Origin of the sequence: Roseibium limicola (assembly GCF_017313085.1) — a bacterium.
In the GTDB taxonomy this organism is placed as follows: domain Bacteria; phylum Pseudomonadota; class Alphaproteobacteria; order Rhizobiales; family Stappiaceae; genus Roseibium; species Roseibium limicola.
In genome coordinates this window covers 111,771-169,441 of sequence record NZ_JAFLNF010000007.1, presented here as the reverse complement: position 1 = coordinate 169,441, position 57,671 = coordinate 111,771, and the positions used below count along the sequence as shown (strand labels likewise).

43 protein-coding genes, 2 tRNA genes, 1 pseudogene and 1 CRISPR repeat array (2 of these 47 cut by a window edge) are annotated in these 57,671 nt (G+C 57.6%); of the genes and pseudogenes, 27 read left to right on the top strand and 19 right to left on the bottom strand.

Annotation, left to right across the window (positions count from 1 at the left end):
- Positions 1-2,255, bottom strand: the 5' portion of a protein-coding gene (gene pyc / locus J0X15_RS15895; protein ID WP_206942794.1) for a pyruvate carboxylase. It extends 1,186 nt beyond the left edge of the window; the window shows 2,255 of its 3,441 coding nt (coding positions 1-2,255); it begins with the start codon at positions 2,253-2,255; the stop codon falls past the left edge of the window.
- 797 nt (positions 2,256-3,052) lie between these two features.
- Between pyc and J0X15_RS15890 the strand changes: the two genes are divergently transcribed.
- The 5 genes from J0X15_RS15890 (at position 3,053) to J0X15_RS15870 (ending at position 9,392) form a co-directional block, all read left to right on the top strand.
- Complete coding sequence (locus J0X15_RS15890; RefSeq protein ID WP_206942793.1) at positions 3,053-6,103, top strand: helicase-related protein; 3,051 nt, start codon at positions 3,053-3,055, stop codon at positions 6,101-6,103.
- Complete coding sequence (locus J0X15_RS15885; RefSeq protein WP_331461932.1) at positions 6,103-6,522, top strand: RNA-binding S4 domain-containing protein; 420 nt, start codon at positions 6,103-6,105, stop codon at positions 6,520-6,522. Before J0X15_RS15890 ends, J0X15_RS15885 begins: the two co-directional genes overlap by 1 nt.
- Positions 6,523-6,705: 183 nt before the next feature.
- A complete protein-coding gene (gene fdxA, locus J0X15_RS15880) occupies positions 6,706-7,044 on the top strand; it encodes a ferredoxin FdxA (protein WP_206942789.1) in 339 nt (112 codons plus the stop codon).
- 630 nt (positions 7,045-7,674) lie between these two features.
- Positions 7,675-8,265, top strand: a complete 591-nt coding sequence (locus J0X15_RS15875) for a CarD family transcriptional regulator (RefSeq protein ID WP_206942787.1) — start codon at positions 7,675-7,677, stop codon at positions 8,263-8,265.
- Between the two features lie 242 nt (positions 8,266-8,507).
- Positions 8,508-9,392 (top strand): RNA polymerase factor sigma-32, encoded by an 885-nt coding sequence (locus J0X15_RS15870; RefSeq protein WP_206942785.1) that lies wholly within the window; start codon positions 8,508-8,510, stop codon positions 9,390-9,392.
- A 79-nt stretch (positions 9,393-9,471) separates the two neighbouring features.
- Here the strand turns inward: J0X15_RS15870 and J0X15_RS15865 are convergent, their stop codons facing one another.
- Both J0X15_RS15865 and J0X15_RS15860 read right to left on the bottom strand, forming a co-directional pair.
- Positions 9,472-11,007 (bottom strand): M48 family metalloprotease, encoded by a 1,536-nt coding sequence (locus tag J0X15_RS15865; protein ID WP_209015389.1) that lies wholly within the window; start codon positions 11,005-11,007, stop codon positions 9,472-9,474.
- Positions 11,004-12,080 carry a thermonuclease family protein gene (locus tag J0X15_RS15860; protein ID WP_206942783.1) on the bottom strand — a complete coding sequence of 359 codons (1,077 nt, stop codon included), beginning with the start codon at positions 12,078-12,080 and terminating at the stop codon, positions 11,004-11,006. The genes J0X15_RS15865 and J0X15_RS15860 overlap by 4 nt, the downstream gene beginning before the upstream one ends.
- Positions 12,081-12,266: 186 nt before the next feature.
- On the opposite strand from J0X15_RS15860, the gene J0X15_RS15855 reads away from it, so the two are divergent.
- The 3 genes from J0X15_RS15855 to J0X15_RS15845 all read left to right on the top strand — a co-directional run bounded on the left by J0X15_RS15855 (position 12,267) and on the right by J0X15_RS15845 (position 13,074).
- Positions 12,267-12,343: transfer RNA gene (locus J0X15_RS15855), tRNA-Arg, on the top strand.
- 247 nt (positions 12,344-12,590) lie between these two features.
- Positions 12,591-12,899: a hypothetical protein gene (locus J0X15_RS15850; RefSeq protein WP_206942782.1), complete on the top strand. Its 309-nt coding sequence runs from the start codon at positions 12,591-12,593 to the stop codon at positions 12,897-12,899.
- On the top strand, positions 12,892-13,074 hold the full coding sequence (locus J0X15_RS15845) for a hypothetical protein (protein ID WP_206942780.1): 183 nt from the start codon (positions 12,892-12,894) through the stop codon (positions 13,072-13,074). Before J0X15_RS15850 ends, J0X15_RS15845 begins: the two co-directional genes overlap by 8 nt.
- Before the next feature lie 71 nt (positions 13,075-13,145).
- Here the strand turns inward: J0X15_RS15845 and J0X15_RS15840 are convergent, their stop codons facing one another.
- Complete coding sequence (locus J0X15_RS15840) at positions 13,146-13,832, bottom strand: hypothetical protein (protein WP_206942778.1); 687 nt, start codon at positions 13,830-13,832, stop codon at positions 13,146-13,148.
- Positions 13,833-14,105: 273 nt separating this feature from the next.
- Between J0X15_RS15840 and J0X15_RS15835 the strand changes: the two genes are divergently transcribed.
- Positions 14,106-14,495: a hypothetical protein gene (locus tag J0X15_RS15835; RefSeq protein WP_206942776.1), complete on the top strand. Its 390-nt coding sequence runs from the start codon at positions 14,106-14,108 to the stop codon at positions 14,493-14,495.
- A complete protein-coding gene (locus J0X15_RS15830) occupies positions 14,495-15,850 on the top strand; it encodes a DNA cytosine methyltransferase (RefSeq protein ID WP_206942774.1) in 1,356 nt (451 codons plus the stop codon). The genes J0X15_RS15835 and J0X15_RS15830 overlap by 1 nt, the downstream gene beginning before the upstream one ends.
- A 341-nt stretch (positions 15,851-16,191) precedes the next feature.
- Here J0X15_RS15830 and J0X15_RS15825 read toward each other — a convergent pair whose 3' ends face one another.
- From J0X15_RS15825 to J0X15_RS15780, 10 genes and pseudogenes are all read right to left on the bottom strand, one after another.
- Positions 16,192-16,587 (bottom strand): hypothetical protein, encoded by a 396-nt coding sequence (locus J0X15_RS15825; RefSeq protein ID WP_206942772.1) that lies wholly within the window; start codon positions 16,585-16,587, stop codon positions 16,192-16,194.
- Positions 16,587-16,829 (bottom strand): glycoside hydrolase family protein, encoded by a 243-nt coding sequence (locus J0X15_RS15820; RefSeq protein WP_206942770.1) that lies wholly within the window; start codon positions 16,827-16,829, stop codon positions 16,587-16,589. Before J0X15_RS15820 ends, J0X15_RS15825 begins: the two co-directional genes overlap by 1 nt.
- Positions 16,830-17,513: 684 nt before the next feature.
- Positions 17,514-17,831, bottom strand: coding sequence for a hypothetical protein (locus tag J0X15_RS15815; RefSeq protein WP_206942768.1), 318 nt, complete (start codon positions 17,829-17,831; stop codon positions 17,514-17,516).
- Positions 17,832-18,041: 210 nt separating this feature from the next.
- The gene (locus J0X15_RS15810) at positions 18,042-18,404 is read right to left on the bottom strand and encodes a hypothetical protein (RefSeq protein WP_206942766.1); all 363 of its coding nucleotides are present in this window, start codon (positions 18,402-18,404) and stop codon (positions 18,042-18,044) included.
- A gap of 409 nt (positions 18,405-18,813) precedes the next feature.
- Positions 18,814-18,969 carry a hypothetical protein gene (locus J0X15_RS15805; protein WP_206942764.1) on the bottom strand — a complete coding sequence of 52 codons (156 nt, stop codon included), beginning with the start codon at positions 18,967-18,969 and terminating at the stop codon, positions 18,814-18,816.
- A gap of 112 nt (positions 18,970-19,081) precedes the next feature.
- Positions 19,082-19,470, bottom strand: a pseudogene (locus J0X15_RS15800) (IS6 family transposase); the annotation flags it as partial.
- 168 nt (positions 19,471-19,638) lie between these two features.
- Positions 19,639-21,243, bottom strand: a complete 1,605-nt coding sequence (locus J0X15_RS15795; RefSeq protein WP_206942762.1) for an ATP-binding domain-containing protein — start codon at positions 21,241-21,243, stop codon at positions 19,639-19,641.
- Positions 21,244-21,317: 74 nt separating this feature from the next.
- Complete coding sequence (gene drmB / locus J0X15_RS15790; protein WP_206942760.1) at positions 21,318-23,138, bottom strand: DUF1998 domain-containing protein; 1,821 nt, start codon at positions 23,136-23,138, stop codon at positions 21,318-21,320.
- Positions 23,135-26,293, bottom strand: a complete 3,159-nt coding sequence (locus J0X15_RS15785) for a helicase-related protein (protein ID WP_206942758.1) — start codon at positions 26,291-26,293, stop codon at positions 23,135-23,137. The genes drmB and J0X15_RS15785 overlap by 4 nt, the downstream gene beginning before the upstream one ends.
- 29 nt (positions 26,294-26,322) lie before the next feature.
- The gene (locus J0X15_RS15780; RefSeq protein WP_331461928.1) at positions 26,323-28,434 is read right to left on the bottom strand and encodes a UvrD-helicase domain-containing protein; all 2,112 of its coding nucleotides are present in this window, start codon (positions 28,432-28,434) and stop codon (positions 26,323-26,325) included.
- Positions 28,435-28,839: 405 nt separating this feature from the next.
- Between J0X15_RS15780 and J0X15_RS15775 the strand changes: the two genes are divergently transcribed.
- The 6 genes from J0X15_RS15775 (at position 28,840) to J0X15_RS15750 (ending at position 39,219) form a co-directional block, all read left to right on the top strand.
- Positions 28,840-31,797: a hypothetical protein gene (locus J0X15_RS15775; RefSeq protein WP_206942754.1), complete on the top strand. Its 2,958-nt coding sequence runs from the start codon at positions 28,840-28,842 to the stop codon at positions 31,795-31,797.
- Positions 31,797-34,769: an SNF2-related protein gene (locus J0X15_RS15770; protein ID WP_206942752.1), complete on the top strand. Its 2,973-nt coding sequence runs from the start codon at positions 31,797-31,799 to the stop codon at positions 34,767-34,769. Before J0X15_RS15775 ends, J0X15_RS15770 begins: the two co-directional genes overlap by 1 nt.
- 529 nt (positions 34,770-35,298) lie before the next feature.
- Entirely contained in the window at positions 35,299-36,294 is a 996-nt protein-coding gene (locus J0X15_RS15765; RefSeq protein WP_206942749.1) for an ATP-dependent nuclease, read from the top strand.
- Between the two features lie 118 nt (positions 36,295-36,412).
- The gene (dcm, locus tag J0X15_RS15760; protein ID WP_206942747.1) at positions 36,413-37,525 is read left to right on the top strand and encodes a DNA (cytosine-5-)-methyltransferase; all 1,113 of its coding nucleotides are present in this window, start codon (positions 36,413-36,415) and stop codon (positions 37,523-37,525) included.
- Position 37,526: 1 nt separating this feature from the next.
- Positions 37,527-37,988, top strand: coding sequence for a very short patch repair endonuclease (locus J0X15_RS15755; RefSeq protein ID WP_206942745.1), 462 nt, complete (start codon positions 37,527-37,529; stop codon positions 37,986-37,988).
- Positions 37,975-39,219 (top strand): type II restriction endonuclease, encoded by a 1,245-nt coding sequence (locus J0X15_RS15750; protein ID WP_206942743.1) that lies wholly within the window; start codon positions 37,975-37,977, stop codon positions 39,217-39,219. Before J0X15_RS15755 ends, J0X15_RS15750 begins: the two co-directional genes overlap by 14 nt.
- A 5-nt stretch (positions 39,220-39,224) precedes the next feature.
- On the opposite strand, the gene J0X15_RS15745 is transcribed toward J0X15_RS15750, so the two are convergent.
- Positions 39,225-40,703: a tyrosine-type recombinase/integrase gene (locus J0X15_RS15745; RefSeq protein WP_206942741.1), complete on the bottom strand. Its 1,479-nt coding sequence runs from the start codon at positions 40,701-40,703 to the stop codon at positions 39,225-39,227.
- Between the two features lie 162 nt (positions 40,704-40,865).
- On the opposite strand from J0X15_RS15745, the gene J0X15_RS15740 reads away from it, so the two are divergent.
- The 8 genes from J0X15_RS15740 (at position 40,866) to cas2 (ending at position 49,103) form a co-directional block, all read left to right on the top strand.
- Positions 40,866-40,942: transfer RNA gene (locus J0X15_RS15740), tRNA-Arg, on the top strand.
- A gap of 482 nt (positions 40,943-41,424) precedes the next feature.
- The gene (gene cas3 / locus J0X15_RS15735; protein WP_206942739.1) at positions 41,425-43,692 is read left to right on the top strand and encodes a CRISPR-associated helicase Cas3'; all 2,268 of its coding nucleotides are present in this window, start codon (positions 41,425-41,427) and stop codon (positions 43,690-43,692) included.
- A 33-nt stretch (positions 43,693-43,725) separates the two neighbouring features.
- A complete protein-coding gene (gene cas5c / locus J0X15_RS15730; protein WP_206942737.1) occupies positions 43,726-44,394 on the top strand; it encodes a type I-C CRISPR-associated protein Cas5c in 669 nt (222 codons plus the stop codon).
- Positions 44,391-46,145, top strand: a complete 1,755-nt coding sequence (gene cas8c / locus J0X15_RS15725; protein WP_206942735.1) for a type I-C CRISPR-associated protein Cas8c/Csd1 — start codon at positions 44,391-44,393, stop codon at positions 46,143-46,145. The genes cas5c and cas8c overlap by 4 nt, the downstream gene beginning before the upstream one ends.
- The gene (cas7c, locus tag J0X15_RS15720) at positions 46,142-47,095 is read left to right on the top strand and encodes a type I-C CRISPR-associated protein Cas7/Csd2 (protein WP_206942733.1); all 954 of its coding nucleotides are present in this window, start codon (positions 46,142-46,144) and stop codon (positions 47,093-47,095) included. Before cas8c ends, cas7c begins: the two co-directional genes overlap by 4 nt.
- Positions 47,096-47,098: 3 nt before the next feature.
- Positions 47,099-47,770, top strand: coding sequence for a CRISPR-associated protein Cas4 (gene cas4 / locus J0X15_RS15715; RefSeq protein WP_206942731.1), 672 nt, complete (start codon positions 47,099-47,101; stop codon positions 47,768-47,770).
- Positions 47,767-48,801, top strand: a complete 1,035-nt coding sequence (gene cas1c, locus J0X15_RS15710; protein WP_206942729.1) for a type I-C CRISPR-associated endonuclease Cas1c — start codon at positions 47,767-47,769, stop codon at positions 48,799-48,801. Before cas4 ends, cas1c begins: the two co-directional genes overlap by 4 nt.
- Positions 48,802-48,812: 11 nt before the next feature.
- Positions 48,813-49,103: a CRISPR-associated endonuclease Cas2 gene (gene cas2, locus J0X15_RS15705; protein ID WP_206942727.1), complete on the top strand. Its 291-nt coding sequence runs from the start codon at positions 48,813-48,815 to the stop codon at positions 49,101-49,103.
- Between the two features lie 194 nt (positions 49,104-49,297).
- Positions 49,298-50,570: a CRISPR direct-repeat array (repeat unit 31 nt; unit sequence GTCGCCCCCTCACGGGGGCGTGGATCGAAAC).
- Between the two features lie 336 nt (positions 50,571-50,906).
- Here cas2 and J0X15_RS15700 read toward each other — a convergent pair.
- From J0X15_RS15700 to J0X15_RS15690, 3 genes are all read right to left on the bottom strand, one after another.
- Positions 50,907-51,245: a hypothetical protein gene (locus J0X15_RS15700; protein WP_206942718.1), complete on the bottom strand. Its 339-nt coding sequence runs from the start codon at positions 51,243-51,245 to the stop codon at positions 50,907-50,909.
- Positions 51,246-51,728: 483 nt separating this feature from the next.
- The gene (locus tag J0X15_RS15695; protein ID WP_206942708.1) at positions 51,729-51,935 is read right to left on the bottom strand and encodes a hypothetical protein; all 207 of its coding nucleotides are present in this window, start codon (positions 51,933-51,935) and stop codon (positions 51,729-51,731) included.
- Between the two features lie 471 nt (positions 51,936-52,406).
- Entirely contained in the window at positions 52,407-53,390 is a 984-nt protein-coding gene (locus J0X15_RS15690) for an ABC transporter substrate-binding protein (protein ID WP_206942706.1), read from the bottom strand.
- Positions 53,391-53,488: 98 nt separating this feature from the next.
- Here J0X15_RS15690 and J0X15_RS15685 point away from each other — a divergent pair, with 98 nt between their 5' ends.
- Positions 53,489-54,193: a class II aldolase/adducin family protein gene (locus J0X15_RS15685; protein WP_206942705.1), complete on the top strand. Its 705-nt coding sequence runs from the start codon at positions 53,489-53,491 to the stop codon at positions 54,191-54,193.
- A gap of 11 nt (positions 54,194-54,204) precedes the next feature.
- Here J0X15_RS15685 and J0X15_RS15680 read toward each other — a convergent pair whose 3' ends face one another.
- Positions 54,205-55,458: a LysR family transcriptional regulator gene (locus J0X15_RS15680; RefSeq protein WP_206942703.1), complete on the bottom strand. Its 1,254-nt coding sequence runs from the start codon at positions 55,456-55,458 to the stop codon at positions 54,205-54,207.
- 322 nt (positions 55,459-55,780) lie between these two features.
- Between J0X15_RS15680 and J0X15_RS15675 the strand changes: the two genes are divergently transcribed.
- Entirely contained in the window at positions 55,781-57,535 is a 1,755-nt protein-coding gene (locus J0X15_RS15675) for a thiamine pyrophosphate-binding protein (RefSeq protein WP_231710450.1), read from the top strand.
- 87 nt (positions 57,536-57,622) lie between these two features.
- On the top strand, positions 57,623-57,671 hold the beginning of the coding sequence (locus J0X15_RS15670) for a tripartite tricarboxylate transporter substrate binding protein (protein ID WP_206942699.1). 911 nt of this gene lie beyond the right edge of the window; the window shows 49 of its 960 coding nt (coding positions 1-49); the start codon lies at positions 57,623-57,625; the stop codon falls past the right edge of the window.

Genomic DNA, 57,671 nt, shown 5'->3' with positions numbered 1-57,671 from the left:
ATTGTTGCGGCAGAAATGCCGGAGGTGTCATGGGTGTGGAGGTGCAGTGGCAGGTCGGTTTCCTGGCGCAGGGTGGTGACCAGCTGGCGCGCGGCTTCCGGCTTCAGCAGACCGGCCATGTCCTTGATGCCAATGATGTGGGCCCCTGCGGCCTCCAGCTCATGCACCAGCCCGACGTAATATTTGAGGTCGTACTTCGGACGGGCGCTGTCGAGCAGATCGCCGGTGTAGCAAAGCACGCCTTCACAGAGTTTGCCGGAGTCCACCACCGCGTCCATGGAAACGCGCATGTTCTCCACCCAGTTCAGGCAGTCAAACACGCGGAACAGGTCGACGCCGGCCTCTGCGGCTTCCTTGACGAAGAACTTCACCACATTGTCGGGATAATTCGTGTAACCGACGCCGTTGGAGCCACGCAGCAGCATTTGCAGCAGGATATTCGGCGCCTTGGCTCGAATTTGGGCCAGCCGCTCCCACGGGCTTTCCGTCAGGAAGCGCATGGCCACATCAAAAGTGGCGCCGCCCCAGCATTCCAGCGAGAACAATTCCGGCAACCCACTGGCATAAGCGTCGGAGATCCCAACGATGTCATGGCTGCGCATGCGGGTGGCCAGCAGTGACTGATGCGCATCGCGCATGGTCGTGTCGGTGACGAGCACCCGCTTCTGATCCTTCATCCAGGAGGCGAACCCCTTGGGGCCAAGCTGGTCCAGCAACTGGCGCGTGCCGTCCGGCTTGGTCTCACCAAAGTGCGGCACCTCGGGGAGCATGGCGTCTTTTGAAGGTTCCGGCCGGTCGCGGGTTTCCGGATGGCCGTTGACCGAGACGTCGGCAATATAGGTCAGGAGCTTCGTCGCCCGGTCCTGGCGGCGTGTCTGGGCGAAGAGTTCCGGCGTGGTGTCGATGAAGCGGGTGGTGTAATCGCTGGCGCGGAATTTCGGGTGTCCGATGATGTTTTCGAGAAACTCGAGGTTGGTTGCCACGCCACGGATGCGGAATTCCCGGAGGGCGCGATCCATGCGCTTGCAGGCTTCTTCAGCAGTCGGCGCCCAGGCGGTCACTTTTTCCAGCAACGGGTCATAAAACCGGGTGATCACGGCGCCGGAATAGGCCGTGCCACCGTCAAGCCGGATGCCAAAACCGGTCGCGCCGCGATAGGCGGTGATACGACCATAATCCGGAATGAAATTCTGTTCCGGATCTTCCGTGGTGATGCGGCATTGCAGGGCGTGGCCGTTGAGGCGAATGTCGGCCTGCTCGGGGACGCCGCTCTCCGCGCTGCCGATCTTGTGACCGTCGAGGATCTGGATCTGAGCCTTGACGATGTCGATACCGGTCACTTCTTCGGTGACCGTATGTTCCACCTGAACACGCGGGTTCACTTCGATGAAGTAGACTTCGTCGGTGTCCGTATCCATCAGGAATTCGACAGTGCCGGCGCCGCGGTAATTGACTTCCTTGCCGATTTTCAGGCCGTATTCGCAAAGTTCGGCGCGCTTGTCCGGGCTGATGTAGGGGGCGGGCGCGCGCTCGACCACTTTCTGATGGCGGCGCTGGATGGAACAGTCGCGCTCAAACAGATGAACCAGGCCGCCCTGACCATCGCCGAGGATTTGGACTTCGACGTGGCGGGCACGCTCGACCAGTTTTTCCAGATAGATTTCGTCCTTGCCAAACGCGGCCATGGCTTCGCGCTTGGCTGCGGTCACGTCCTTGAGCAGGGTTTCCTCGTCCGGAATGACACGCATGCCGCGTCCGCCACCGCCCCAGGAGGCCTTCAGCATCACCGGGTAGCCGATTTCAAGTGCCTGCTTCTTGATCTCGTCCATGTCGTCTGGTAGCGGGTCTGTGGCTGGCATGACGGGAACGCCAGCGGCAATTGCCAGCTCGCGGGCGGCGACCTTGTTGCCGAGACGGCGCATTGTTTCTGGCGTTGGGCCAATGAAGATCAGGCCTGCGTCACTGCAGGCTTCCGCAAATTCCGGGCTTTCCGACAGCAGGCCGTAGCCTGGGTGGATGGCGTCGACGTTGGCCTGTTTGGCGATGCGGATGATGTCGGGGATATTGAGATAGGCTTCAATCGGGCCGAGGCCTTTTCCGACCTGGTAGGCTTCATCGGACTTGAACCGATGGAGGGCCAACTTGTCTTGCTCTGCGAAGATGGCGACTGTCTTCAGTCCGAGTTCGTTTGCAGCGCGAAAAATACGGATCGCGATTTCCGAACGGTTGGCGACAAGAATTTTACGGATCGACAAGATTGCACTCCCTACAGCCAGAAAACCCAACGGCATAAAGACGATAATCCGAATTCTGGCCCAGAGCGCAAGTCCTCTGGTTGAATATTGGTTATAACCCCATTCCAAATCCTTATTTGTGCATTGCCAAAACAGACGCTGCAGTTCCTGCATTTTCGTCAGAGTGCCGGATGCATTGCACAATGCTGTCCGCGTCGGTGTGGGCTGGTTCAGAACGGAACATATTTGTTAAGCTGCAGCCTGAAAACACGACCTGTGCGGCAGAGGCCGGAGGCACTTTTAGAGGAGAGGTCGCGCCGATCTACCAGATGTTGTGGGAACAAAGACGCAACCGAGGGCAAGAGCCGATTCGTGCCAATTCTGTTTCCGGTCTGTCCGATGAATTAACGTGGTTGTTGTCAGGTTGTCCGCCTGCGGAGTCGAATTTTAATCTTGACTCCGAATCCGAGCGGGCAGCCGATGGGGCTGCTGATAATGTGCATGATTCTGGAATGATTCACGATTTGGGGGGGCTGGTGATGGCGAGAGGCCATATCTGGTGGAGAACGAAAGCGGAATCACGCTAAGTAAGCGATTCGGGCCGTTTTTGTTCCAGACTCGTTCTGGTTGCAGTCTTGCGTACGCCGCGAGACTGGGAATTTCCGGCCCGCAATTCTCGGCCAAGAGGGCGTTTCTCATTGAATTTCTGGAAAAAAAGGCCGGGACAGAGCAAGCTGCCTGTGATAGACAGCGCCGACTTTTCACGAGACCGACTGGCGGAGGTCCACCCATCCCCGCTGGCAAAAGTAAGACCGCTCATGCCTCGCCCTATTGCCCCGATGATGCTGCCGCCTCAGGCGCGCTCGCGTACCGTTACAGCGGTTCTGGGGCCTACCAATACCGGCAAGACCCACCTGGCGATCGAGCGGATGGTCGCGCACCCGACCGGAATGATAGGTCTGCCGCTGCGCCTTCTGGCGCGCGAGGTCTATAACCGGGTTGCGGACCGCACCGGGATCGACAGTGTTGCCCTGATCACCGGCGAAGAAAAGATCATTCCGAAAAATCCGCGCTTCTGGGTTTCGACTGTGGAAGCGATGCCGCTCGATATCGTTGTCGATTTCGTGGCAATCGATGAAGTGCAGCTGGCGGCCAATCTTGATCGTGGTCATGTCTTTACCGACCGTATTCTGAACATCCGAGGGCGTTCTGAAACCCTGCTGCTGGGCGCGGCGACGGTGCGTCCGTTGCTGGAGAAGCTGCTGCCTGGGCTGAATGTCGTCACGCGGCCGCGAATGTCGGTGTTGACCTATGTCGGCTCCAAGAAAGTTTCCCGTCTGCCGGCGCGCTCTGCCGTCGTGGCTTTTTCCTCCGACGAAGTCTACGGCATTGCCGAGCTGCTGCGGCGTCAGCGCGGCGGGGCGGCGGTGGTTCTGGGGTCACTGAGCCCGCGGACGCGCAATGCGCAGGTGGAACTGTTCCAGAACGGCGACGTGGAGCATCTCGTTGCGACCGATGCCATTGGCATGGGGCTCAATCTCGACGTCGACCATGTGGCGTTCGCCGGCAATCGGAAATACGACGGTTATCAATACCGTCAGCTGACGGCTGCCGAGATGGCGCAGATCGCTGGCCGGGCGGGTCGTCACACGCGGGACGGGACGTTTGGCGTGACCGGACGGGTGGACCCGCTGGACGATGAACTGGTCGATCAGATCGAGGGACATCAGTTCAACGGACTGAAGGTGCTGCAATGGCGTAACAGCCGTCTGGATTTTTCTTCGACGGCGATTTTGCGTCAGTCGCTGGATGTCGTCCCTCGCGAAGATGGGCTGGCACGTGCTCCGGTTGGCGACGATATCGTCGCTCTGGAGCATCTTTTGCGCGATTCTTCCATTTCTGACCTGGCAAAAGGTCGGGATGCGGTGGAATTGATCTGGGATGTGTGTCAAATCCCGGACTACCGTAAGATAGCTCCGGCTAATCATGCGGAGATGCTGAACACGATATATACTCATCTGATGCGGGATGGGGCCATCTCTGATGACTGGTTTAACCGTCAAGTGGCCTTCGCAGACCGTGTAGATGGTGATATCGACACATTGGCTAATCGGATTGCCCATATCCGAACCTGGACTTTTGTTGCGAACCGACCTGACTGGCTGGCCGATCCGGCTCATTGGCAGCAGGTCACTCGCAAGATTGAAGATAAATTGTCTGATGCGCTGCACGACCGTCTCACACAGAGATTTGTCGATCGGCGCACCAGCGTTTTAATGCGACGTTTGAGAGAGAACGCCATGCTGGAAGCGGAAATCACACCGAGCGGTGATGTGCTCGTAGAAGGTCAGCACATCGGGAACCTGCTTGGCTTCCGGTTTGCGCCCGACGCAGCTGCCGAGGGACCTGACGGAAAGACTTTGCGCGCGGCCGCGCAAAAAGCCCTGGCCGCCGAAATCGAAACGCGGGCCGACAGGCTGTCGCGCGCCGAGAATGGTGACTTCATCCTGTCGTCCGACGGAACCATCCGTTGGCGCGGAGAGGTTGTGGCGAAACTCGCCGCTGCGGAAGAGGTGCTGAAGCCCTCCGTGATTCTGTTGGCGGATGAGCTGTTGTCGGGAGCCGAGCGGGACAAGGTGCAAGAGCGTCTGGATCTGTGGGTGAAAGCCCAGGTCGAGACGCTGCTCAAGCCCTTGACCGATCTGCAGGCGGCTGAAGGCCTGGAAGGTCTGGCGCGTGGTGTGGCTTTCCGCATCGTTGAAAACCTTGGCATTCTGGAACGTCAGGAAGCTGCCGAGGAAATTCGCCAGCTCGATCAGGACATGCGTTCCTCGCTGCGCAAGATGGGCGTTCGCTTTGGCGCCTATAACATTTATGTGCCAGTGCTTTTGAAGCCTGCTCCGAGCCAGCTTCTGGCTCAGCTTTGGGCGCTGAAGCATGGCGCACTGGATATGGAAGGTCTCAGTGAGCTGCCGCAGCTTTCTGCGTCCGGGCGGACCTCGATCCCGGTCAATCCGGATATCGACAAGGCGCTTTACAAGGTCGTCGGTTTCCGGGTTTGCGGACCACGTGCCGTGCGTGTCGATATCCTGGAGCGTCTGGCTGACATCATTCGTCCGCTGGTTTCCTGGAAGCCGATGGATGCAGACGTTGCGCCGCCGGAAGGTGCCATTCAGCAGGGTGGCGGGTTTACCGTGACCGTGGCTATGACATCTCTTCTGGGGTGTGCCGGTGATGATTTCACGCAGATCCTGAAGTCTTTGGGCTACCGGGTTGAGACGAAGGAAGTGCAGCGTCCGGTTTCTGTCCTGACTGTGGTGGAAACGCCAGCTGCGGCAGAAACGCCGGTGGAAGTTCCGGCAGAAGATTCGACGGAAGAGGTTGCCGTCGAAGGTGCGGCGGCTCCGGCCGTCGTCGAAGAGGCCGCTGCCCTGGCTGAAGCGGAAGCCGCGCCTGCGGAAACGCCGACAGAGCCTGCGTCTGCGGAAGTTGCAGCTGATGCTGAGCCAGTTGAAGGCGACAGTGCAGATGCCGCGGCGGATGGTTCCGAGGAAATGGAAACCGTCACCATTGAGATCTGGCGTCCGGGTCGTGGCGATCGTCGTCCGCGCCGTCAGGGTGCTCAGGACGGCCGTCGCGCTGGTCCGCAGGAAAATCGGGCCAAAGGCGGCGAAGGTCGCAAGGACAGTCCGCGTGGCGATAAACGCGGCAAGGGTGGTAAGGGCGCTCCGCGTCCCGAGCGCAATCGAGGTCCGAAGACATTCGAGTCCAGCCCGAAGCCGAAGAAGGACAAGCCCGTTGATCCCGATAGCCCATTTGCAGCGCTGATGGCGTTGAAGGCCGGGATGGACAAGAAGGGCAAGTCCTAATTTCCGCGTCAGAACCATCTGGCGCATCCGGCTGGGCGCCAGCGGGCTCCGGCGGTTTGCGTATTGACAAGTGGCTCTGGTACGCCAGGGTCACAAAGTCGCGTTCTCTCGCACAGAAACTTGCTTCGGGCGGGAGCGTTCGGCTCAACGGGGATAAGATTTCCTCAGCGAGCAAAGCGGTGAAGGTCGGAGATGTTCTGACAATCACCAAGGAACGTCAGATTCTGATCCTCAAGGTCAAGGCAATGGCGACGCGACGCGGATCCTACCCTGAGGCCTGCTTGCTTTATGAAGACTTGTCACCGCCCCCGTCCCCGAAAGCGGATTTCAGACCGGCTCCGGGACAGCGCGATGCGGGTGCTGGAAGGCCGACAAAACGGGATCGTCGTCGGATTCATTCCTTTCTCGGCGACGATTGAAACGAAAATCCGCCTTGGGGAATTTTGAGAAAAGGGTTTTTCTCATCCAGCCACTGCGGCGCAAGGGCGAGCGCTTGCGCGCACGCGCCAAAAGCGATACCCAACGGCTTGACTTTTGCCATTGAGGTATGAGCACCCAGACGCGGGGTGTGAGAGAGCCTTGGCCGGCCATAGAGGATAGCGATGACCTACGTCGTCACAGACAATTGCATCAAGTGCAAATACACCGACTGTGTTGAGGTGTGCCCGGTAGATTGTTTCTACGAGGGCGAGAACATGCTGGTGATCAATCCGGACGAATGCATCGATTGTGGTGTGTGCGAACCGGAGTGCCCTGCGGAAGCCATTTTGCCGGACACCGATCCGGGGCTTGAGAAGTGGATTGAGCTGAACGCAGAATATGCGGAAAAATGGCCCAATATTGCTGAGAAGAAAGACGCCTTGCCGGAAGCTGCAGAGTTTGACGGCAAGGAGAACAAACTCGAGCAGTACTTCTCGCCGGAAGGCCCGAAAGGCGCCTGACGCCTCTGACTGCATCGTCCAGACAAAAGGCCGCCGTGGAGATCCGCTCCCGGCGGCTTTCTGCGTTTGAGTGGCAAGTGCAGGGGGGGGCGGGTTGGTGTGCGTCTGAGGGGGGGGCTGACAAAGACGGCCGTCTGAGCTTGGCTCACTGCAGATATCGCTATGGCTATGTTTGCGACAGGCTGCCTCTGTGGGGCATAGCGAACCCGTCAAAATGTGACGAGTAGAACGGTCAGGTTTTACAGGAAGGGGACGTCAAAACTAGGGGCTGAACTCTGCGAAAATGTGACAAGAGCGCATAAGCGCTTCATTGCTCTTTCATTTTTCCGTTTTGTGTGTTATATTTACACGATAGTCGTAATCACACAGGTTAAAGCCCCCGATGTGGAGGTGTTTAACGCCGCAGTCCGAGGCGGATTGTGAACAGGATCACAAGCTTCGTATGACTGAATTTATCAATAGTGTGGTTTTTAACGGCTGACCACCCCGACACGCCCTCTATCAACAGCGTCCTTGCATAGCGACGCGAGTGGGTCGCCGCGTGTCACATAAAGAACAGAAGACCGTCACGGACGGTCATTTCGGCTTCCGGTCTCCGGAGGCTGTAACTGCGCAGGAGTATACAAGAGAATGGCAACTGGTATGAAAAAGACCGCGCAGCGTCAGGGTTTCAAAACCGGCGAATTCATTGTTTATCCGGCTCATGGAGTTGGCCAGGTCACGGCTATCGAAGAGCAGAGCGTCGCGGGCCATACGCTTGAGCTGCTTGTTATCCTGTTCGAAAAGGACAAGATGACCCTGCGCGTGCCGGTCGCAAAAATTGCAAGCGTTGGAATGCGCAAGCTTGGAGATCCGGATGCTGTCACCAAGGCACTGGAAATCGTTCGCGGTCGTCCGCGGATCAAGCGCACCATGTGGAGCCGTCGCGCTCAGGAATACGAAGCGAAGATTAACTCCGGCGACCTGAACTCCATCTCCGAAGTGGTTCGCGACCTTTTCCGTTCCGAAAACCAGCCGGAACAGTCCTATTCTGAGCGTCAGCTTTATGAAGCTGCTCTGGATCGCATGGCGCGCGAAATCGCGGCTGTGAACAGGTGCTCCGAAACGGAAGCCGTCAAGTTGATCGAACAGAATCTGGCGATTGCCCCAAGCCGCCTCAAGGCTGCTGCAGGCGAAGCCGAAGAAGCGTCCGATGATGACGATCAGGAAGAAGCAGCCTAAGCTGCCTCTCTCTTTTAGACGATATGAGAAGCCCCGGTTCGCCCGGGGCTTTTTTGTCTGCGCGTTGGTTTGCATGTGAACGGCCTGGGATCTCGGTCAGATGAGACCAGCGGTTCTCCACGGGCATCTGCCGCCTGTTCACACATTTGTGCGCGAAACGCCTCTCCTAAGGTCAGGACACGTGATCTAGGGTACTGACTTGAGCGTATCCAGTCCGTAACAACTGTGGAGTGGTAGCAGATATGTCCCAATCCCTGTCTTCTCAGCCTCAGAGCGAACAGCGCCAACTGGTCCGGACAGCCATGAAAGCCCCCTACCTGACACGGGAGGAGGAAAAGGCCCTGGCGCTGCGCTGGCGTGACGACAAGGACCAGGAGGCTCTCGACAGGTTGGCTCTGGCCCACATGCGACTGGTGATTTCCGTGGCATCCAGATTTCGCAATTTCGGCTTGCCGCTCGGTGACCTGATCCAGGAGGGTCATGTTGGTCTGCTCGAGGCCGCCGCTCGCTTTGAGCCTGAGCGGGACATCCGCTTCTCGACCTACGCGACATGGTGGATCCGCGCTTCCATTCAGGATTTCATATTGAGGAACTGGTCAATCGTGCGCGGTGGCACGTCCTCCAATCAGAAATCTCTGTTCTTCAACCTGCGTCGGCTGCGAGCTAAGCTGTCCGGCAAGCGCGAGCATTTGCCGGATTCCGAAGTGCATCGGAAAATTGCCGAAGCGTTGGGTGTCAAGCCACACGACGTTGCGGTGATGAATGCCCGTCTCTCCGGCCCCGATACGTCCTTGAACGCACCGGTTGTCTCGGGTGACGAAGGCGGATCGGATCGTCAGGATTTTCTCGTTTCTGACGCACCTTTGCCGGATGAAGTTGTGGCGCGGTCGATTGACGATGAGCGCCGTCACAACTGGCTCAAATCTGCGCTGAAGGTGCTGAGCGAACGGGAACTGGAGATCGTCCGTCAGCGGCGTTTGTCGGAGGAGGGGGCCACTCTTGAAACTCTGGGTAACCGCCTTGGTATTTCCAAGGAACGGGTACGGCAGATTGAAAGCCGTGCCATGGAAAAACTGAAAGTTGCCTTGTTGGCAAAGCAAGCGGATCGGGCAGCCTTCAGCCATTGAGATGATTGGGGGGCTCAATCGGCCCTATGCTACAGGCGTGGTGGGCACTGATTTTTCGTCTTTGCCGGTACCTGCGGTTTTAGTCCACCACCATTTTGACGTAGGTGCCGGCTTTGATCGGCTGGCGCGGATCCAGCCCGTTGAGGATGTTGAAGAACTCCAGGCGTCTGGATGGCTCGATGCCGCTCATGCCGATGGCAAGTTTGCGCGCCGTGTCGCCTGACTTGGTTGCGATCACCTTGAGCCTGAGGGACTTCAGCCGGGCGCGCTCCGTCGGCGAGAGTTGGCGGAAGCTCTCGACCGTTTCGTGAAATCCTTGCTCGAACGACTGGTCCGGCTGTCGGCTGGCGAAGATAAAGCGATATCCCGTCCGGCCAATGCGCACCACGGCGATTCGGAACGACCACCCTTGGGTAATGGCGGCGCCGGTGACGCCAGGCAAGCCATTGAAAGTGGTGGCGCGAACGGTTTCCGGCAACAGGCCGTTGATCCATCCGGATGTCATGTAATCACTGAGACTGTCGTAATTGCTGACGTCCGCTCCATCGAAACGCATTGCCGTTCCCTCGCCGTCGCTGGCGAGGACCGCCTCGGACGAGTTTTCCAGAATATAGCCACGCGGTACGGAGAAGCTGATCCCGAGTGCCTTGTGCAGGAAGTCGCGGCCACGAACGAATCCTTCGAGCGGATCGTCTCCGAACAACATTCCGTCAATGCGCGAGAGGTACTGCTGCCGGTCGCGTTCCCCAATGCCGGGGGCGGCGAATTGACGGGCTGCGCGGACAGCGAGATTGACGCGGTCCGGTGTGGTTGGATGCGATGACAGGAAGTCGGGGGCATCGGAGGCGCTGCCCTGGGCAGATTGATAGGCAGAAAAATCGGCCATGGCCTTGAGGAAGCGCGAGGCTGCGTAGGGATCATAGCCGGACTTGGCCAGGGTTTTCACGCCGACGGCATCTGCCTGCAGCTCCTGGGTCTGGGAAAAACGTGCAAACGAAAGCTGTGATGACAGCATGGCCTGGCGCGTGCTTTCGCTGTCCTGAAGCACGTCGCTGAGGATCTTGTTGGCAAATTCCTTGGCTTCCGCTCGTTGTTGTCGGGCAATGGCGTGGTTTGAGGTCACATGCGCCATTTCATGGGCTAGAACGGCGGCAATTTCCGAGACGTCGTTGGCCAGAGCCAGCAGGCCACGCGTGACATACAGATATCCACCCGGCAGGGCGAAGGCGTTGACCGCAGGCGAATTCAAGATCGTGATGCGATAATTCTGCGAGGGATCATCGGAGGCCTCAACCAGTCGCCCGATGACGCCGGCAATCGCCCGTTCGGCTCCGGCGTCCTCGTAGACGCCGCCATAGGTGGCCACGACGCGCGGATGTTCACGTGCGCCGATGTCATCAGCCAATCCGGGGCGCAGGGTGCCAGGTGCGATGACGCCGACCGATGAGGAATTCCCCAGCAGCTGGCAAGCGGACAGGGAGAGCACCAGCGCCAGTGTGCCGGTTGCCTTCAGCAGTTTGCCGCAAACACGGGTTACCGATGCCCGGCATCGTGGCTGTTGTCCCGACGGTCTGCTCTTGGATCGCTGCTGCTGCCAAGCCGTTGCTATCGTCACTCTGCGTCCTTCATCAATTCCAGGATCTCCAGCTGCGCCGGATGTGTCAGGATGATCAAAGGACCATCCTGGTCCGTGACCATGCCCCGAAGCCGAACCCGAACACTGCTTCTGGTCGAATACTCCGGATAACGGCCGAGCTGCTCCAGAGTTTCCCGGAAAAGCGGGGCCTTGTCGTCCATGATCGTCGCAGTCAAATCCGAGTTCCAGTGTCTGCCAAAGTTGAGATAGCTGGTCTTGTTGGTTTTTCCAAGGGAGACGACAGGTCCTTCGATCACAACGAAGCGGCCTGTGTGGTGCAAAATGTCTGCAGGAACTTGGCTGGGGAGGGGAAAAGCAGTGGTCCAAAGCCCCGCCCTGGTTGTTCGGGCGGCGTTTTCTGCCTGTTTCAGTTCGGCCCAGCAAAGGCTGGAGGACACTTGGGGGGCGACAAATGCGCGCCCTTGGCGCAGCAGATGCGTCTGAACCAGTCGGCCAAGGCGATCGGTGATCCAGGCGGGCTGAATGCCCCAGCGGTTTTCCGGGCCGGCGATAACTGCGAAAAAGGGCGGATCAAGGTCTTGCGACAGGCCGGATTGCACGCTGACCGCCGCCGAAGCCTCTTCAGGAAGACCAGCTGAAACGATTTCCGCCAGGGAGAACCGCCGGCCGTCATCTGCCTCAAACAACAGGAAGCCCCGGCGAGCAACAGGCTTGAGTGGGATAGGTGTTGGGTCTGGCGAAACCGTCTCACGGGCCATCCCTTCTGCGCGAAGGTCGGCAACACAGCTTGATGGCGAGGGGCGGCTTCCCGTTGGGTGGCTGATTGTCTTCTGCGGGTTCGAAGTGGTGGCGAACCCTGAATCGACAGGAAGGCCGGGGGCAAGCAAGGTTGCGCCAGATGATGCAGCCTGCGTAGAGGCGATGGAAAGGCACAGCATTTCTGGCAGGGTCAGCGCAAGAACCATCAGTACCGTCACGGCCTTGAGCGGTATGGTTTGCGTAAACCGGACTGCCTGTTCGGGCGATGTCGCTTGGAGGGGCGCTGCAGCTGGCCGTTCTTGGGTCCGGTGCGTCGATCCGGGTAGTGGCATTGTGCAGCCTTCCATCCTGCAGGGCTGGGAGTTTACAGTTTAACCCGGTGCACAGAGCTTCCCAACCGCTTTGTAACGGAGCAGTCGGAGCGTTTCAGAGAGGCGCTCTCTTGCTCTGGAAGGACCCGTTTTGGCCGCCCGAAGGTCTCGCCAGCGCTGAGCGAACATGATATGGCACTCAACAGTGGTCCCGTAGCTCAGCAGGATAGAGCATCAGATTCCTAATCTGAGGGTCGCGCGTTCGAATCGCGCCGGGATCACCAATTTTCTTTATATATTTCAACGACTTATTATTTCAGGCCACACTCAGGCCACGCACCGAAAAACTTCCACGAATCGCAGACTTCCGTTGTTCTTACTATGTTCTCATCGGCCAAGGCCGATCTCCGTTAATCGTGCGCGAGCAATTTGAAAGTTTCAACCGGCGTCTGAATAACGATGTTCCTTGTTCGTTCTTGCCGCGAATTCCTCGACCGGCTACGTTTACACCAACAACAGGAGACATCAACAATGGCAGATGACGGAAAGGCACTGGTCGGCGGAATGATTGCCGGCACCGCTGTTCTCGCGGCCGGTTTCGCACAGACCGCACTCAGCAGCATCGAAGCGGCAAGGCAGGCAAAGCTCGAGCGTATCGACGAACTCAACGCGGCGAGAGAAGCTGCTCACATTTCCGGGATGCAAATCGCTCACGCCGACGCCCTCAGGCTCGCCAAGGCCGCCTTGGAGCACATCGCCGATCTCGAAGCTGAGAACGCAATGCTACGTAAAGCAATCGTATCGCGTGATCGGATCCTTCGGAGCCGCGCTCATGTCTGAAGACAAGCTCTACGAGAATGCATCACCCGCTCTCCGAGATCTCATGCATGAGATTCCGGAACTCGAAGCAGCGATTAGAAAGCACGGCCGGTTTCTTTCCGAACACAAAGACATTGAATTTCGGGACCCGGACTTGGACGACGCTGATGAGAGCGAGATACCGACCATCCATTAAAGCCGTCGGGATCATCCTCGGAGGCTTTTATATATGAGCGTATATCCATGGCCTTTATATACTGACGTAAATCAGCCGAATTCCGGTCGGCTATCGAAACTGGATTCTTTTGCAGAAAGACCGCCTGGCTCAAGTGTCGCTCTCAGCAGATCACGCATAGCCTGACTGGCATCTTGACTTGCTGTCTGCACCGGCGCTTCGCATTCCGGAATTCCAGACATCCCAAGGACTCTCAGTTCCATGCCGCCGGCGATTGCCTCGCACGCTTTATCCCCAGCCGCCGCCAGGCGCCTGAGCTGTCGATCTGTGAGTGACGTCAGCCAACTCGACACACGCAGCGGCAGTTCATCGAGATCAAACATCATGCGCGCCGTTTTGTCAGCTAATGCATATGCGTACACCTTCGCGCCAACGCTTCCGGCTGGTGCCAGATTGAATTCTGTGAAGTCGTGTCCGGACTCGCCGGACTTCCGCTTTGCAATCGAGCTTGCAAGATCCCTCTCCGCCGATCTGACGTCGGACGAATAATCCGGCGGCTGGATGATCTGCCCGCCGCCAGCCCCGTCGCCGAGGATTGCCTTGCGCGGCAGACTGACGACTTGCTCTACGCGCTCGTAGCTCCAGTCCCAAAAATAGTTGAAGCCGTTCCAGACGCCGGAGCCGACGTGCACGAATGCGCCGCCGACGAAGACCAGTCCGTCTCCGATCTTTGCCATACCGGCTCTGATTGCGCTGGCGATTTTGCTCAAGATTCCCATGTTTTTCTCCTGTTGCCAAGGCGACATTGCCCTCCGACACCCTGATCATTCGTCCGCCGGCGGCAAACGCCAAACCGCCGGCGAAAGATTTTTTCGTACGATCTCGGATTCAAAGTTTTTTCGCCTTCTAACCCCTTGGAACATCTGGGCGTGTAAACATTTTTGCGATAACTAATTGAGAAAATTTAGAAAATCGCTTTGAGATCTCCGCCGTTCGGTAAACCCTTGGAGTGCGTCATCGCAAACAAGCGGTGCCGGAAACAGGAGAACCGAATGCAGAAAGAGGAATTCAAACATCCACACAAGCGCGGGTTTGAGGCGCTTAAGGCGGTGAGCGGAATGACCGCAACCGACCTTACAGACGCGATCAACGAGCGGCTTTCGCGTCGGGGCGACACACGGCGGTATTCAGTGAGCACGGTGCGCAAATATGCATCGCCCGGCTTCGATGGGAAGCCTTCTGACGCGCTTCTCGACGTCACCCGGGACGCCGCTATCAATCGCATCATGCTATCTCTCGCGATTGCAGAGAGCATCATGATCAACGGCGAAACTCGAGCCGAGCGCGATATGCGCCTCTCGCGTGAACGCGAGATCGAGCGGATCCTACGTCTCGACGAGGAACAGATCGATATCGGAGATGCAATCGAGGCGGCGGCTTGATGCGCGTGCTCTCGACTTTCAGCGGGATCTCCGCCGCGTCGGCGGCGTGGAAACCTCTTGGCTTTACCTTCGTGGGTTTCGCCGACATCGATCCATTCGCGGCACATGCACTGCATCACAGGTGCGGCGCCGGACGTCCGATCTACATGCCGTCACCGGATGACGAGGGCATCGACGACATGGAAGCCCGGAGCCGCCGGAATGCCATTCGTGCGATTTCGAAACTGCCGGTCGACGGCATCCCGAATTTCGGAGACATCTCGCAGATATCGGACGCAGACCTCCGGAAGCTGGGCCGGGTGGACGTGCTCGAGGGTGGCAGTCCGTGCCAAAGTTTCAGCGTTGCCGGGCGTCGGCTTGGACTTGATGACGCTCGAGGAAACCTGATGCTCGTTTTCTGCGAATTGGCAGAACGAATGAGAGAAATCAACGGCTTGAAGTATGTCGTTTGGGAGAATGTGAAGGGAGTTTATAGTGACAAATCAGATGGTTTCGGGTGCCTCCTGGCGTCGCTTGCAGAAGATCCCGGGAATGCTTTGCAGCCGGCAGGGAAAAAATGGCCAGATTCAGGTTATGTTGCCGGAATCGAACAACGGAAAATTGCGTGGCGCACACTCGACGCTCAATATTTCGGAGTCCCCCAGCGTCGCAAACGTTGTTTCCTTGTCGCAAGTTTTGGATCCGGATGCCCCGGAGAAATCCTATTTGAGCCAGAAAGCCTGCGAGGGGATTCTCACGCGAGCGACCCGTCGCGGGAAGCGACTGCCGGAAGACCTGGAGCAGGCTCTCAAGGCAAAAGCGTTTACGGAATAATTGACGATGAAAGCGTGTCAACGGATTTGATGCCTACTATCACTGCCGGGAAATCGTCGGGCGGGATGGCACCTGCTGTTTGTTACGGCTTTCAGTCAGGTGTCACATACGCAAATTTTTCGAAAGACGTTTCTCCGACGTTCGTTACATCCGGAGAGCCCGCCGTCGCGTTCGCCGCCGCCTTTTCCGCTGGAAACAGCGACAAGGCACGCGGCATCGGATACGAGGAAGAGATCGCACCGACGCTTCGCGCTGGCGAAAGCGGGTCAAACCAGCGACCGACCGCGCTCATAAAACTTAGCGCAAACGATAACGCTTCGGCAGAATGGGTTATTCGCAGATTGACGCCGGTTGAGTGCGAGCGTCTCCAGGGCTTTCCAGATGGCTGGACGTCGGTGCCGTATCGAGGCGGGAATCTCGCGGCGGACGGGCCGCGCTATAAAGCACTCGGAAATTCCATGGCTGTGCCGTGCATGAGATTCATCGGCGAACAGTTGAAGGCCGTTGCTTCAGTCGACGTCAACGTCGATCAGGCGGCGTGAATGTAAAACATTTGGCACAAAAAGCCCGAAATAGCTCGTGATGTGTCAAATGTTTTTCACAACAGATCGTCAATCTATCAGCCGCCGTATGCTCCCCAGCTTCCGGCGGCAGTCCTCCCCGGCGTCCGCGAGACGTGAAATGAAAAAAGCGACGTCTTTCCGCGATGTCCACTTCCCGACCTTCGGCTCCGCGAGACACCGAAGAAGCGACTGCGGGATTTCTACCTTTCGCTCGACAACCTGAATATGCGGCGTCGGCTCTGTGTGCTAACCCGGAAAAAACAACTGCGACGACAATCGTCCGTAGAGCTGTCGGCGACGGGGACCTCATCGTCATCCCGTCATTCGTCGACGCCTCCGAGCCTGTGCTTCCTCAGAACCTCCAGAACGGTCGCCACCGGCCTGTCGTCTTCCGGTGCAGTTTCGAGGATCGCCCGCTCGGCAACCGACGTCCTCTCCCGCGCGGCATCTGCCTCCGCCTGTGCGGCTTCGAGCGCGGCGACTACCTCCCGACGCGCAAGGTCGGCGGCAAGTGCCTGCTCGGCATTCGATTTCGCGAGGATCTCGGCGGCGATACGAGCATCGCGCTCACCCTCAAGAAATTCAAGGGCATCGGTGAGATCACCCCGGAGCGACAAGTAGTGCCACGCGCTCAGCGCAAGCACGGTGGAGATGGCGATGCCGAAGAGAACCTTCGGCCGTAGGAGAGCGGAAAGAGCTTTCACTGCCGGGAGCATCAGCGCACTCCCTTGAGACACAGCTCATGCTCGGCCGCCCGGCGGTTGACGAGGCCGCGCACCGTTCGGCCACCTGCCTTGTTCCACCATTTTCCGGCGTCGCATGCGCCCTTGAGGTCGCCCGCGTACAGACGTTTAGCGGTCGTCGACTTGCAGAACTCACTGACGGCGATGTTGTGCGTCAGGCTGACGAAGGCAATGTGTACGACTCCGCCGGAATCTCGTCCGGACGACGCAGACATGCGCGCATTCCGGCTTCATCCCTCTTGAGGCCACCAAGGAGCATGGAATCGCAATCGGCTTTCGAGTGTCCGGCATCAGGTCTGCTCGGCTGGAAGCCAGCGATGCCCGGAAGAGGACGGAGGATCTATGCTCGGTGTCTCCGACCCAAACACCCTCGACGCGGCCGAGCACGTGATCGAGTGCCCATTGATAGTGAGAGGCCAACAGCGGCATGCCGCGAGACCGGGAGAGGTCGAGACCGGAAGTCACAATGACTTCATCGACCTCAACGAAATCGGTGCATCCTCCCCGGGTCGGAACGAAAGTGAGCACCGGCGTCGCGGTCGTCAACACGGCTTCGAACGAACGAGCCTCGGAATCCACGGTCGACGGCGCGGCGGCGCGCCGGCGAATACACGTGTGCGCATCGCCTGCCCCTTGGGTCGTTTTTCGACATCGTTCCCGGCAATTTTCGGTAACTCGATTGCTTACAATATTACGTGTATAAGTAATATTGTTGCGAGCTCAGGCAACTTACAACAGCCGGCGAACAAAAAAATCCCGGCGTCGTTTCCGGGCCGGGAAGTTTTCTAGGAAGTGACGGATGAGGCACCTCCGGGCCGATGGTGGAGGTCATCCTCTCCGGAGCCGCCGGCGCTTGGCGGCTCGGGGGAAGGCCGGGGCGGTAGCCCCGGATCTACGCTTTATGCGGCTTCTTCTGTTTCAGATTCAGCAATCAGTGTTTGAAGCCCCAAGCCGACCTGCTTTTCTGCTGCTTTGTAATCTTCTTCTGAAAAGCCTTCGATGCCTTCGAAATTTTCAGAGTAAGTTTCGACAACGTGAGAACCATCGAACCAGCCGCTGTATTCCCCATCATTCATGTTGTAGTTTTCGATTGCGCCGGCGAGACATTCGCATGCGAGATCGAATGCTTCGTGCGACACCGCATCGCCATTGTAGTCGGCGTGCTTCTTGATTGCGGATGCGGCTTCGAGTGCGAGGGCTTCGTTGTAATCGATCATTTCAGTTCTCCTGATGTTGCAGTTTTCGGCACTGCGATGAGCGCCCCTTGCGCGTCATCTGTATTGATAGTTGGACGTCCCTGCCGCCGGCGCAACATCGATTTCCAGTTATTTTCCAATAGCTTGTCAAATATGTTTACAAATGCCGATGGGGTAAGGATTGTGAGCGGAATCTTTTTCAGACACCGCTCGGGGTTATCGCCGGCGGATTTACAGATCCGCTATCGCTTGCCGGAAGCGTCGGTTTTGCGAGTAAGTGCGCGGTGTCTGGGACTGTTCACGCAGTTCGATTGCGCGGAGTTTCCGGTACTCCGATCTTTCCGCGTTGCTGAGATATCGCAAGAGCCTCTGTTGAGTTTCGAGCTTTTCCTTCATCAGCTCTGCGGCCATGCGTTGCGGTCGAAGTGGTCCGGAGAAGATAGTGCCGAAGCGCATTTCCTGGACGCGCATATGCGCCGTCCGGGGTCTCCAATGGTACTCCACGCGACCGAGATCGAACGTGCTCACACACAAAGGAGTCAGTTCCCGGTACTCGTCATCCGGCCCGATGCCGGACGGCTTTGTGTGACTCACGATGCGTTCCTTCCTTCGCGCATCGAAGACAGCTCTCCTAGCTTTCTTTGTCCGCTCTGCGCGGGCGGCAGTGCGTGCGTTGGTCATGTTCGGCATTCACTCCTTACGACAGTGCCAGAAACAAAAGATCAAATAAAGATTAACTCTCCACAGGATGCACAAATTATACACGATTACTCAGTAAATGCAACAGTTCTGTTTCTAGACATTAAATCAATATCACCTCAACAGGGCGGCTTTTCTTACTTATCCGGCACTTATACATAATTCTAATCTTAAAATTTCTTCATATTTCCTTTAAACAATCTTCTCTCCTCCCTCAAAGCTTGAATAGCGTCAGAAAAGTCAGTTCGTTTACCGCCGAGGTGCTATCCCCGGCGGCGGTTTTGTTTGTCATGTGAAGTCTCCGTTAGGCGGTTTCGGCTTGTTCGACGCGATCGAGGAGTTCGTCGACGTCTTGTTCAACGATGCCGTCGATGCGATCTTCGGCATCGGAATCATTCGCCGCTGGTGTCTCGTCAGATGCCGCCGGCGTTTCAGGGTGGACGGAATACGCAACGCCCATTTTGGCAGCGCGGCTCTTGTCGCGAGCGTTTTCGAGATCGATCGTCTCGACCGAGTTGCCGACGATTGCGGCACCACGCTTACGCGATATCAGACCGGTTTCAATAGCCTTGGCGAACCGGCTTGGTGTAGCTGCGCAGTTTGTCGGTTACCACGAGCCTGGGCTCGCCGAATTGCGTGACCAGCCCGCAGAAGAAACGCTTGGCTGCCATTGAATTGCGGTGGGATTGAACCAGGATGTCGAGCACATCGCCATCATCGTCATGGCTCGCCAAAGACAGTATTTCACACCGCCGATGACGATCAAGGCTTCATCCAGATGCCATTTTCTGTTTGGCTCTCGTCTATCCCGGCGAATGCAGCGCGCACAATGCCGGCCAAAGCGGTTCACCCATTTGCGGATCGTTTCCCGGCTGACACAAATCCCCCGCTCTGCAAGGAGATCTTCAACATCTGCTGTAATCAACGCAAACCGATGATAGGCCCAAACCGCGTAAGAAATGAACGACCTGGGAAAGCGGAAGCCCTTAAGCCGCCTGAACCAGACTTACTTTTGTTTTCCGCGATCCGGCAGGTGCGACAAAAGCTATTATCCGCTGAGTTCTCGAGTCGGCTCCGGACCGGACAAGATAGATCTGTTCGACTAAGGATAACTCCCAACTTGGCGCCCTCACTGCTCGCTGGTCTCAACTTCCTGCATGAGGCGTGCAATGTCCTCGGCTGTCCCGACGATGTTCAGCAGCACATTTGCGCGGCTTGTTGCGACATAGATCAATTCAGGGTCGGTTAGGCCCTCGATCCCGACGAGGAAGACGCAGGGTCGCGACAGCCCCTTGAAGCGCCGGACAGTGTCGAAGACGATGTGATCGGACCGAATATCATCAGCTCGGCAGATCGCATTGCTGGCGATCTTTTCAGGAGGAGTAATGGAAGCACTACCTGTTCCCCAGAGAACCGCAATCTGCCCCGGCGCAACTTGGCCGGAGCGCAGCAGTTGTGCAATCCGTTCGTTTACGCGCGAAAGGGCCATTTCGCCCTTGCGACAAACGAGGTTTCCAACTGGCTCTCCCTCAGGTCCTGCAGGGATGCTTCGTCGACCCTGATACCATTTTGCCATGAGAGCATGAATTCGTCGCGTGTTTCGAAGATTCCTTGTCAGTGCGATGGACGACGCGGGCAGTGCATCGATGAACCCCTTCTCAGGAGAGAACAGGCGCTGGTTGTCGTCGTAGAAAACATAGAAGCCCCCAGTCTCCGGATCCCTTATAGCCATACGCAGAGCATTCAACCAAGAGTCACGAAAATCCTGCCCCTCATCGATGATGATGGTATCAAAGCCCAGATTGGGATGGTTGCTGATCGCTTCGACAAATGCCTCGGGAAGGAGGTGGTCGAACATGGACTGGTCGCCATCCGGGGGCAGCTCGACTCCGGCCTTCTGAGCGAGGTTTCGGCACAGCGCATGGAAACTGGCCACCACAAGGCCATCGTAACCCTGACAGACAGTGCGAAGATGGGCGGCGAGCGGCGCGTTGTAGCAGGTCAGAAGAGTGCGGCGGCCTTCGGCGGCTGATCTGATGGCCTTTTCGACTGCCAGTACTGTCTTGCCACTGCCTGCACCACCCGAAATCGCCATTTCCATGTTGTCTGCGAGCGAGTCGAGGATCCAAGCCTGTTCGGCTGTCAGTTGCTCAATGGTTTTAGCATCGTTGGCAAGACTGATGCCAATGTGTGCCTTCAGCTCGAAATGGCTGGCAAGTAGCTCTTCAAGCGCTCTGAGGCCATCCGGTCCCAAGGGGCTTTCACGCTGGTCACTGCCCTCGGTCATCCGGTGGACAATCCAGCGATCAAGAGTTGCCATGTCATCCCCGAACGCGATGATCTCGAGCGGTGCATCTGGTGCCAGGGCCCGTCCGTATCGGACACTGCCGGGAAGGATCGCACCATGGCGTGCCCTAATGAACCGACCTCGGAGCGCCTTGCTTGCATTGAGGCGCTTGAGGAAGTGATGCTTGCTACTACGCGCCTGAGACAGCGGGTTCTTGATCCTGAACCTGAACCCGTCACGATCCTCGCTGAGCCATTGACCGTCGTACTCGCGGCAGCTCACCCTACCGCCCTTAACCTCGAGGAACAGCAGCCCGTGTTGAGCATGCGCAACTATGAAATCCGCTTCTCCGTCGAACTCGACACCGTCGTGATCCGCTTCATGCCAAGAGCGTGAGTAGTAGCAGTTAAAGTCGCCGGGCAGCTTGTCCCTTATGCTTTCAAACACTCGGATCTCCGAAGACAATTTCGGATTGTCCAGAACATGTCGTGGCAGTTCACTCGGGTACATGCGAGCCATATTCAGAGCCCTCCATCCAGAAGCTTGCGGAAGAAACCGAGTCCCGGGTTATCGGGTATTCCGACCAGCAAGCCGCGATCGAGGTGACGGTTGAAATGCTCGCATGACGTTTCCGGAAGAAATGTGCAGCAATGACAGGCTGCGGATCCAGATCCTTCGGAAAGTGAGAGGATGCCGCTGCTGCAAAGCGGATCCGAAGAGCACCACTCCAGATCCCGCAACGCGGCGAGCAGGATAGGACCAATCTCGCTGGTACGTCCCTTTCGAGATAACCCACCCAGTGTTCCATCGGAGTCTGGGGCGGATGTGTATAGAAGAAAACCACACATCCCACCGGGCCCTGATGAGACGTACAACCTTTCACGGATGGAGGCCGTGGAGTATCCACTGTCGAGTGACAGGCGTTCCGACAGGGCATGGGCCGTTGTGTGGATAAGGAGCAACCTTGCAGAAATCATCATGGGAAATGGGTGATCGCTGCCGTTATGGTCCTGCCATGCACGTTCAGCAGCCTGATGCGCTTTAGCCGCCCTGTCGACCACTTCAGGCTTGTTTTCCCATGACACGACGGCAGTCTCGTCGAAGTTGATGAAGATACCTTCTCCCCGGACCTCGATTGCGGGAAGCCAGTTCAGCCGTTTCTCGGACAGCGGCGCAACGAATGCGCTGTTGTCGGCCGCTTCCACCGGGCTGAGACGGGTGAATGCCTTCAGAGCTCGGACTTCGCGCAGCCTCTCGACCGAGACCACACGGTCCAGAACTCCCTTCAGATCGCTCGGGATCGCCTGAGGCGAGATCTGGAACTCGGGGAACTGCTCACCGTCCGGGCCGCCCGAGCAAAGCATCAGGTGCTCGTTGGGACGGAGGTCGCCGGTTTCGTTGTCCAGTATTGTCAGCAGGGTCAGTATCCGTGCGGTCAGGTCTTCCGGCCTGATGTCTGGCTCAGGCCACATCGGATGAATTCGCTTCCGCACGAAGTCGGGAAGTTGCGTCCTGTCGTCCAGCGCAACGATGTCCGGCCAGAAATCCTCAAGCGTGTCCCGGAAGGAACCACCAAACGGCGGGACGTCGAGTGCCGATTCAATCACAGGGAAATAGGCGTTTGATGCGCCGCGCTGAATGGCCACAGGCTGATGGTTGCATGTTTCTGTCTGTGTTTTTAGCCACGGTGACCTGCCGTCGCACGAAATCTTGCCCAAGGCACCGGGCGATAGCGCACCATCCAGGTCGCGTTCGGACTTGCACTCGGTGCAATGCACCTTGAGCCCCTTCAACCCGGCGCCTTCCCCGATGAGCTTGAGAGGCTTCTTGCGGGAGCAGGATTCGGCGTGCTTCGGCCATGACATCCAGGGAAAGTCCTGAAGATGCCCTGCAGGACACGTCACGATGAACCGGACAGGTACCGCATAGACTTTCCTGATGCGCTTGCCGCGCCCGGAACTGCAGGAGGGGCACCACAGCTCGGGTTTCCCGATCTCGGAACTCCAGAAGCGGCTACGTTGCAGCAGGTTGCACTTTGGACAGACATGCCAATCCGGGAACCGATAGGCCGGCAAGAGGCGGGGTCGCTTCTCCCTGCCGACTTTCTCGTCTCCGACTGGAGGCAACCTGAACCCATTCACCTGCAATCTGGCCTGGAGTGGCTCGTGATGAATGCGCTGATCGTTCAGAAGCCCTTTTTTGATGGCCAGTTGATCCCAAGCCTCAAGACCAGCCGCCACTACGGAGACAGGCGCGCCGTTCTCGCCTCTGAAGTCGATGATCGCGCCGGGACCATTTCCTGTCAGAACCTGACTCCGGCGAATCTTTCCGATTGGCTTCATGGATTTGTCTCCCTGTCCGATCCGCGCTCCAACAGAACATATGATGCGGAAGCTTCTACAGAACGCAGCGAGTTGGGAGTCGGCTTCTGCCCGGTAAATCGTGCCTTGTTCCCACGCTCGGCCGCTGCTTCCGCAGAAGTGAGAAGAGCTTCGCCATAGTCTTGCCAGTAATCCTTCAGCCCGTGGCGATCGAACCAGTTGTCAAGGAACGAGTTGAGTTGCGCGCGAGCAGCCTCTGCCTCCACCGGATCAATCCTCTCGATCCGGGCGATAATCGTTTCCAGAAGCGCTTCAGCCTCTTTTTGATGCTGCTCGATCGCTCCCGGGTTTTCCATGCCGTCCACCAGATGGCGCACCATTGCAACATATGGGGCATGAAGCGCGCGGTCACGCGCGCGTGGCGCGAATGGGGTCACGCTCGTCGCCTCCACATCCCGGTAGAGACTGCTATGCCAACTGGCAAAGGTCTCGTATCGGCTGCGGTCGCGGGATTTGGCCGCGTTGAACAAGGTTATTACCAATCCGGGTGCCTTCTGGCTTCTGCCAACGCGGCTGGTGGCCTGAATATACTCGGCGATCGTCTTCGGCTGACCGTTGACGACCATCAGGCCGAGCCGAGAAACATCCATTCCCACCGAGATCATGTTGCTTGCCAGCACTATGTCTACGTGATCCGGGTCGTTCCATGCCCGTTCCAGATCCTTGAGGTGCTTCGGGATGTCGCTGGAACGGACACGACTGGTAAGCTCGATCTGCATCCCGGCGTCGCGCTCGACCTCACCGGGCCTGCGCGAGGCATAGTCTCGTATGCTGCGGGCAACGTCGTCTCGCATGAGAACGAGTGCGCCGCCCAGCTCCCTCAGCGAATTGAAATAGTAGACGAGGGTCCAGTATCCGTCGCGCTGATCTCCCGACAATGTCTGGTCGGTCGCCGCCTGCAGCAAAGAGGCCGCGACCGCCTGTTGGGTGAACTTGGCCGAGCGGCCGACGGTTGAGATGCCCAGATAGCGACGCCCTGGTACATCGCGATCCTCGATTGCAAAACCGGAATTGGTATGATCGAGACCTGGCGGGGGGAACTGAAAGGAGCGGCGGTCAAACAGGGCATTGATCTGGTCTTCCGCCCTCCGGATGGTTGCAGTCGATCCGATGACCTTAGATCTGACGCCTCCCTCTGATCGACACAACTCGTCGATTGCGGTCTCATAGAGCCCGGCGAGGCTACCCAAGGGACCCGAGATCAGGTGGAGTTCGTCCTGGATCACCAGCTCGGGAGAATCCGCCGCCGTTCCGATGCCGAACAGGCAGCCAGTTTTCTGGTTCCTGGTGATTTGTGCGTACTTGTCGACCGTGCCAATCAGGAGCGTCGGCTGCTCTCGATAAACATCCTCATCGACCGTCCAGATCGGGAAAAGTGAAAGCTCCTGCCCAATGTCACATGTCTCAGTCAGGCAGCGTACCTCTACACGAGCCTTGTCTGCCGAGATCCTCCAGTCAAGGACTTCATGACAGCATGGGCAGCTGCGCAACTGAGCTGGAGAGCTTTCCGCATCCGAGCCCAGTACCTGCTCTGCCTGCGCGACTGTGTTCGGCGTGGCACCTTCTCCAACCCAGAGCCCGAGTGAAATCGGCATGTCCGAGGCGAAGTGTGTGGGCAGGCTGACCTTTTGCAGCTTGACCTTGCCACGCCTCACCATCTCGCAGGCACAGATCAGGGCTGCTGCACGCTCAAACTGCTGAATCGTCAGCAATCTGAGTGTGTATCGCATGAACGTTGTCACGCCAGCACCGCTCGGATTTCCAGCTGCACGGAGACGTCGGAGGAAGATCGTGAAAGCCGTCAGCAGCAGATAGGCTTCGGTTTTTCCGCCGCCTGTCGGAAACCATAGCAGGTCCATTGTATTGCGATCGGAGGAATCGGGTTTCGCGATCGATTCAAGACACAAGAGTGCGAAACCGAGCTGAAACGGTCGCCAAACTAGTTCGGGGGGCTGAGGATTGATGCGCCAAGAATACTGTAGTGCGAGGGCCGCGTTCGCGAGCCTGAACGCAGTCAGCACATCCGGTGAGGACTCAAGCAGGCTGATACCCACCCGCATCCTCTGCTCAGCCGTTCGGCAACGGTTCATGTGCAGCTGTGCCTGCTCGACATGCTCCTCAGACATGCCAAGTACTGCACCTTCCATCCTCGAGATCCAGTGCGCGTAGGCATCGACGAACGATGTCAGGCCGGCGAAGAGACTGGCGTTGTCCTCGGATGCCAGCCACGACGCAGCAAGTGGCAACCTGGCATCGCCTTGTTGGAACTCGGTATCACCTTCCGCACTGACGACATGGACAGTGGCCTCTGGAAACCAGCTTGTCCTGACTCGACGAACAGTGCCATCTACGGGTTCGTCCCACATCGCGGAACAGGTGTGGCCCACCGCGAATTGCTGCACGTTGCGATACAGTAGGGCAGATGCACGGGCATCGTCTTCGTCACTCCCCGATGCGACCCTGTCCGGTTTCGGAACGAACCGGCATTCATCTTCGCATTCTACAGTCAGTGAAAACTGGAAAAGCGTTGCTTCCTCGTTTGCAGCGCGACTTCTCGCTTCGGTCGGTCTCGCATCGTTGGTCGCCGCGAGGGTGACAAGCAGGATATCGCCCCAAGGCGCGATCCGGCAGTGCAATGAAACTCCCGCAAGCCCGCTGCTGGCGAGGCTGATAACCGGCGCCACCTGCTTGCGCAATTCCGCAAGATCTAGTGACATCTCGGCGAACTGAGGGTCTCGTCGCCAACTCCGCACTCGTTTTTTCGCCGTATCTGGACTTTCATTCGCCGTGCTTTCCGGCCTGTAATGGGCCCCCTCCACCCGCACCCGTAATCTCGGAGCCGAACCCATCGGATGGACAGCAAAGGAAAGACCGGCCGAACTCGGGCGAAAAGCTGAGGCCGCCTTTACCCCATCCAAGGCGGTGCCAACCGCATCCGCATCGTCAGCATCACTCGCCTCGTCGTCATCTTCCGGTGAAATGGTTGTGCGTGGGGGGAAAAGGATCCCGGTCAGGTATCGATCGGTCGGCCGATCTGAAATCAGTTCATCCGGCGCCTCCGGACCAATGAGATCGATCGTCATCCGTTCTAGGAGTGTGTCGCGCGCGTCAATCATTTGCCTTCTCCAGAAACAGTGGTTCTCGCTCAGCGAGGAATGCTGGCAAAGCCGCCGAGCAGCGGCATGAGCGCAAGGCTCGCAGCCTCTCCGGACCGCCCCGGCACGACGACCGTGGTCGCACCCACTACAGAAATTCCCGAAACGACTTCCGGAAGCGCAGCCCCTGGTTCGACCTTGCGCAACGACTGCATCAATTCGACGAAGCCATCAGAAAGACACCCGATCGCGGTTCCGTCATGATCTCCGGTCTTCAGGACCAGACGCCCATCCGGGTCAGGATATGCTGCGGCTCTCGGCTCATCGTTCGAGAAATGCCATATGCTTGAGATCGCGTCTGCCTCATTGGTGACATGAACCGAACGCACGAACTCGGCCCAGTCGATGAGATCCCCCTCCAGGCCGATCTCGATAAGGCGATGATCGGGACGTGCTGCCCAGAAACGTTCCGGCTCCCCAATCGTGTAGTACTTTTTCTGACTGAGCCACCCCGTCCGCAACTCCGTGCTTGCGCGAGTTGCACCGACGTACAGCGTGCGGGACTCTTCTGCCCAGTCCACTTCGTCGCTACTCGGTGTCCGCGTTAAGAGCAACATGACTCTTTCGGCCTCTCTACCCTTGATCGCATGGATCGTCGAAAGCAATGGTCCCGAGCGCCCCTCATAATCGCTGAGAAGTTCGAGTGGCGGATCTTCAAGACCTTCGGCGATGTTACCAACGGATATGTGATCCCGACCTGAAGCATCCAGATCGAGAAGGATATCCCAGCACTCCTCAAAATCGCGCGATGGCGCTGGATTTAGTGCCTCGTGGATCGACCGAAAATCGTCTCGCGACAAACGGGTGGCAGCCGGCAAACCTCCGAGCAATGCACCGATCCAGGCTTCGATTCTCGGAGGTCGGTCGGGCAGTCGGAGCTTGAAGCTTCTGCCTTCCGCGCGCATATCTTCAGCTGCGGTGAAAAGCCCGCGTCGGCTGCGCGTAAGGATCAAGCCACCTGTAGTCGATGGATGAACAGCGAACCCTGTGATGTCATGTTCAATGGCGGCAGACTTGATCTGTTCTCGAATGCGAAAGTAACCATCTTTGGAACCTGCCGGATCATCTCTCAGCGCCTCGCGAACCGAGCTGAACATTTCCCTCAAGGATTCAGTCCGGGTACGGTGGTCGCGATCAAGTTGAGCGCAAGTGAAATCGGCACGCTTCGCGACTTCTGTGAGCAACGTAGATCCCGCAGTGCCCCTGCGTTGATAGCCGTAGATTGATTGCGCGAAATCTCCGAAGATCGTGATGCCACAGGCAGGGTCCAGCAAGGCAAAAATGGCCTCACACATCTCCTTGCGATCACCGACTAGGTCTTGCGCCTCATCGATGACCACGTGTTCCAGTTGACTAATCGCATCCGCAACGAGTGGGTTATCCGATCGCATCAGCCTTGTAGCGGCCCGAATGCTGGCATCATGCCCACCCGAAGAACTCACACTCGCACCTGCAAGCAGACGCGCAGCGAAAGAGTCAAACGTCCTGATCTGCAATGACGCTACATGCGGCGTCTCGTGCAGCCGCCGACTAATCCGGCCTCGCAACTCTGCAACTGCAATGCGGGTGAAGCTGAGTAGAAGGATACGTGAAGCGGCAAGATTCTCGTCTTCCACAAGGGATATAACCCGTTCACTAGCTACATGGGTCTTGCCGCTCCCAGGGCCTGCCTCGACAATCATTCTCGAGCAGGCAGGAGCCTGCATCACGCGTCGCTGGCTTTCGTCGGGAGATTCTACCTCACCGGAAGAAGTTATAGAGGGCGCAAGATTGAACCATTCGTTTAGGAACGAGGCGTTCTCCTTACTGATCGACCATTTTTGCTCGACAGGATCAAAAGCTCCACTGAGCGAAAGCGCCATGCGCAATCCCGGAGGCATCGGATCGTCGCCAGTCCAGCGCCCGATGGTTTCAAGCGCGCGATGACCACTCATTGAGACAGGTTCGTCAAGCGAGGCAAGAAATTCGACGAGGCTCTCGGTCGCGCCGCCTGCAACTTCAGGAAACAGTTGTTCGGAAGTGGTTCCTCCAGAGGTACCATGATCTCCGAGAACCACGACCGTATCATCCGGAAGTGCAATCCGACGCTCCGGTACGGCCACCAACACGGGTTCTCCCCGCATTGTGCCACAGCCAATGTCCTTCAGCTCGCACATCGTGTTGATGACTTTTCCGATGCGAGCCGCTGCATCTGCCCGATTCACGTCATCTACGAACTGCGAAACCCAAGCTACAACCTCGGCGCGGCTGAGGCCGCGACGTGCATGAACGATACGCCGGACCAGATCCGCGATTGCGCCCGGACTCCCATCAGTCAGTATCATTGTCATAAGCGAATCACTAACAATTACAGATACATCCGACACATTGCGTTCACCTGAACTAGGCATAAATATCATTGACAGTTGCTTAAGTAATAGTCAACTCTGCGTTGAATGGTCTTTTGCCTAGTTTTGTTTTGGCGATGCAAAGCGACCGGAACAACGGCTCAGGACGGAACCTGTAAAGTGCAAAGTTTTTTAATTGATCAGCATAGAGTGCTTGCTGAGAAGTTTGCAGCCTTGGCCGCGGGCAGAGGCCTGTTACCAGTGTTTGCTATTGAGCATGGGCTTGATGAGCTGACGATCAACCAATTAGGCAAGTCTCTTTCGCAGCAGCTTGAAGAGGATCCGCGACTTGAGGGCGCCGCCTGGTCCTGGAGCTATCTGCCGTTAGTCGTGATCGCCACAGAGGTCGGTTACAGGTACCGGGGTACCGGAAGCGATTTCTGGCCAGTGCTCTCCAAGGAGCTCCGGGCCGAAGCTGGTCCGGCGTTCCGGATTTGTATTTCTCGGTTGTTCGAGCTCGGACACACCAGTCTTCGCTTGGCGCGACCCGGCAATAGCCCATGGGAAAGCCATTTCCCTCATATCTCATGGCCGATCGGGAACGCCGTGGTGCCACTTGAGATACAGCCACAGCTTACTGACGCTCTCAGGCGTGCTGTCAGGGCAGGGGTTGCAGCCGAAGACACGGACAGGCTGCTCGAATATATCAAAGTTCTGGCGGCGGGGCATGTAAGTCGTCGCTTCGAAAACTGGCTCCTGCAAGGAAACCTTGCGCTTGAAGTCATGCGCCGGCTGCTTATCCCCGAGGCAGAAGGCTGGCTTTCGGAGAGCTTTCTACAGCGTATCGATCGAGATATTCGAAAGGATTGGGGGGCGTTTCGGGCGATCACCGAAGCACGGTCGTCGATCGCAAGAAGATCAGCGCGCCTCGCACAGATTACGCCATCCCGTTATGTTCTGGATCTGAAGGATGGTGCGCCAAGGCAGTTGGTAATTCGTGGGCCAGCATTGCCGGCCCAGCTGCGCGACGAAGTGATCGGCGCTTTGCGCATACATGGTGACCGCATACGGGCCGTTGATGGGATTCAGGCGATCTCTCTCGGTTCATTCCTTTCAGGCGGTGAAATCGCCATGGAAAGGATGTTGCCTTTCCCCTTATCGCCTTTGCGTCGTGGCGACGCCCTTGATGTCGATGAGGGAGCAGCAGATGCCACGATGGAACGTTTGCAGCCGTTTGAACCGGAATTCTTTACTGTCGAGCCTAATGGCCTCACAGCTCAGGCGGTTTTTCCGGACGAAAAGCTCCAGCCTAACTCTAGCGTTATTCAGTGCATTGGTGTCGACGGAAATCTCGAAACCCGCATTCTGGACACCTCTAGTCCCTCGGACATCGAGTTTTTGCGACGTCGCGGGTTTTTGATTGCAGACCGCGTTCCCACCCTGCAACTAATTGGATTACCTGCGCCCGGATCTTCAAATAGGTTCCTCGGAGGCTTTCCGGTGCTGGCTACTCATCGCGGCGTAGCCATCACAGAAGTGCTCCTTGATGGTTCGATCGCGTCAGGAGAAGTCCTGAGCATCCGCGGCGTCGACTGGAAAGCACTTCGACCCGACATCGGCCGACATTTGACCGAACCAGCTGATGGCCGAGAACTCGAGAGGCTGGAGTTTGAATACATTGAGCCGCCAGATGTCGAGCCTGCAGCAGTAAAGGTATTTCCCACCAACGCAAATGTCTCCGATCTCGAGGCAGGGTATCTCGAGATCCGAATAACCGCACCACTGGCACTTGAGGCCGTCCCGATCCGACTTCGGGCGATCTCCCCTAACGGAACGACCGTCGTTTCCCAAGGTGTGATTGAACGACTGCCCGCAACGATAACTGGCCGTTCTCCGGTCTTGCAAAAAATCCAGACACAGTTGGCCGGGTTAAGCGCAAAAGATTACGGGTTGCGAATGTCTGTTGAGGTCGAGGGGCTTCTGCAGAAGGTCTTCTTGCTTTCACCGGTCCGCCGCGAGATTAGTTATGACGGGGATACGGGCAACTGGACCAGGAGCGGAGATGGGGGGCAGGTACTTCCTTCGATCAGTGCGACTATCACTGCTCCGGTTCTTGGGGCAGGGGATCGTGATCATAAGATAACTCGGCTGGTTCTGCCGGATGCTCCCGATCACGAGGCGCTGACGGTTGGCCTGATCCTTTCAAGACCGGAATCCATTCGACTGGGTCTCGGGGAGCGTAGTTTGATCTCACTTCCGAAGCTCCTCCGGGAGGCGACCTCGAGCAACAACGGCGTTGGGCTCATCGAATTGGCTCGCGCGAATGTTGCATGGCAACTCGCTGAGGCAAATGATCTGCTGTGCAACTGGCAGCGGTGGACGGTGGTCGAAGAGCTTGAATCTGCATTGATCGAACAACTATGCGGAGCGAGATGGCGCAAGCTGGAAGAGGGCATCGATCAATCGATCCTTTCGCCGCATGGGGCGCTCCTGAGGTGTGCTGATACGCTCGGTTTGGTCTCGGGTGAAGACTTGCCAGACATCGAGGCGACTTCCGACAGGGAGTTTCTGCGAGATCATCTGGTCGTTCGGTTTCGTGAAGTTGTGCCAGATGTTCCGGAAGCGCTTCTACAGTGGAATGATGAGCTGGCCGGAGAACTCGATCTCGCCGTGATCGACGCATACGAGGACTTGCGTCAGCATATGGAAAGGCATGGCGTCGAAGCTTTCGAAGAAGTTGACATGGCCCGTCCTGCAGAATCATGGCGTGAGGCGCTGGAACAATCCCGCGATATCCCGCTGCTTCCAATGTTCCGTCCGTTCATTCTTCCTGAGGCGAGGTGGTCGGCACTTGTTAAGCCGTTCTACAGCGAGCTTACCGAAGACGATCTGATCGATCTGCTTGACTCCATTCATGTCGACGCCTTCCGACGACCTGGGCAGCGCTGGCTTGGGCGTTCTGAACTCCGAACCATGTTGCAGTTGTGGCTTGCGCCAAAAGCGATGGTGGAAACTCAAGGTTGGCAAGAGCTTCTGGCAAAGGGACTCTCAGACGTCCGAACGAGCAGAGCCATTCGCTACGTTGCACTTCGAAGGAAACTCGCGCTTGGGGACCTGCCAAACGGGAGTGCCAACTGATGGACCATTACCTTAGGTTCGTGAATGGTGTTCAGGCGTTGAGGCGAAGGGTCTCGGCCCTCGATATCGGTTTGGGTGGCGCGCTTGGAGTCGCCGCTGATCCTCTGCCGCACCAGATTGCAACGGTGCGTCGGGTGCTTGAGGACACTCATATTCGCCACTTGATTTCGGACGAGGTCGGGCTCGGCAAGACCGTGCAAGCGTTGATGATCGTCAATGCCCTGCGCTGGCAAAACCCTGGACACAGGACACTCGTGGTTACACCAGACAATCTGTTGTCGCAATGGCAGGAAGAGTGCTGGATCAGAGGTCACGTAATGCCCGCGATCGCCGGTGCTGTCGGAGATGGCACACAAGTTGAACTGTCGCCAGTCACGCTGGCGCGTCCACGCGACCTGATGACACGTCCTGGACAGGAGGCGCGAACTATCATCGCGGATCCTGCTGTCTTCGATCTTCTCATCGTTGACGAGCCCCAGACGATGCAGCGCGAAGCGATGCAGGCGATCTCACAGGCATCGGATGAATTTCGGCAGGTGCTTGTTCTGTCCGCTACACCGAGACTAGGCGATCCTGCCTGGCGAGAACTAATCTTGCGAATGATCGAGCCGGAGGCTGCTGCGCTTGCGCGGATGGAGGGCCGGAACGTCGCTGACGTTCTTCAGGGCCGTGAGGAGGCAGCGATTGCAACTCTGAACGGGTCGGACAATCCAGAAGACTGGACGCGTGGGTTCAAGCAGTCAGGAGCAGCACGGCGCATCATCAGGAACGGTCGCTCCGACTGGAGTGAGTATCTGCCGCAGCGTCGAAATCACCAGGTTCGGCTGCAACCGCTGACGTTCGAGCGAATGCGGCATGAGATCGCTACCATGGTGCTGGAGGGTGCAGACCCGGCCCAGGGCATCCAGGGACCTGCGTGGACAGCTTCGCGAGCCCTGCAGCGCAGCGCGAGAGCGGCGAGAACGGTTCTCGCAGAACTGGCGGCGCGGGGAGAGGCCCTCGGTCAGCTGGCAGAAGCCGCCCGCGTCAAGTCACTCGAAGATCCTGGTGACAGCCGCCTGGAAGCCTTGCTCGACATCCTTTCGGAGCAATGGTGCCGCGATGAGGATCGCGCATTTATCATCGTCTGTGGAGACAATCCGACCATCGACATGTTGCGTGCAGCGCTTCCAAGGTACTTCCCTTTCCTTGCAGACGGAATCTCTGTGCTGCGGCGCCCCGCAGCGACAGATGTGGAAGGGGTCACGAACCTCCGGGAAATTCAGGAAACGCTCGCACCTTTGCTGTCTGGCGAAAACCGCCTTCTGCTCGTAGGCGACTGGGTGCAAGCTGGGCTTAATCTTCACCATGTTGCCCGGGGGGTCATCTTCTTTTCCCTGCCTTGGGAAATCGATGGAATCGACCAGCTGATCGGCCGCGTGGACCGTCTCGGGCCTGCTGGCGACCGTAAAGGCTCGAGGCGTGTTGTCGATATCTGGCGAATCCTGATCGAAGGTTCCCAGGAAGCCGCAATTGCGGACACAGTCGCCGCACTGGGCGTATTCGACGCTCCGCTGCCACCACTTTCTCTCTCAAAACTGGCTGAGCTGCAGACGGTTCTGGGACGCGCTGCTATCAGGCGCAAGGCAGCTCCTGCTCTCGGTGCCCTAACGGAAAATGGAACCGGCATGCCTTCTCGTTTCAACGGGGCTGATCCCTTCACGCAGCGACAGGCATCCGCCGACTTCGATCTTTGGCGTAGTAAAACCTGTCCCGCACCGGCCATGCTGTCTGAACTCTCGCACCCGAGGGAGACACCAATACGGGGAGAAGAGCGAGCAATTGGGGCATGGCTGAAGTCAATTGCAGCTTCTGGCGACTTTGATATCAGTAACCGACGTGACAAGGTCGATGCCTACGGGTTCCGGACGATCTGGTATCACGGCGTTGGCGACCGCGGGCGTACGATCGAGAGCCCATTCCCTCTACCAGGTGTGTCCGGGGAAAACTGGATGTCTGGGCACGTACCTTTCATCTATCGGAGATCAGACATTTCTACGCCACCTCGCAAGAACGTTTTCACGGATGATGGGGAGCGTTCAGGAGATGGCGAAAGATCAGGACGCCCACTCCGCTTTTTTGATCACGGCGCAGAGCTGCACGATGCCATGGTTGCTGGTTACGCCGCCGCCTTCCTGAATTCTTTCGGAACAGCGAAGCCAGTAGTGCAGACGAGCGTCAGGCTGCCCGAGGGCCACCCTGCTAGAGAGGTTGGCCTGCAGGTAGTAATTTCGGTAGCGCAGCTCGACAGCTGCCCGGATGGACTTCTCCCGCCGCTGTGGACACCCGAAGCAAAGGAATTGCTCGAGGCCGCGCCGACAGACCCTCAGAAGAGAGCACTCAGTGCCGATCGACATTCGCTTCACATACTTTTTCGCGCCCTCCAGCGCAAGATCAGGATTGCCGCGCCGGCTAGACTCATACGTGTTGGAGCGCGGAAGACACGAGACGGCTGGCAAGATTTGACTGAAGAAGAAGCGGACCTTTGCCTGAAGCCAATCACTTCTTCCACGAACAACGCGTTAGCCAGGGGGCGAACACCACTTGTGGCTCTTGAAAGGCATGAAGTTGTGAACGTGGTCCGGTCACGACAGGTGGCCGCGATCAGCTCACTGGTGGAGCAATACCGAGCTTCGGTTCTGGACATAATTCCACATGAGCTTGCAGACTTTACACACCAAATGAGCGCTCACTTTCAGGCGGAAATCAGAAATCGAGAGCTGGCCCTGGAACGTCGTAGGCAAATGCCACCCGAAGCCGGTCCAGTCGAGCTTTGGCGGGGTCAGGTAGCAGCCTTGGAAAGATCACTGGCGATGGCCCGCCTCAATTTTTCGGAGGCAACCAACTTTCTCCAGGAACTTGTTGGAGGAAACCTCTGTTTTGGAGAGATCCAACCCTGTACGGCCCTCATGGCGCTCATCGCCGACGAGTGAAAGTATATTGTTGAGGGCAGCACAGCCAGAGAACGTTCGGCGCCGCGAAGATGACGACCGCTCTCCTCGAGGAAGGATCTCAGCCGCGAAAACCCGATCCAGGTCACTGCGAAAAGCACAGAGCCAACGCTGCCAAGCTGCTTGCTCGCCTGGCTCAATCCACCATTTGCTGCTGTTCGCAACCACCCCAAACCTGCCTTGAAAAACAAAACCCCATAGCCAAAAGTGCACGGACCGCGGGTTCCTGCATGGGAGGCTTTCGTACGCCTCACGGCACCCGAAAACCTTAGCCGAAGAGGACGTTTCGAACCTCAGGCGCGCACCCTGAAAACTGACGTTCGTTGCGGAGCGGGTGAATGCCCGTAGATGGCGGAACGGAACCCAGTTGGAAAGGGTGACGGTAAACTCCGATAGGCGGTTGAGGGCAAGGGAAAGCTTTCCCACCACAATTTTAAGATGATACTACTTTTGAGTGTTGCTAGAATCGCCGCGCCATAAGGCCGCTAATAAATGGGAAGAGTAGTGATTAGTGTCTCGGATCAGAAAAGTAGAAATTGAAAACTTCCGAGGCATTCAGAACCTCTCCTGGCTGCCGTCAAACGGCATTAACTGCCTTATCGGCCCTGGTGACAGTGGAAAATCAACCGTACTTGACGCGATTGACTACTGCCTGGGCGCACGCCGTAACCTCCAGATGGCCGACGCCGACTTTCACAACCTTGATGTTGATACACCCATTCAGACTACGCTCACTATGGGTGCATTGGACGACGCGCTCAAGAGCATGGACAGCTACGGCATGTTCCTGCGCGGCTTCACCAAAGAGACTGGTGTTGTTGAAGACGAACCTGAAAAAGACGCTGAGACAGTCCTTACGCTGCGCCTGAATGTTGAGGGCGATTTGGAGCCATCCTGGTCATTGGTTTCTGAACGCGCCGAAGCTCAAGGATTGACTCGTAACCTGTCATGGGCGGACAGGGCACGCCTTGCGCCAACCCGCATTGGCGCCTTCGCTGATCTCAATCTCGGTTGGCGTCGGGGATCTGTGCTCAATCGTCTGAGCGAGGAGCGTGCCGACGCCTCGGCCGCAATCGTCAAAGCGGCACGGGAAGCAAGAGCCGCTTTCGGCGATGACGCAAAGGAGCAGCTTAGCGACGCACTCAAAATTGTGACGGACACGGCCAAATATCTTGGCATCCCCGTTGGCGACGAGGTTAAAGCTATGCTGGACGCGCATTCGGTATCGGTGAGCGGCGGCACCATCTCCCTGCACAATGAAGCGGGCATTCCGCTTAAAGGCTTGGGCATCGGCTCCACGCGGTTGCTGATTGCCGGGCTGCAACGAATGGCAGCTCAGTCATCATCAATCATCTTGATCGATGAATTGGAGCATGGTCTTGAACCGCACCGCATCATGCGGTTACTGGATTCTCTCGGCGCAAAGGAAGCAGACGAGCCGTTGCAGGCGTTAAAACGCACCTTAAGTGCCACCGAGATACAATTTAACGTACATAACGGCCCTTAGCTTCTCTTCGGTCTGATTTCCGGAACCGACAGCTCTTCTAAAATCTGTTAACGATTTGTTGTTCTGCTTATGTTCTCGTATAAGATATGGCAGAATGCCGTCAAACTGGGGAAAATAAATGGCCAAAATCGAACTCGTCCAGAACGGAGCTAAGAGAAAATCAAAACCGGCGTTCCGGTTTATCGATCTCTTTGCGGGTATTGGCGGCCTTCGGCGCGGGTTTGAGGCTGTAGGCGGCAAGTGCGTTTTTACGTGTGAGTGGAACAAGTATGCCCAGCAGACGTATTCCGCCAACTTTCCCGATGACGACCACGAGATCTGGGGGGACATCACAGAGCTGACGCCTGCCGATGTTCCGGAATACGACGTCCTCCTTGCCGGGTTCCCTTGTCAACCATTCAGCATCGCCGGCGTTTCGAAGAAAAACGCACTCAACAGACCGCACGGCTTTGCGTGTGAAGCACAGGGAACGCTGTTTTTTGACGTCGCTCGCCTGATCAAGGCTCACCGTCCGAAAGCATTTCTGCTCGAGAACGTGAAGAATTTGGTCAACCACGACAAAGGCAATACGTTCCGTGTCATCCGCGATGTCCTGACAAAAGAACTCGGATACACAATTGATTTCCGTGTGCTTGATGCGAAATCGTGGCTTCCACAACATCGCGAACGCATCTTCATCGCTGGTTTCCGGGATGACTGCGACTTCAATTTTGACGCGATGGAAGTCCCGGATCCGATGAAAGGGCCGAGGCTTAGGACGATCCTGCACCCGGAGGACGGAGCCGAAGCGCCGGAACCACCATACACAGACGGCAACATCGGCCGCGTCGCCGAGAAATACACGCTGACACCCAAGCTCTGGCAGTACCTTCAGAATTACGCCGCGAAACACAAAGCCGCAGGCAACGGTTTTGGTTTCGGCCTGTTTGGCCCGGAAGGCGTCGCCCGAACGCTGTCGGCGAGGTATTATAAAGACGGCAGCGAGATCCTGATCGAACGTCCGGGGAAAGATGCTCCGCGTCGTCTTACGCCGCGTGAGTGCGCCCGGCTTATGGGGTTCGATAGGCCGGGGGAATCCGAGTTCATTATCCCGGTTTCCGATACCCAAGCGTACAAGCAGTTCGGGAACTCCGTTGCCGTCCCCGCCGTCGAGGCGGTCGCCAAGCACATGCTTCCGTACATCCTTTCAAAAGACGTCGAAGCGTCCCGGGAGATCGAAAAGGTCGCTTGAAGTGGCCGATATCGTCGATCAGAAGACCCGGTCACGGATGATGTCAGGCATCCGCGGAAAGGACACGAAGCCTGAAATCCGTATTCGAAAGGCTCTGTTCGCACGCGGATTTCGTTATCGACTTCATCATAAAGGTCTACCGGGTAAACCTGATCTCGTATTTCCACGACTTAAAGCTGTGATTTTTGTTAACGGCTGCTTTTGGCACATGCATGATTGTGCTCTCTTCAAGTGGCCGTCGACTCGCGTCGAGTTCTGGAGAGCGAAATTGGAAGGCAATCGTCGCCGAGATGAGGTTGTCCACCAGCAGATATCCGAGCTTGGTTGGCGACAACTGACCGTCTGGGAATGCTCGATGAAAGGACGGGGGCGACTTGAGTTCGATATCGTTATCAATGAGATCGAACGATGGCTCTTGAGCAACGAGGCGCTGGGGGAAATTCGCGGTCATGGCGATATCTGACCTAACAGACTGGATAGACGAGTATGCGCGTCCGGGCGTCACTTGGTACGCAAAACGTTTGGCGGCCAATGACACTCTTGCAACGGGAGCACATCAGGCCGGGCCATACATGCCTCGCGAGTTCCTGTTTGAGCTGTTCCCTGAATTGGGTGCATCGACAGATAACAATCAGGATGTCTTCTTCCGGCTCTGCATCGACTCTCATCCGGATGTGAAAACGGTTCGAGCCGTCTGGTACAATAACAAGTTCCGTGGCGGGACAAGAAATGAGACGAGACTGACGAATTTCGGCGGCCGCGAATCTGCACTTCTCGACCCGGACAATACTGGCGCTCTTGCTGTCTTTGCGTTCTTCGATGCCGGGGAAGGGACTCAATGCCGGGTGTGGGTTTGCTCAAACTCGATTGAAGAAGACATCCTTGAAGAGAGACTTGGCCCGGTAGAGCCGAAGTCCTTCATTATCTGGCGTCCGGGACTATCAGCGCCTCAGGCCGATCTGTTTTCCCCGGTGCCGAAAGCGCCAGCGAAAACCTCTTGCTGGCTGGATGAAGGCGAAATCCCGGAGGAATGGAAAACATCGTTTCCAAGCGGTCTCCAGATCATCGGCAAGACAATTGAAATGCGTCCACACGATGGGAGTGCGGTTGATGTACGGCTCATTCGTCGTCGCAAATGCGAATTCGAAATCTTCCGGAGTGTCGAATCTGCGACCTTCCTACCGCAGATCAAAGGCGGTTTTGAGGACGTCGATTCATTTCTCGGTCTCGCTAACACCATCCTCCAGAGCCGTAAATCACGGTCAGGGAAATCGCTCGAATATCACGCGATGTCTATCTTCGACGAGGAAGGTTTCGTCCGTGGAACGCACTACGAGCACAATGCGGTAATCGAAGGCGGGAAGCGGCCTGATTTTCTGTTCCCGTCAGTCGCCGCGTACGAAAACAGGGGGTTCTCTGACGCAAGTCTGCGGATGCTCGCTGCGAAGACGACGTGCAAGGATCGATGGCGGCAGATCCTGAACGAAGCCGACAGGATCCCACAGAAGCATCTGCTCACCCTTCAGGAAGGGGTATCCGAGGGCCAGTTCAAGGAGATGACAGATGCCGGAGTACGGCTCGTTGTTCCTGCCGGCCTGCATGATGCATACCCCGAAGCCGTTCGGCCGCACCTGATCACGGTCGAAAACTTCCTCGGGGATCTGCGTGTCGTTCTGGCGAGAGCTGGGCTTTAGGCGACTTACAAAACCAGAAGCCCGAGTTCTTCCTCCTTCTTCATCCGCCAGTCGATGTAGCGACGTCGCGCCTCTTCGGCGCTGATGCCCTCAAGCGCATATTCGTACCCAGTATTCACAAACCGTTGCCATGCGAGTATCACGCGCCACTTTTCCTGAGCGGCTTGGTCAAGGTTGTAAACAAGATCGGCGGTAGTGGTTTTGCCTTCGTGCGCGTGTGTGATGAGATCAGGCGCGTTCTCGCTCTTGAATTGATGAATCCGCCATTCCGACATCATGTGACTAATGAAGGCCCGACGCATATCGTGCGTGCCGGCCCGGAATTCACAGCTATCGAGCAGACCGCCGCCCTCTTCGTCTTGCGCGGCATCCCATACCTTTTGAGCCGGGCGTTTGGACATAGGCCCGATCATCGGGTCTCCTTTTTTCCGCGGTCGTTGCTGAGGGAATAGGTATCGGTTATCGGGCCGCATCAACTGTCGCGCCTGCTGGACGGCCACCTCGGCGAAATAGGGGAGAGGAAACCCGCGCCTCGAAGCGACTTTGTCCGATCCGATCCGCCAAACAATCTTATACGGCGCGCTGGGGTCGTCGACCTCGACGAACTCGCTAGCTGGCGCTGAGATCACGCTTTCAATTCGCTGGCCGGTCATCACCTGAATCATCAACGCCAGCCGCATTTGAGGATTCGGCCATTTCTCGATCGCTTGAATGATCTTTCCGACCTCTAACTGTGTGAGCGGTCGTTTTTCAGGTTTCTCCGATTGAAGCTCGGCAACGAGCTTCTTAGGCAACCGGAAATCCTCGACTTCGCGACCGGGATTTTGTTCCAGACGGCTTAGCTCATAGTGTTCACAGCCCCACTTGAATGCCTTCCGGACGTTTGACAGCACGTGATTTGCTTGCCGCACATGAGATACCTGACGTCCGTTTTCATCCTTTCCGCGTTCAAGGATTGAGTTTCGCACGCGCCGAATGTCGTGAGCGGAGATTTCGACAACGGGCTTGCCGGAAATGTGTGCAAAATCCGGCTCCAGCGCGCCGCCGGGAACGGCTCCGATGTTTGAGCGATAGGATGTATACGTGGTGCCGGGATTATTCGCCTTGATCGTCGCCAGCCAGGCATCACGTAGATCTTCCCACACCCACGCGCCGGCCTTCACGGCAGCGGCGTTTTCCGCCTCTTCCGGCGTATCTGACGTCACAGCTTGCTGGAGGATTTGTCCAGGGTCACCACCTACCTTGGCAATCGCTCTGGCTTTTGACACCACCCCTCGTAGGTGCGGTAGGTCATCGGCAGAGAACGCTCCCAGAGGCGCGATCTTCCGCTTAAATTTACGATCGACGAGATACCAAGATGCCGAACCGGCCTGAATACGGATTGCGAGACCCGTGCACGCGCTGTCTTTATATGTGACGGTTTCTTTTTTCTCTACTGCCCGCCGGGCACGGCGGATCGTATTCCCATCAAAATATTCGCTCATTCAATCTTCCGGTTGTCGTGTGGCCTGAATCTGAGGCTATCACCTCAGGCCACATTCAGGCCACAACAATAATGTTTACGGATGCAGATTGGACGGATGCCGGAAAATTTGGTAAATGCGTTAACCATTGAAAATCCATGATTTTTGTAAACATGTTTTGCGAGATGAGGTGGCGGAAGACCTAGTCCCTCAGATGCCTAATCTGAGGGTCGCGCGTTCGAATCGCGCCGGGATCACCAATAATTTCAAGAGCTTATATCACGTATTTCTGAAATCGGCAGCGCGAAAATCAATCGGGTAAGCACCGGGTAAGCAGATCGACGCGGTTCGCAAACCAGGCGAATTGAGCCGGTTGCGGTACCCCTCTGTTATTTTAAGAATAAGGAAAAGTCTCGTCAGAGCCATCCAAGGCTGTCTTTGGCTCGAATATCCAAAGCCTTCTAACAGGCCTGTAGCTGTCAAAGCTTGTCACCCGCTGCCAGTGTTTCGAGACCTAAGCCGCGAAACATAAACAACAAGGTCAACCTATCGGGCGCCAAAAATACCGCGCGTTTCAAAATCCCACGGTCGCGAATAGCCCCGTAGGACGAAAAGGCTCTGAAAGGACCCGCGCGCTTTGCACAGCCTCTCTGCTCGCCTCTACGATGTCGACGCTATTGCATTCTTGAAATAGAATCTCGTATAAAGTGAAGTATTACTTTTTACAATTCAGAATTCATTCATGTTTTATGCACACTCAGGCCGGTGTGAAGATCTGAAAAGCTGGCAACCGCTTGTCGATCACCTCCGCGCAACAGCCGATTTAGCTGCCTCGTTCGGTCGACCCCTTGGCATCGATCGGCTTGCCTTTCTGGCAGGGCTCTATCACGACCTTGGAAAGTATTCTGAGCGTTTCCAGCAACGGCTCGCTGGCAAAGACATCCATGTTGATCACTCGACCGCTGGCGCGGTCGAAATGATGACACGCGGAGCCCAAACGTCTCCAGTTGAGCGGCTTATGCTCGAGCTGGTAGCCTATTGCATCGCCGGTCACCATGCCGGTTTGCCGGATCGCAAGAATGAGACAGGGGCTGGCCTTGATCGGCGGCTCGAGCTGGACCTGCCCGCGCTTGATGCTGCCTGGAAGGCAGAGCTGGGGGAACTGTCTCCGGTGGATGCTGTCAGCTTGGTGCCGGATGTCCTGAAGACCTTCTGCCGGGAAGATGCAGATTTTTCCCTCTCGGTTCTGGCGCGGATGATCTTCTCCTGCCTTGTTGATGCCGATTTCCAGGAAACGGAAGCCTTTTATGATCAGCTGGAAGGCCGGTCGCGGGACAGGGCCTGGCCAGCCCTGACTGACTGCCTTCCGAGATTTGTGACCCGTTTCGAGACCTATATGGCGGAGAAGGCTGGAGCAGGTGGAGATCTGAACCAGCTGCGCGGAAACATTCTGCGCCACGTGCGCTTAAAGGCTAAGGAAGCGCCGGGACTTTTTACGCTGACTGTGCCGACGGGCGGGGGAAAGACGCTGGCCTCCCTCGGCTTCGCGCTGGATCATGCGCGAAGCCATGATCGTCGACGGATTATCTATGCCATTCCCTTTACCTCGATCATCGACCAGACCGCTGCCATCTTCCGCAAGGTGCTGGGCGATGAGTATGTTCTGGAGCACCACTCAGCGATTGATGAAGAAAAGTGGCAGAAGGGGCGGAAAGAGCACCGGCAGCAGGCGGACAAGCTGAAGATGGCGATGGAGGACTGGGCCGCGCCGGTGGTGGTCACCACGAATGTCCAGTTCTTTGAAAGTCTGTTTGCAGCCAGAACGTCCAGAGCGAGAAAACTCCACAATATCGCGGGCAGCATCATCATTCTGGACGAGGCGCAAACTGTTCCCCGTCCGCTGTTGAAGCCTGCAATCCGCATGCTGGATGAACTGGCGAGGGCCTATGGCTGCTCGATTGTCCTATGCACCGCGACCCAACCAGCTCTTGGCAAGGATCGGTTGGACGGAGGTTTGCCGCTGGAGGGGCGCGAGCTGGCGCCGGATCCGCAAGGCTTGGCGACAAAGCTGCGCCGCGCGACCATCTGTATGATTGGTGACATGTCCAATGCCGACCTGACCGATGCTCTGGCTGCCCAGACGCAGGCGCTGATCGTCGTCAACAGCCGTAAACATGCACTGGAGTTGTTTCAGGAAGCGGCAAATGCCGATCTTGAAGGCCTCGTCCATCTGACCACAAGACAATGCGCGGCCCATCGGCGGGAGATCCTGGAGAATGTGCGGACCCGGCTGGCTGAGGGAAAACCCTGCCGGGTGATTGCCACCAGTCTGATCGAGGCGGGTGTTGACGTGGATTTTCCGAAAGTTTGGCGAGCCGAAGCCGGGCTGGATCAGATCATTCAGGCGGCGGGTCGATGCAATCGCGAGGGTAGGAACGCACCGGAAGACAGTATTGTCACCGTGTTTTCTGCCCCGGACTATCCGCCCCCTCGAGAAATCAAAAGCTTGATGGGAGACATGGATCGGATGCGGAAAGCGCATGGGCATGATCTCCAGTCGCTTGCCGCCATCGAGGCCTATTTTGGCGAGGTCTATTGGCGCCTCGGCGACAACGGGCTGGATGCGAAGCAGATCCTGGGAGATTTCACGCACAGCAGCCGTGGCACGGATTACGCCTTCCGCACCGTGGCGGAGAAATTCCGCATGATTGAAAGCGGCATGGTTCCCGTCATTCTCCCGTGGGACGACAAGGCGCGCGAGGCAATCCGTCAGCTTGCTGTAGAGGGGATCTCTTCAGGCAAGCTCGCAAGGACACTGCAGACCTATGTGGTTCAGGTTCCGCCGAAAGCACGTGCGCTGCTGCTCGAAAACGGCAAGGCGGAATTCATCGCGCCGAAGCTGCGTGGCGACCAGTTCTGCGTGCTGACCGACGAGGAACTCTATCGAGAGGATGTCGGGCTCATGTGGGAGGACGCCGAGTATTTGTCGGCCGAGCAATTAATGATTTGAGCAATTTGATTTTAGGGAAGGGAGGGGTTCGGTATGTCCTACGGAATCCGACTGAAGGTCTGGGGAGACCACGGCTGTTTCACCCGGCCGGAAATGAAGGTGGAACGGGTTTCCTATGATGTCATGACGCCCTCTGCGGCGCGGGGCATTCTGGAGGCGATCCACTGGAAGCCTGCGATCCGCTGGGTGATCGACGCCATCCATGTGCTGGAGCCTATCCGGTTTAAGTCTATCCGCCGCAACGAGGTCGGCCACAAGGCCCCGGCAGGCAAGATCAAGAGCGCCATGAAACGCGGCGATCTGGGCGGCTTGCAGCTTCTGGTGGACGAAGACCGGCAGCAGAGGGCAGCGACGGTACTCGTCAAACCGGCCTATGTGATTGAGGCTCATTTTGAGCTGACGCAGAAAGCAGGCGCTGACGACAATGAGGGCAAGCATCTCGACATTTTCAATCGTCGTGCGGAGCGAGGGCAGTGCTTTCATCAACCCTGTCTCGGGACGCGGGAGTTCACGGCGCATTTCGAGTTGTTTTCTCCGGAGACCAGCCTTCCGGAGGCGATTCCTGATAGCCGTGACCTGGGTTTCATGCTCTGGGACATTGATCATCAGGCACCCGGGCGCCCCTCGATGTTCTTCCGTGCGCAAATGACAGACGGTGTGATCCGCATTCCTCAGCCGGGTTCGGCGGAGGTGCTGCGATGAGTGTTCTGTCCTCCCTCGTCAGAGCTTACGACCGTCTGCCCGATGCGCCGCCGCCCGGCTTCTCGTCTGAGAAGATCAGCTTCTGCATTTCGTTGAATGAAGATGGGGCGGTGGCCCATGTCATCGATCTGCGCGACTCAAGCGGTAAGAAGCCGCAGCCCAGACTGATGCTGGTACCGCAGCCGGTCAAGCGTACGGCAGGCATTGCGCCAAACACCTTCTGGGACAAGACCTCCTATGTGCTCGGCGTAACAGCTGGGGAGGGCAAGCGGACAGAAGCTGAACATGCTGCTTTTGCCGAGCTGCACCAGACACTTCTCGCGAACTGCGAAGATGTAGGTCTGAAAGCTCTCCTCCGGTTTCTGAAAACCTGGGTCCCTGACCAGTTTGTCTCACCTGACTGGCCGGAGGACATGAAGGATCAAAACGTCATTTTCGCGCTCGAAAGTGACCGCCTCTCCAATCTGTATCTCCACGATCGTCCTGCGGCGAAAGCACTTTGGGCTGCGGCAGGCTCGGAAGGTCAAAGTGCGGGGCAGGTCTGCCTCGTATCGGGAAGCCGCGGTGCAGTCGCTCGACTCCATCCTTCAGTGAAGGGTGTATGGGGTGCCCAGTCGTCGGGGGCAGCTCTGGTTTCCTTCAACCTTGACGCCTTTACGTCCTATGGTCATGAGCAGGGCGATAATGCCCCTGTTTCCGAGGATGCCGCGTTCAAATACACAACCGCGCTCAATCGCTTTCTGGAAAAGGGAAGCTGTCACCGTCTGCAGATCGGAGATGCTTCCACGGTCTTCTGGGCCGATGCCTCCGACATGAAGAAAGCGGAATTGGCGGAAGAGCTCTTCGCTGGCTACTTCGATCCGGATCCAGCCAAGGAAGAGGACAATGCGATCAAGGACATCGGCATCTTTCTAAGCCGCCTTCGCAAAGGAGAGCGGCTTCAGGATCTCGATTTGGATCTAGAAGAGAGTGTCCGCTTTTTTGTTCTGGGTCTGGCGCCAAATGCAGCGCGTCTTTCCGTGCGCTTCTATTTTGAAGACAGCTTTGGTCATCTGACCCGGAATTATCAGAACTTCATTCAAGACATGCGTATTGAACCGGCGCCACGTGACGGATACCCGCCGCTTTGGCGCTATCTCAGAGAAACGGCTGTCCTAGGAAAAAGTGAAAACGTGCCGCCAAATTTGGCGGGCGAATGGATGCGGTCGATCCTGAGTGGTGGACGCTATCCGCTTTCACTTCTCGCAGCCGTTCTGACACGTATTCGCGCCGATGGAGAGCTCAATGCGCTTCGCGTCGGCATTCTTAAATCTATTCTTGTGCGAAATTTCAAAGGGGAGGCACCCGTGGCACTGGACCCGGACTTTGACAACAGAGGCTATCTTCTGGGGCGCCTGTTTGCGGCTTATGAGAGAGCACAAACGGCGGCCTTGGGCACGAAGGTCAACGCGACCATCAAGGACAAGTTCTACGGTGCTGCGTCCGCGCAACCAAGAAAGGTCTTCTCTCTGCTCGAGAGCGGATCTTCCAATCACCTGTCCAAGGTTGGGAAGCAATCGCCTGGCCTACGGATAAATCTCGAAAAGCTGATCGCTTCGATCATGGGCAACATGCGCGCTGACGGGAACCCGTTTCCGGCCTCGTTGACCGCAGAGGAGCAGGCGCTTTTTGGGCTGGGTTATTACCACCAGCGCAACGAATTTTTTAAAAAAACCATTGAGACGGCAGATGCCGGGGAGGCCAGCCAATGACCGCGATTTCCAACCGCTACGACTTTTCCCTTGTCTTCGAGGTGACCAATGGCAACCCCAATGGTGACCCTGACGCAGGCAACCTGCCGCGGCTTGATCCGGAGACCAACAAGGGTCTGGTGACTGACGTCAGTCTGAAGCGCAAGGTCCGCAACTTCGTGGAGCTGGCGAAGAGCGGTGAGGATGGCTTTCACATTTACGTGGAGGAGGGGGCGATCCTCAACGAGAAGCACCGTCAGGCTTACAAGGCTCTTCATCCGGACGACGGCAAGCTGGACAAGGCGGCAAAACTCAATCCGAAGGATGATAGGGAAGCACGCAAGCTTCGTGACTTCATGTGCATGAACTTCTTTGATGTTCGAACCTTCGGCGCGGTCATGTCGACGGGCATCAACTGTGGTCAGGTCAAAGGACCGGTGCAAATGACCTTCGCGAGTTCGGTTGAGCCGATCCTGCCGCTGGAAATCTCCATCACGCGTATGGCTGCCACCAACGAAGCGGAGAAGAAGCAGAAGGCGGAGGGTGACGACAGCAATGACCGCACCGATAACCGCACCATGGGCCGCAAACATATCGTACCGTATGGTCTTTACGTTGCGCATGGCTTTATCTCGGCGAAGTTCGCAGAGCGTACTGGCTTCTCAGAAACTGATCTTGAGTTGTTCTGGCAGGCGCTTGCGAACATGTTCGAACACGACCGGGCTGCTGCTCGTGGGGAGATGGCATCTCGCAAGTTGATTGTGTTCAAACATGCCAATGCGCTCGGGAATGCCCCCGCACACACCCTGTTTGATCTGGTGCGGATTGGTCGCAATGTGGACGGCGAGTTCCGTTCCGTTGACGACAAGCGCATCGGAAACGAACCTCCTGCCCGCAAGTTCTCGGACTACTTGATCACAATCGACCGGGAGAAGTGCCCGGATGGGGTCGAGATAATCGAGAAGTTCTAGGCCATGTCCGGGGGGGTGGATGGCTCGGAGGCTCGAGAAGTAGGGGAGCCGATTCCCCTGTCCGCCCTCCAACACGCGGTCTATTGCTTGCGGCAGGCGGCGCTGATCCATCTGGAACGAATGTGGGCGGACAACCGATTTACTGCAGAAGGGGATGTTTTGCATGCGGTTGCCGACAAGGGTGGTCGCCGGATGGCGCGGGGTGTGCGGCGTGTCATGGCTCTGCCGCTGGCATCGAAGCGGCTTAATCTCGCCGGCGTTGCTGATGTGGTTGAATTCCACCCTCACGACGGCGAAGACGTTCCGTATCCGGTGGAGTACAAGCGCGGAAAGCCGAAGCTGCATCGGGCTGACGAAGTACAGCTTTGCGCTCAGGGGCTCTGCCTGGAGGAAATGACTGGCAAGGTGGTGAGGGAGGGCGCCTTGTTCTACGGGGAGATCAAGCGCCGGGTTGCAGTTCCCTTTGATGCGGAGTTACGGCAGATGACGGAGGAGACCGTGGCAGCGTTGGCTGATGTTCTTCAATCGCGAATAACGCCGGTGCCCACGAAGCAGAAGTCCCGCTGCCGTGCCTGCTCGTTGAAAGTCTTGTGCCGTCCCGAGTTGGTGGCCCGCCCGGTAAAAGCCTGGCGGGGTCGGATGCTGGCGGAAATGTTGAAGGCCGAAGCCCCATGAAGAAGCTCCTCAATACGGTCTATATCACGACTGAAGGGGCGGCCTTGCGCAAGGACGGGGAGAATCTTGTAGCCGATGTAGACGGTGTTGAACGTGCGCGGGTGCCGTTTCACATGTTGGGATCCCTTGTGGTTTTCGGGGCTGTTTATGTGTCGCCTGCCTTAATCGGAGCTTGCGCGAGATCTGGCATCACGCTGGTGCTTCTGGAGCGCAATGGCAGATTTCTTGCCCGAGTTGAGGGGCCGGTGACGGGGAATGTTCTTTTGCGGCGGGCGCAATACAAATCTTCCGATGAACCGGAGGACATTGTTCGCTCGATCATCATTGGCAAGATTGCCAACCAGAGAGCGGTTCTGATGCGATCCTTGCGCGATTATCGCGATGAGTTTGCTCCGCCTGTTCTGGAGCGTGTTGTCCACGTGACGGATCGGCTGGCCCGTCTTGTGCGCCGGGTCGAAAAGTCTGAGGACACGCTTGACCAGCTGCGCGGGTCGGAAGGCGAGGCGGCTAATCTCTATTTCTCGGTCTTTGACCATCTGATCCGCTCACCTGACGCCGAAATTTGCTGGCAGGGTCGCAGCCGAAGACCGCCACTTGATCCTCTGAATGCGCTCTTGTCGTTTCTATACACACTGCTGACCCATGATTGCCGTTCCGCTTGCGAAAGTGTGGGACTTGATCCCGCAGTCGGTTTTTTGCACCGCGACCGTCCGGGACGTCCCAGTCTCGCGCTGGACCTGATGGAAGAGCTTCGGCCGGTGCTTGTCGACCGGCTGGCGTTGTCTTTGGTCAACAGGAGGCAACTCAGGGCAGGAGATTTCGAGGTTCGGGACGGAGGAGCTGTTGTCCTGAAGGAGGATGCACGAAAAACTGTGCTTACCGCCTGGCAGGAACGCAAAAAGGAGGAGCGGCAGCATGCCTTTTTAGGTGAGAAAGCGCCGCTCGGTCTTGTGCCCTATCTGCAGGCACAAATGCTTGCGCGTCATTTGAGAGGTGATTTGGATGCCTATCCACCGTGGTTTTGGAAATAGGAGGCGTCGTAGTGCTCGTTCTAGTAACTTATGATGTTCGAACATCGGAAGCGGACGGGCCAGCCCGTTTGCGTAGAGTGGCCAAGGCTTGCCGGGATTTCGGTCAAAGAGTGCAATATTCGGTTTTCGAAATTGAGGTGGATCCTGCCCAGTGGACCAAGTTGAAGGCGCGGCTTGAGCAAGCGATAGATCCGAAGCATGACAGCTTGCGCTACTATTATCTTGGATCGAACTGGCAGCGGAAAGTCGACCATATCGGTGCAAAGCCTGCGGCCGACCTCGGCGGAACGCTGATCATTTGAAGGGTTTTGGGTACCGCACGCGAACTCCAAGCGCGCTCAGAAATGCGGGGAGGTTCGCACCTTTCCCAGTTCATTGAAAATATTGATATAATTTTTTCGTTAGCGGAAGCGCGCTGCTAAAGGCGCGTGTGAATTTACAGGCTCGCAAAATGGGGCGGGTTTAATAAGGCTTGTCAACAAGTTGCCCTTAACTAGTCGCCCCCTCACGGGGGCGTGGATCGAAACGAAAAGGTCGCGCAGCGTGCCTATCTCTTGAGCGGGTCGCCCCCTCACGGGGGCGTGGATCGAAACTGGCGCGCAGGGCCTGGGGTGGTCGCGCAGACGCGTCGCCCCCTCACGGGGGCGTGGATCGAAACCGCCTGTCTCTGCGGTGATTGGCGACGAAATAAAAGTCGCCCCCTCACGGGGGCGTGGATCGAAACTTACATCGGCAACGGGTCATCAACGGGTCCGATCGTCGCCCCCTCACGGGGGCGTGGATCGAAACCTGAACGAAAAGGGCATCGACCTGGAGCAAACCCTGTCGCCCCCTCACGGGGGCGTGGATCGAAACTGGCCTATCTGCCGGGTTCAAGATCTCATCCGGCGTCGCCCCCTCACGGGGGCGTGGATCGAAACCCGCCAACGAAGGGAGACATGCCCCCCACGTATCGTCGCCCCCTCACGGGGGCGTGGATCGAAACGCGTCCACGACAACGCCCTGGTTGTAGGCCGGGGTCGCCCCCTTACGGGGGCGTGGATCGAAACAATCAAGTTGCTCCGCCGACCCCGAGCCTTAAGGTCGCCCCCTCACGGGGGCGTGGATCGAAACAGCAGTGCACCCGGTCGGGTTAAGGTGGGCTGTCGTCGCCCCCTCACGGGGGCGTGGATCGAAACCCGCAGCGCTTCAGGCATTTCTCCGCAGTGGCGCGTCGCCCCCTCACGGGGGCGTGGATCGAAACCCTTTACTGGTGATCTGTCGAAGCATGTCGAGGGTCGCCCCCTCACGGGGGCGTGGATCGAAACCTCGCGACCTGTATGCAGGGCATCGGCGGCGGGGTCGCCCCCTCACGGGGGCGTGGATCGAAACCGGTCATCTGGTCTGGTCCTTTTGTTGCGCCTTAGTCGCCCCCTCACGGGGGCGTGGATCGAAACCGTCATTGTGCCAATTCGGCCATGGTGTGCAAGGGGTCGCCCCCTCACGGGGGCGTGGATCGAAACGATCCCGCGCACTGGCAAGCCTGGGCCTTTGGAAGTCGCCCCCTCACGGGGGCGTGGATCGAAACCAGATCGGCCGCCCGCAGGTTCGCGGCGATGTAACAGTCGCCCCCTCACGGGGGCGTGGATCGAAACTGCAGGGTCGCACCATCGGTTACCACGAAGTCAAGTCGCCCCCTCACGGGGGCGTGGATCGAAACATGGGCTCGGGCAGCACGGGCGTGGCCTGCGTGCGCGATAGTCGCCCCTCACGGGGGCGTGGATGGAAACCATCCAAAGGCCAGCGACCCCTCTCCACGGAGGCGTGGCTTGAATGCCGCGTTTTGTCGCCGGCTATTTCCCTCCCATTGGAAAAGTAATATGGCCCCCGGCTCAGATGCTGAGGCAATTCCCGCTTTTGTAAGCTAGCTAAAAATTATCAACCTCTTCGCCCCCGTAGATCTCTCCGTCACGTGAATTCCCTTGTGCCTCAGAAGCGGTGACGCCCGGTCCACCACGTTTCCCAGCGCATTCGGTTTTGCTGGCCAGAAGCGGGAGCGGCGGAGCTCTTCGGAGACGATGCGGTTCAGGTGTCCGAGCAGTTCGGTTGCGGTGCCTTCCCAACCGTTAGTCGCCGTGGCGATCCTGAACGAATTTCAGGATCGCCACGGCGACGGGATCGGATTCAAAAACAGCTTCAATTGTTGCTTGGCGGTTGGCAGTATATTCAGACATGAATTCACCTGCTTCCCAGCTAAGCCCAGGTTCTGCCGCTGCAAGCAAATGTGCGAAGTCCGACATCCTCGGTTTCTCTTTAAGTTTAGTCGTTTCCCAATGTCGTATCGCTGCCGAAACGGCATCGAGAAGTGCTCCAAGAATTCCTTGCTTTGATGTTTCCCAAGAGCGCCACAATTCGTCCTCTGATTGTCGTGTGGATTCGTCAATTTTCAGGAGGCGAACGGTCAAGGAGCGTTCGGCTAGATGATCACACTACGGTCTTTCAAGGGTGATCAATCGGTTTTTGCTGCACCATTTGAACCGCCCGGGGATGTGATTGCGATATGATCGGGCAAGAGAACCTGTGCGGCATCGGCGGCCTTTTCGCCTTCCGTTATGACAATTGGCGCATTGGGATTCTGCGCCATCTTGTTCAGGCCTTAGACCGGTCGGTTCTCTGGCCAGGCTTGCCAACGCCAGAGGAGCGCTCCGGGCTCCTCGAAGAGGCATCGTGGCCGAAAGCTTTTACTGCCGTCTCCAGCTTCGAAACGGAGGACGAATCCGAGGAGACGCCCTTGTGGGTCCAAATAGCGCCAAACATTGGACGGCGCACCAAGCTTCGTATGAGTGGACGGGGCTTGTGGTGCAGAAGTGGGAACCGGCACAAGGCAGCGTCGGCTCGTTTCTTTGCTATTAAAACCAGGCATTTTCAGGATCGGGGCAAATGGATCGCTAGACATATGGATCGATCCTCAGCATGTTGGCGATCCGAAGTGCGGCCTCTTTCTGGGATAAGTCGAAGAGATAGGCTGCAAGGGCGACGAGATCGCCGCCCTTGTCCTCGGTTGCAAAGTCTCTCCAGCGACCGGTCGCGATGGTGACCTTGAAGCTTCCGGGGGTGTGATCGGTTCGTCGAGGGTTTCGGACGACCCACTCCATGCCTTGTTTGTTTCCATGTGGAAGCCAAACGAAAGGCTCAAAGGCTTCATAGAGGGTTTTACCGTTTAGGGAAATCAGCTCACACCTTACGAACGGTAAACTTTGACAGGGCTTGCGATTTTGACGGCCTGACCACTTCTGACAAACGATCAGAGTTCGAACCCTGCAAGACTGGCCCTATATCCATTTGCTGGGTTGCTTACCCGGCCATTCGGGTAAGCAGATGTAAGTAAGAAGTAGAGAAAAAGCTAATAGTTTGCCGCAAAGGCAAATTTCTAAATTATCGGAGTTCATCGTTATTCGGCGAAAGCAGTATTATTGAGAAAAATTCATTCCTAAACTCAAGGTCGCGGGTTCGAATCGCGCCGGAATCACCAGTTTTGCGTGATGTGCGTCGGATGGTTCGTTTTAAAGCTGAATGATGTGTGCCGCGGCAAAGTCTGCCACGGCGGTTTTAGGGGCTTGGTCGACTCAGACCGAGAAGGCCTCGTGGGTGGCGGGGTGGAAGAGTTCTTCGGGTGCCATCAGGCGCGAGGACAGGCCCTGGGCATGATGGTGCTTCAGGAAAGCGTCCAGGGTCGGGCGGGCGGGCTCGATACCGTAGGACCAATAATCATCTCCCATCAGCTCCTTGGCGCGCACCAGTTGCTCCTCGACAAAGGGCAGCGTCACCTTTGTGGCCGAGGTGTCGGCGAGTAGATCGAGCGCCAGAGCCTTTGCCTGCTGGAACCCCTTGAACAGCGCGCCGGGCAGCCACGGATGTGCATCCGCCAGGGACTTTCGAACGCCGACCACATGCATGATCGGGAAGATACCGGTTCTCTTGTAATACTCTGTTGCTGCCGCCGTCGGATCCTCGAACAACCAACCGACATTGGGATCTGTCAGATTGCAGGACGGCATACGCGGCGTCAGGATGCCGTCGATGTCGCCCTCACTCAGAAGCTGTGAAATCGACTTGTCGGCAGGGGCCTGCTCGATCTTGATTTCGGGCGGCAGGTTCAACGCGATCTTTTCAGGCCGTCCGGGCTGCTCCAGTCCGCCACGGACCCAGGTGACATCGCTTGGCATGACGCCGAAGTCGGCCAGGATGGCCCGGCCCCAGACATTTGCCGTAAGCTGATATTCGGGCAGGCCGATGCGCTTGCCCTTGAGGTCTTCTGGCCGTTTGATCCTGTCCTTGCGAACGTAAAGTGAGGTATGACGGAAGGCCCGGGACGGATAGGCGGGAATCGCGATGTAGGGGCAGTCGTCACGTGACGTCTTGACGGTGTAGCTCGAAAAGGACAGCTCGCAAATATCGAATTCGGCGTGGCGAAACGCCCGAAAGAAGGTTTCTTCCGGCGACAGGACGCTGGGAACCAGATCGACACCGTCAACCTGGACCCGTCCGTCAATCAGCGGGCGCGCGCGGTCATAGTCGCCGATGGCCAGTGACAGGGTGAGTTTTGTCATGCGTTTTCCTCCGAGTGCATGTTTGTGTCGTTTGGGGGGCTTGCCCGGTTTGCTGCCATCCGCTTCGATCCCGCCTCGGAATTGAGGAGGGTCGGGACATGACGACGATACGGGCTGAGATGATTGCAGAGCTGGTAACGGCCAATCGGGTGCTGGCGAACGAAGGCGTGCTGGACGCATTCGGCCATGTCAGCCTGCGTGATCCGGACGATCCGAATGCCTTCTTCCTCTCCCGCTCCCGCAGTCCGGGGCAGGTAAGCGCTGAAGACATCATGCGTTTTGATTTGAATGGCGAGGTGTTGGACGGGAACCAGAAGCCCTATCTGGAACGGGTCATTCATGCAGCGGTTTTTGCCGCGCGGCCTGATGTTACATCCGTCGTGCATCACCATGCCGAGACTGTTCTTCCCTTTGCCACGGCCTTTGTGCCGCTGCGTCCCGTCTTTCACCTGGGGGCTCTTGGCGGGCTTCGGCCTCCGGTCTGGGACAGCGCGGATGAGTTCGGAGACACCAGCCTTCTGGTCTCGGACATGGAGATGGCCCGGTCGCTGGCGAGGTGTCTCGGGGACAAGCCGACCTGTCTGTTGGCACGGCATGGAGCACTTTGCGTCGGCTCTTCCTTGCGGCAGGCGACGTTTGTCTCGGTGTGCATGCGCGACAATGCCAAGGTGTTGGCGCAGGCCCTGCAAATCGGAACGCCGAGCTACCTTAGCGAGGGGGAGGTGGCAGCTGCAGCAGCCAAGCACGACGGTGGTGCGCCTGTCGATCGCGCCTGGGAGTATTGGGTCAGCAGGCTGGATTAGAGAGCGCGGCATCATGCGGAAAAGCCAGTCGGCTCCTGCGGCAAGCGCCCAGGGGCGTCTGGCGCCGCATAGCGCAGGCTGGCCTCACGCAGGGCGGTCAGAAATACTTGCGCAAGCGGCGTTGGCTCAAAGTCGCCACGGGTGGTGATGCCGACCGGCCGCATGGCGTCCTTCAGGCGAACCGGCAAGATGGCGAGGGCGCCCCAACTCACTTCGAAATGCACCTGGTGCCTTGAAAGGATCGCCAGGCGGGGGCCGCTGAGCAGCAGCGAGCGCACGGCGACAATGCTGTCGGCCTCAATGATGCGGGTCGGTGCCGGCAAGCCGACGCTGGCCAGCGTCTGTTCGAATTTGTTGCGCAAGGGTACGCCCTTGAATGGCAGGATCCAGTCGTAGTTGAGACAGTCGGCAAGCGTGCAGTCCGGGTTGGTCGCCAGCGGGTGGGTGGCACTGGCGACAATGGCCACATCATCCTGAAACAGCTCTTCTGACACCAGACCATCAATCAGCGCAGGTTTTCGGATCGTGCCGGCGAGAATGTCGATATCGCCATTGTTCAGCGCATGCAGAAGCACCTCGTAGGTGCCGTCGACAATCGCGATCTCGGCTTCAGGGTAATGGGTGACCAGGGTTTCAACGGCGCGGGGAACCATGCGCACGCGGGTGAGTGGCAGGGCGCCAACGCGGATGCGGCCGCGCCCCTGTCCCTTGAGGAAAGCGATTTCCTCCACAGCCTGGCGAATTTCCGAGAGAGCAAGTTTTGACCGGCGGAGCAGGATCTCGCCTGCCGGGGTCAGGCGCATGCCATGGCTGGTGCGATGAAACAGCAGGCACGCGGTCCGGTTTTCCAGCATCTTCAAGGATTTGTTGAGGGCCGGCTGTGAGGGGCCGACAGCGCGTGCGGCCGCGCTGATGGAGCCACGTGCAGCAATCGCCAGCAGAGCCGCAAACTCATGATCGGCTGCGTGTTGGGCAAGACTTGGGCGAAAGCCCGGAGGCGCAGCGCCAAGGCTCTGCAGCTCGCTTTCGGCAAGCTTCAGGTTGCGCTGGGCGCGTCGAATACGGCGTGTCAGAATGTCCCCGGCCTCAGTCAGGCCCGAATAGCGTGACTTGCGATAAAACAGACGAATTTCCAGCTCGTCCTCAAGCGATTGAACGGCGCGTGTAATCGCAGGCTGGGACATGTTCATGAGATTGGCAGCGCCGGCGAAGCTGTGGGCATCCGCCACTGCCAGGGTTGCTTTCAACTTCCGCAGTTTCAGCAAGCGCTCCTCCCAAAGTGCTTCAGCCGATGCCAATGGCTTTCGGCGTATGTCGTCTTCATCTCATCGTGATCTAGCACTGCCGTTCAGCGCAAAACAGATGCCTATAACCGGTTAGCATCAATCGAGAGTGATTGGCATTTCAAATCTCCGACGGACTGAGGGATCTTTTGGCTCAACAACAGTCGGGATGCTGTGCTTGCTGCACCGCAAAATCCTGCGATGGAGGAAAGGTGTTCTTAGCATGGATGACGTGCGGCGGGCGGTAAGTGCAGACCAGACGACAGAACGTGTCGAGCGGCCTGTTCATCAAGGTATAACCCCGATGCAATGGGGCAGTGACGTGGTGGCTTCTTTGCTACGCGATCTCGACCTGCAATATGTCGCCTTGGTGCCGGGGTCGAGCTTTCGTGGATTGCATGATTCCATCGTCAATCATCTCGGTAATGAAAACCCTCAGATGGTGGTTTGCCTGCATGAGGAACATGCTGTGACCATTGCCGACGGCTATGCTCGGGTGACGGACAAGCCGATGGCGGTGGCCTTGCATGCCAATGTCGGCGTCATGCACGCGGCAATGAGCATCTACAATGCCTGGTGCGACCGGGTGCCGATGGTCATTCTGGGGGCGACGGGACCGGTTGATGCGCATAAGCGCCGGCCATGGATCGACTGGGTGCACACCTCGCAGGATCAGGCGGCGGTCATTCGAAACTATATCAAATGGGACAGTCAGCCGGCGTCGACGGAAGCGGCTGTAGAGGCGCTTTTGCGGGCGCATCAGATCACGACAACGGCGCCCTTCGGCCCGTCCTATATCTGTCTCGACGTGTCCGATCAGGAAGAGAAGCTCGAGCGCGAGTTCGTGTTGCCGGATGCGACCCGGTTCCTCGCACCCGAGCTGCCGGCTCCCTCCGCGCGAGCGACCACGGACCTTGTGGAACGCATCAGGGCGGCGCGCCGTCCGGTGTTTCTGATGGGGCGGATGCTGCGGGGCGAGGCCGAATGGCAACGGCGGATCGAGCTTGCGGAAGCAACAGGTGCCGCTGTTTTGACGAGCATACATAATCCGTCCGTCTTTCCGACCGGTCATCGACAACACCTGCTGCCGCCATGTGGTGAGCAGCGGACGAATGCGGAGCGCAAGCTGATCGCAGAGGCGGATCTGATTGTCAGCTTCGACTGGATGGATCTTGCGGGATATCTGCGCAGCTGTACGGATCAGGCGCAAAGCCAGCGCCCGGTGGACTGCTGCCTGGTCCAGGCCTCGCTGGATGCAACGCTCGCCAATGGCTGGAGCATGGATCATCAGGCATTGGCGGCGGTCGATGTAAATCTGCAGGTTCACCCGGATGCTCTGATCGAGGCGCTGCTGCATGGGCAGGAGGGCCTGGCCTCTCCTTCTGATGCAACGTGGAATTTCACCGGCACGCATTGGAGCGAGAAACTCCCCGATGCTGCTCCGAGCGAGGTTCCGGACCGTATCTCCCTGGGGGATTTCGCCCTCGCAATTCGCGATCATGCGACGCGGGAAGAGGATGTCACCTTTGCGCGGTTGCCATTGAGTTGGCCGGCTGCCGCCAGTCATTTCAACCATCCTCTGGCTTATCTGGGCAAGGATGGGGGGGCTGCTGTCGGCGTTGGTCCCGGACATGCGGTGGGCGCTGCTCTGGCCCTGAAGGACAGTGGTCGGCTGGTAACAGCCGTGCTTGGCGATGGCGACACGCTGATGGGCATCAACGCTTTGTGGACGGCCGCACACATGCGCCTGCCGATGCTCATCGTGGTGGCCAACAACACATCCTATTTCAATGATGAGCGCCATCAGGAGCGGGTCGCCGAGACCCGCGGGCGTCCGACCGAAAACAAGTGGATCGGCCAGCGCATTACCGACCCGGTTGTCGATATCTGCGCCATGGCCGCAGCCCAAGGCTTCGACACGATCGGGCCGGTCACCACCCGCGCAGAGCTCGATGCTGCGCTTCGTGCGGCAAGTACAACCGTGCGTGCCGGTGGGCGGGTCGTTATCGATGCCGCGATTGAGGAAGGCTACGCAAATCTGTTTGGTCAGGACGGGTAACTGCCGGAGGAGGGCGGACCAATCCTGACATCAACGCAGCCACAAGAAGCTGCGGGAAGAATGATCATGTCAAAGGAGGAGACGACTATGAAGAAGATGCTGAAAACCAGATTGGCCCTGGCGGCCCTTGCCACTG

What these genes read in the sequence shown, in the direction of transcription:
- J0X15_RS15785 (WP_206942758.1), bottom strand. Translation starts at nt 26,293, where the DNA reads ATGATTGACGCGCGCGACACACTCCTAGAACGGATGACGATCGATCTC.
- cas5c (WP_206942737.1), top strand. Translation starts at nt 43,726, where the DNA reads ATGTCCTACGGAATCCGACTGAAGGTCTGGGGAGACCACGGCTGTTTC.
- fdxA (WP_206942789.1), top strand. Translation starts at nt 6,706, where the DNA reads ATGACCTACGTCGTCACAGACAATTGCATCAAGTGCAAATACACCGAC.
- J0X15_RS15830 (WP_206942774.1), top strand. Translation starts at nt 14,495, where the DNA reads ATGCGCGTGCTCTCGACTTTCAGCGGGATCTCCGCCGCGTCGGCGGCG.
- J0X15_RS15860 (WP_206942783.1), bottom strand. Translation starts at nt 12,080, where the DNA reads ATGCCACTACCCGGATCGACGCACCGGACCCAAGAACGGCCAGCTGCA.
- J0X15_RS15745 (WP_206942741.1), bottom strand. Translation starts at nt 40,703, where the DNA reads ATGAGCGAATATTTTGATGGGAATACGATCCGCCGTGCCCGGCGGGCA.
- cas3 (WP_206942739.1), top strand. Translation starts at nt 41,425, where the DNA reads ATGTTTTATGCACACTCAGGCCGGTGTGAAGATCTGAAAAGCTGGCAA.
- J0X15_RS15870 (WP_206942785.1), top strand. Translation starts at nt 8,508, where the DNA reads ATGTCCCAATCCCTGTCTTCTCAGCCTCAGAGCGAACAGCGCCAACTG.
- J0X15_RS15770 (WP_206942752.1), top strand. Translation starts at nt 31,797, where the DNA reads ATGGACCATTACCTTAGGTTCGTGAATGGTGTTCAGGCGTTGAGGCGA.
- cas8c (WP_206942735.1), top strand. Translation starts at nt 44,391, where the DNA reads ATGAGTGTTCTGTCCTCCCTCGTCAGAGCTTACGACCGTCTGCCCGAT.
- J0X15_RS15840 (WP_206942778.1), bottom strand. Translation starts at nt 13,832, where the DNA reads ATGGGAATCTTGAGCAAAATCGCCAGCGCAATCAGAGCCGGTATGGCA.
- J0X15_RS15675 (WP_231710450.1), top strand. Translation starts at nt 55,781, where the DNA reads ATGCAATGGGGCAGTGACGTGGTGGCTTCTTTGCTACGCGATCTCGAC.
- cas7c (WP_206942733.1), top strand. Translation starts at nt 46,142, where the DNA reads ATGACCGCGATTTCCAACCGCTACGACTTTTCCCTTGTCTTCGAGGTG.
- J0X15_RS15825 (WP_206942772.1), bottom strand. Translation starts at nt 16,587, where the DNA reads ATGCTCCCGGCAGTGAAAGCTCTTTCCGCTCTCCTACGGCCGAAGGTT.
- J0X15_RS15845 (WP_206942780.1), top strand. Translation starts at nt 12,892, where the DNA reads ATGTCTGAAGACAAGCTCTACGAGAATGCATCACCCGCTCTCCGAGAT.
- cas4 (WP_206942731.1), top strand. Translation starts at nt 47,099, where the DNA reads ATGTCCGGGGGGGTGGATGGCTCGGAGGCTCGAGAAGTAGGGGAGCCG.
- J0X15_RS15685 (WP_206942705.1), top strand. Translation starts at nt 53,489, where the DNA reads ATGACGACGATACGGGCTGAGATGATTGCAGAGCTGGTAACGGCCAAT.
- J0X15_RS15835 (WP_206942776.1), top strand. Translation starts at nt 14,106, where the DNA reads ATGCAGAAAGAGGAATTCAAACATCCACACAAGCGCGGGTTTGAGGCG.
- J0X15_RS15890 (WP_206942793.1), top strand. Translation starts at nt 3,053, where the DNA reads ATGCCTCGCCCTATTGCCCCGATGATGCTGCCGCCTCAGGCGCGCTCG.
- drmB (WP_206942760.1), bottom strand. Translation starts at nt 23,138, where the DNA reads ATGAAGCCAATCGGAAAGATTCGCCGGAGTCAGGTTCTGACAGGAAAT.
- J0X15_RS15875 (WP_206942787.1), top strand. Translation starts at nt 7,675, where the DNA reads ATGGCAACTGGTATGAAAAAGACCGCGCAGCGTCAGGGTTTCAAAACC.
- J0X15_RS15815 (WP_206942768.1), bottom strand. Translation starts at nt 17,831, where the DNA reads ATGATCGATTACAACGAAGCCCTCGCACTCGAAGCCGCATCCGCAATC.
- cas1c (WP_206942729.1), top strand. Translation starts at nt 47,767, where the DNA reads ATGAAGAAGCTCCTCAATACGGTCTATATCACGACTGAAGGGGCGGCC.
- J0X15_RS15850 (WP_206942782.1), top strand. Translation starts at nt 12,591, where the DNA reads ATGGCAGATGACGGAAAGGCACTGGTCGGCGGAATGATTGCCGGCACC.
- J0X15_RS15820 (WP_206942770.1), bottom strand. Translation starts at nt 16,829, where the DNA reads ATGTCTGCGTCGTCCGGACGAGATTCCGGCGGAGTCGTACACATTGCC.
- J0X15_RS15750 (WP_206942743.1), top strand. Translation starts at nt 37,975, where the DNA reads ATGGCGATATCTGACCTAACAGACTGGATAGACGAGTATGCGCGTCCG.
- J0X15_RS15690 (WP_206942706.1), bottom strand. Translation starts at nt 53,390, where the DNA reads ATGACAAAACTCACCCTGTCACTGGCCATCGGCGACTATGACCGCGCG.
- J0X15_RS15695 (WP_206942708.1), bottom strand. Translation starts at nt 51,935, where the DNA reads ATGGAGTGGGTCGTCCGAAACCCTCGACGAACCGATCACACCCCCGGA.
- dcm (WP_206942747.1), top strand. Translation starts at nt 36,413, where the DNA reads ATGGCCAAAATCGAACTCGTCCAGAACGGAGCTAAGAGAAAATCAAAA.
- J0X15_RS15805 (WP_206942764.1), bottom strand. Translation starts at nt 18,969, where the DNA reads ATGGGCGTTGCGTATTCCGTCCACCCTGAAACGCCGGCGGCATCTGAC.